This window comes from Crossiella sp. SN42, from assembly GCF_023897065.1.
Lineage (GTDB): Bacteria > Actinomycetota > Actinomycetes > Mycobacteriales > Pseudonocardiaceae > Crossiella.
Genome location: NZ_JAMHIV010000037.1, coordinates 56,384 through 103,940, shown reverse-complemented (window position 1 = coordinate 103,940; position 47,557 = coordinate 56,384). Strand labels below are relative to the sequence as shown.

Below are 47,557 nucleotides of genomic sequence, written 5' to 3'. Positions count from 1 at the left end.
CGGTGGGGCGCTTGACAGGGCTGGTGTGTTTTTTCCAGGCCGTCGAAGCAGAACCACCCAGACCGGCCGCTCCGTTTGCGATCAAAAGCGCCAGCCCTCGCGGGCCGTTATGGCTTCGCCGCGCCCCGGGTCTCCAGCTTGAGTCGCAGCGCCAATCCTGCCTTGATCGCCAACCGCAATGGCGCGTTCACCGGACCCGGGTTCCGGTCGGCCAGGAATCGATATGCGCTGTCGTGGTGTGCCGCGAGCATCTTCGGCTTGACCTTCGCCGTCGAGACCCCGCCGATGTGCATCACTTCGGCCGTCGGCACGTACACGTTCAGCCAGCCTGCCTTGCCCAGTCGGTCGCCCAGGTCCACGTCCTCGAAGAACATGAAGTACCTGGGGTCGAAGCCCTGGATTGCGTCGAAGGCTTCCCGGCGGAGCAGGAGGCAGGAGCCGGAGAGCCAGCCTGCTGGGCGTTCGCCGACGGCGCGGTCTTCCTGGCGGTAGGCCTTGGTCCAGGGGTTGCCGGGCCAGATCTTGCCGAACAGGGCGTGGCCGATGCCGCGGCCAAGGGACGGGACCAAGCGGGCTGAGGGGTAGACCTCGCCGTTGGGTTCGCGGATGAGGGGGCCGAAGGCGCCTGCTCTTGGCCAGCGCTTGGCGGCCTCCAGGAGGGTGTCCAGGGAGCCCGGGCCCCACTCCAGGTCCGGGTTGGCGACCACGACCCAGCCGTACTCGTCCGGGAGTTGGACCACGCCCCGGTTGGCCGCGGTGCCGTAGCCGACGTTCTCGCCGATGACCAGGAGCTGGACGTGCTCGCGCTCCGCCGCCGCCTGCTCCGGTGCGCCGTCCACCGAGCCGTTGTCGGCCAGCACGACCTTGAGCGGGGACTGGGTGCTCGCCTCGTCCAGGGTGTCCAGGAAACGCGCCAGCGTCTTGCCGGGCGAGTAGGTCACGGTGACGACGGCGAGGCGATCTCCGTACTGCTTCTGCTCGGCCACGCCGAGACATTCTGCCGTCTCAGCGGCCCCGGCGGTGCAGCACGTCCGCCCTGGCGTAGGCCTCGCGGTGCTTCACCGCGCTGACCTGCCAGGAGAAGTCCTTCGCGCGTTGCTGGGCGGCGGTGGCCAGGCTGGAGCGGCGGGCCGGGTCGTCCAGCAGTTCGGCGACCGCGGCGGCGATGTCGCCCGCGCCGACCCCGCAGTAGGCGACCGCGTCGCCGCCGACCTCGGGCAGGCTCAGCCGCCGCGTGGTCAGCACGCAGGCGCCGCAGGCCATCGCCTCCAGCACCGGCAGGCCGAAGCCCTCGCCGAGGCTGGGGTAGGCCACCAGGTCGGCGCCGCCGAGCAGGCCCGAGAGGCGTTCGAAGGGCACGTAACCGGCGCGGATCACCCGCAACCGGTGCGGCACGGAGTCCAGCGCGCGTTCCACGTGGGTGTCCCAGCCGGGCTGGCCGGCCAGCACCAGCGCCGGGGGGTCCTCCCGGCCGCGGCAGGCCCTGGCGAAGCCGCGGATCAGGGCGGGCACGTTCTTGCGGGGTTCCAGTGCGCCCAGGAAGGCCACGTACGGGGTGTCGCCGAGCTCCAGGTCGGCGCGGACCGCGGCCACCTCCTCCGGCGCTGGCGGGTGGAAGCGTTCGGTGTCCACCCCGTGCGGGGCGACCTGGAGCACCCGCCGGTCCGCCCCTGCCACCCGGACCAGCTCGGCCGCGGTCGCCCGCGAGGGCACCACGCACACCTCGGCCCTGCGCAGCGAGGCCCTGGTCCAGCCGCGGAAGAACCGGGACTTGACCGGGGAGTGCAGCGCGGAGTCGGTGAAGAAGGTTGCGTCGTGCAGGGTGACCACCGAGGCGACCGGGTTGACCAGCGGCAGCGTGTAGTGCGGGGAGTGCACCACCTGCACCGCGAGCCGCCTGGCCAGCACCGGCAGGCTGCTCTGCTCCCAGGTCAGCCGGGCCGTGCGGGTGGCCACCGACTCGGTGGCGACCACGATCCGGGAGGCCGGCGCCATCTGGTGGTACAGCTCGGCGTCCCTCGGCTGGCAGACCACGGTGATCCGGGCCCCGTCCGCGTCCAGCGCGGCGACCAGCGAGTCCACGTACCGGCCGACGCCGCCACGGTCCGCCGGGACCGCCGTCGCATCGATCAACACGCTGGGTTCTGCTTGCGCCACCCATGCAGACTAAGGCCCGCTCGAACAACGCATTGCTGGAATGCGAACTTCACTGGTTTTCTGGCTGGTCCCGGTGGCCTTGATCACCCACGAGTGGGACGCCGGTACAACTCAACGTGTACCCGCCACACCGCCTCGGCCGCGCTCCGCCAGCTGAACCGCTCCGCCCGCCGCCGACCGGCCGCCACCAGCGCCGACGCCCGACCCGGGTCCGCCGCGACCTGGTGCAGGGCCGCCGCCAGCGCGCCCGCGTCCCCGCGCGGCACGGTGATCCCGGCGCCACCGGCCACCTCGGCCAGCGCGGGCGCGTCCGAGTGCACCACCGGCACCCCGGCGGCCATCGCCTCCAGCACCGGCAGCCCAAAACCCTCCGCGCGGCTGGGCGCGGCCAGCACGGTGGCCCGGCCCAGCACCACGGACAGCTCGCGGTCGCTGATCCGGCCCAGCACCACCAGCCGCTCCGGCGCCAGCCCGTGCCGCCTGGCCAGCTCGGCCACCGACACCCCGCCCCAGCCGGGCGGGCCGGCCAGCACCAGCGGCAGCGCGGGCGCGGCCGGGCGGGCCATCGCCTCGATCAGCACGTCGATGCCCTTGCGCGGTTCCACCGTGCCCACGGCCAGCACGAACCGCTCCGGCAGCCCCAGCCGCCGGGCGATGGTGGCCGCCGAGTCCGCGGGGATCGGCTCAGTCAGCACCCCGGCCACGCCCTCCCCCACCACGTGCACCCGCGCCGGTCCCGGCACGAACCTGGCCAGCTCGGTCTCCACCGCCGCGGTCGGCACCACCAGCGCGTCCGCCCGGCGCACCGCCCGGCCGATCACCGCGCGGTGCCAGGCCACCCCGCGCCGGGTGAGCGTCTCCGGGTGCGTCCACGGCACCGTGTCGTGCACGGTGACCACCAGTCCCCGGCCGCCGCGCGGCGCGGGCGGGGCCAGCGGGGTGGGCGCGTGCACCGAGTCCCCGCCCGGCCACAGCGGCAGCCCGTGCTGCCAGGCCAGGGCCAGGGCCCGGCGCGGCAACCGCAGCCTGCGCGGCCCGAGCACCCCGGGAATCACCGCGGCGGCAGGATCGGCGTGCCGGGCGACCACCCCGGTGACCTCCCAGCCCGCGGGCGCGGTCGCGGCCAGCGCGGCGGCCAGTTCCCTGGTGTACCGGCCGGTGCCGCCGGGGACCGGGGCGAGCAGCTGTTCGGTGAGCACCACAAGCTCGGGCATCCGGTCAGCCTGCCACGTCGGCGACGCATTAACGTCGGAGGTATGTCGCAGCAGCCCCGCACCACGGTCGTTGTCGTCACCTGGCGGGGCCGGGACCACATCGTGGACTGCCTGAACGCCCTGACCGAGCAAACCCGTCCACTGTGGACAGTCGTGGTGGACAACGCCAGCGACGACGGCACCGCGGCGCTGCTGGCCGGGCACCCGATGGCGGGCACCATCCTCCGCCTGGACGAGAACGTCGGTTACGCGGGCGCGCTGGAGTCGGCCCTGTCGATCGTGGACACCCCGTACGTGGCCTGGCTCAACGACGACGCCGCCCCCGAACCGAAGTGGCTGGCCGCCCTCGAGTCGGCCCTGGACGCCGATCCCAAGGCCGCCGCCGCCAGCTCCCGGTTGATCACCGAGAACGGCGTGGTGCAGTCCCTCGGCGTCCGGCTGACCGCGGACGGCCACGGCGCGGACCGCACCGAGGTCGGCGAGCCCTTCGGCTTCTGCGGCGGCGCGGCCCTGATGCGCACCGAGGTGCTGCGCGCGGTGGGCGGCATCCCGGGCGACTTCTTCTGCTACTACGAGGACACCGACACCTCCTGGCGAATGCGCCTGGCCGGCTGGCGAGTGGTGAGCGTGCCCTCGGCGGTGGTCTGGCACCGGCACGGCGCGAGCTCGGAGCCCGGGTCGCCGAAGTTCCACCGGTGGAACGAGCGCAACCGGCTGCTGATGTTGCTGCGGTGCGCGCCTGCCTGGGTGGCGGGGTGGCAGCTGGTGCGGTTTGTGCTGATCACGTTGAAGTTGTTGGTGCGCCGGAATCCCTCTGGGGCGGCGAACTTCCGGGTTGGGCTGCGGCTGGGGGTGCTGGGCGAGGTGCTGCGGCGGCTGCCCGCGACGCTGCGGGAGCGGCGTGGGGTGAACGGCAACCGCAAGGTGCTGTGGCGGGACTGGGCGGGCCGGGGTTAGTCGAGGTCCAGCCGCAGCTGTTCGGCCAGCTCCTGGTGGTCGTGGCGCTCGGCGATGGCCAGCGCCCGCAACAGGCAATCCTGGGCTTCCTCGTGTTCTCCGGCGGTGCGCAGCAGCGAGGCCAGCAGGCCGAGCGCGGTGCCGGCCGCGTAGTCGTTGGCCACCTCCTCGGCCAGCCGGACCGCTTCCCTGGCCCAGCTGATCGCCTCCGCGGTCTCCCCCAGCCTGCTCAGCGAGGCGGACAGGCCCAGCACGCTGAGCGACTGGCTGTGCCGGTCGCCGCGGGTCTGGCCAAGGGCGAGGTGCTGCCGCCAGCTCGCCGCCGCCTCGGCGTGCCACCCGAGCTGCCCCTGCGCCTCGGCGAGCTGCCGCAGTCCGGCCAGCTCCGCGACCTGGTCGCCGATGGCCCTGCTGATCGCCACCGCCCGCGCGCACTGGTCGAGTCCGCCCGGCTCTCCCCCGGCGAGCCTGGCCCGGCCGAGCCCGGAGAGCGCGACGGCCTGCCCGGCCTGGTCGCCCAGCCGCTGACAACTGTCGAACTGTCGCTGGTACGCCTCGGCGGCAGCGGCGAAGTCCTTGCCCCGCAGCAGCCGCCTGCCAAGCTCCCCCAGCGCGTCGGCCTCGGTTTCCGGGCCGAGTCCCCCGGCCAGCGACAGTGCCTGCCGCGCGCAGGCCAGCGCGTCGGCCGGGCGGCCCGCGGTGGTGTAGGCGTTGGCGAGCACCTGGGTGGCGAGGTAGGCGGCCCGCGAATCGCCCAGCGCGGTGGCCGCGGTGGCCGCCCGTTCGCTCACCCACACCAGCTCGGTGAACCGGTGGCGCAGGGTCAGGTAGGTGGTGAGGGTGTTGCTCAGCTTGAGGATCAGCACGGGCTGGTCATATTCCTCGGCGATGCGCACCAGTTCGAGCAGCGTGCGGTGCTCCAGGTCCAGCCAGTCCACGGCCTGCTGGAGGTCGGCGGACCGGTCGGAGCGCATCAGGTGCAGGCTGGTCTGTTCCGCGGCCGGGCCGAAGTACATGATCAACCGGAACAGGGCCTGCGGGCGGTCCTCCGGCAGCTCGGCCGCGTAGACCGCGAGCAGGTCGTGCATCCGCCAATAGCCCCAGGGCGTTCCCGGCTCGATCAGGTGCGCGCGGGCCAGCTCGGACAGCAGCCGTTCCGCCTGGAACTCCGGCAGCTCGGCCAGTGCCGCGGCGGTCTCGGTGCTGGTCTGCTCACCGGGGTTCACCGACAGCAGACGGAACATCCTGGCCTGCTCCGGCGGCAACTGCCGGTAGGACAGGTCGAACGACGCCCGCACCGCCAGCGACGGGCCGAACTTCAGCGCTGACAACCGGTTCTGCTCATCCGCCAACGCCCGCACCCTGGCGGACAGCGGCTGGCTGGGGTGCGCGGCGAGGTCGGCGGCGGTGATCCGGATGGCCAGCGGCAGGTAGCCACACAGCCGGACCAGCTCCGCGAGTTCCGGACCTTCGCGGGAGTCATCGCCGGACTGGCGGAGCAGGTCGGTGAGCAGGGTCTGAGCTTGGTCAGGCGGCAGGACGTCCAAGGAGAGCAGGCGGGCGTCCAACTCGGCCAGGGTGTGGCGGCTTGTGATCAGGACGCGGTGGTGGCCGCCGGGAAGCAGGGGCTGGACCTGGGCGGCGGTGCCCGCGTTGTCGGCGACCAGGAGCAGCGGCGGGTGGTCGGCCAGGACCGAGCGGTAGTGGCCCTCGCCTGCCGGGGCGGGCTGGCCGAGGGCGGTGAGCAGGTCGGTGAGGGCCTGTTCGGGCGTGAGCGGGGTGTCGTCGTAGCCGCGCAGGTCCAGGAACAGCACGCCGCCGGGGAACTCCGCGCGCAGCTCGTGCGCGGCCCGGACCGCCAGCGCCGTCTTGCCGACCCCGGGCAGACCGGTGACCACCACCGAGCCCGCGCGCAGGCTCTCCAGCAGGCTTGCCAGCTCCTCATCCCGGCCGACGAAGACCGGCTGCGGTGGCAGGGATGACAGCGCCTTGGACGGGACCACCGGCTGCTGGATGGTGATGTCCCGGCCCTGGACCACCAGGTTGGCGTAGACCTGCCCGCTGATCCGGTTGTGCGTGCTCACCCGTCCAGTGTGGCGGCCACCACCTCAGCGGTGAAACTCACACAGCCGCCGCAGATCAGCACCCCCGGCCCGGCCACCAGCGGCCCGGCCTCGCCCGCGGACTTGCCGCAGAAGGAGCAGCTGAACCGGCCCGAGGCCCGATCCAGCCGCGCGGGCTGACCGGCCAGGGCGCGCTGGGCCTGCGCCACGCAGCCGTCGCAGATGAACACCTTCGGCCCGGCGACCAGGCGGCCGCACTCCGCATCGGGGGCTCCGCAGAAGGAGCAGGCGAGGCCGGTGGACTTCTTCTTCGGCCGCCAGTCCGGGGTGCCGCCCGCGGCCTCGACCAGTTGGTGCACGCGCTGGTGGCTCAGTTCCAGGGCGTCGGCGATCTCGCGCAGGGAGGCGCCTGCCAGGTGCAGGCGGCGGATGGCCCGCTGGTAGTCGGCCTTGGCGGCCTCGGTGGCCTGCTGGGCGGCTCGCCAGCGCTGGGTGGCGGCGCGGGCGGCGGCGAGCAGCGGTTCGTCCAGCGGCATTCGTCTACGGTAGATAGACAACTGGGCGTCCGTCTAGTGGTGGTTGACACCCGTCCGGTGCGGGCCGTACCTACGATCAACACCGGATGAGGCAGGCTTAGCCCGGTCAAGCGGTCTGCGGGGAGGAGTCAGGACGTGGCGGAGCTGCCCCTGGTGTCGGTGGTGGTGGTCAACTACCGCGGCGCCGAGGACACCATCACCTGCCTGCGGGCGTTGCGCGAACAGCTGGACTACCCGGCTGACCGCCTGCAACTGATCTGCGTGGACAACGCCTCCGGCGACGGTTCGGCCGAGCGGATCGAGGCCGAGACCGAGGGCGTCATGCTGGTCAGGGCGCCGGGCAACCTGGGCTTCGCCGGGGGCTGCAACCTCGGCGTCGAGCACTCGCACGGCGAGGTGCTGGCCTTCCTCAACAACGACGCCCGGCCGGACCCGCAGTGGGTGCGCGCGGCGGTGCAGGTGCTGCGCACCGACCCGACCGTGGGCGCGGTGGCCAGCAAGGTGCTCGACTGGGAGGGCGAGGCCATCGACTTCGTCGACGGCGGGCTCACCTGGTTCGGCATGGGCTACAAGCGGCACGCGGGCGAGCCGGACGACGGCAGCCACGACGCGCCGAGGGACGTGCTCTTCGGCACCGGGTCCGCGCTGTTCGTGCGGGCCAAGCTGTTCCGCGCGCTGCACGGCTTCGACGAGCGCTTCTTCATGTTCTACGAGGACGTCGACCTCGGCTGGCGGCTCAACCTGCGCGGCTGGCGGGTGCGCTACGAACCGGCCTCGCTGACCTACCACCGGCACCACGCCTCGATGTCCGGCGTGCACTCCGCCCGCGAGTACTACCTGCTGGAGCGCAACGCGCTCGCCATGCTCTACAAGAACCTCTCCGACGCCTCGCTGGCCAAGGTGCTGCCCGCCGCGCTCGCGCTGTCCGTGCGCCGGGCCACCGCCCGCGGCGAGCTGGACCCGACCCAGCTGGAGATCACCAGGCGACCGGCCGACCGGGCCGAGGACGACGCCCCGGTGCAGATCTCCCGGGAGACGCTGGCCGGGTTCCTGGCCATCGACCAGTTCGTCGAGCTGCTGCCCTCGCTCGGGCCCTCCAGGGCGGCCGAGCAGGCGGCGCGGGTGGTCACCGACCACGACCTGCTCCCGTTGATGCGCAAGGCGATGGAGCCCGCCTACCCGCTGCCGCGCTACCTGGCCGCGCACGAGGTGCTGGTCAAGGCCTTCGGGCTGGACGAGGTGTTCGGGCGGCCGCGGCGGATCCTGGTGATCACCGGCGACGTGGTGGCCGAGCGGATGGCCGGGCCGGCGATCCGGGCCTGGAACATGGCGCTGACCCTCTCCGCCGAGCACGAGGTGCGGCTGGTCAGCATCAACAAGAGCTTCGCCCCGCCCGCCGCGCCGTTCGCCGTTGTGCAGGCGCCGCAACGGGATCTGCCGCAGCACGTGGAGTGGGCCGACGTGGTCATCCTGCAGGGCCACGTGCTGGAGCTGGTGCCCTCGTTGAAGCGCAAGGACTCCACCAAGATCGTGGTCTGCGATGTCTACGACCCGATGCACCTGGAGCTGCTGGAGCAGAGCAAGGACAGCGACGACGAGCGGCGGGCCAAGGACGTCGTCGGCGTCACCAAGGTGCTCAACAACCAGCTCCAGCGCGGCGACTTCTTCCTGTGCGCCTCCGAGCGGCAGCGGCACTTCTGGCTGGGCAACCTGATGGCGCTGGGCCGCCTCACCCCTTCGCTCTACGACGCCGACCCGACCGTGCAGTCCCTGCTCGCGGTGGCCCCCTTCGGCCTGCCGGGCAAGCCGCCGGAGCGCACCGGCCGCGGCATCCGGGGCGTCGCGCCCAACATCGGCGAGACCGACAAGGTGGTGCTCTGGGCCGGTGGCGTGTACAGCTGGTTCGATCCGCTGACCCTGATCCAGTCGGTGGAGCTGTTGCGGCACAAGCGGGATGACCTGCGACTGTTCTTCCTCGGCATGCGCCACCCCAACCCGGACGTGCCGGAGATGGGCATCACCGCGGACACCCGGCGGCTGGCGCACCAGCTCGGCCTGGTCAACCGGCACGTGTTCTTCAACGAGAGCTGGGTGCCCTACCACCAGCGGCAGAACTTCCTGATGGACGCCGACTGCGGGGTCACCACGCACTTCGAGCACGTGGAGACCACCTTCGCCTTCCGCACCAGGGTGCTGGACTACCTGTGGGCCGGGCTGCCGATCGTGACCACCGACGGCGACGCCTTCGCCGACCTGGTGCGCGCCGAGGGCCTCGGCCTGGTGGTGCCTGCCGAGGACCCCGAAGAGCTCGCCGAGGCGCTGGACCTGGTGCTCTACGACACCGAGTTCGCCGCGGCCTGCCGGGAGCGGATCGCCGGCGTGCGCGAGGAGTTCACCTGGGAGAACGCGCTGGCGCCGCTGGTGGAGTTCTGCCGCAACCCGCGCCCGGCCGCCGACCGGCTCTCCGACAGCGCGCCGCTGACCAGGACGCCGCCGCTGAACTCCGGGCAGAAGCTGCGCAGGGACCTCGGCCTGTTCCGGGAGTACCTCAACGCCGGTGGCGCGGGCGAGGTGGCCCGCAGGGCCGGTGGGCGACTGGCGCGGCTGGCCAAGGACCGGCTGCGCGGCGGGGACGAGAAGAGCCAGTGAGAGGAAACGCTGACGTGAAGCCGCTCCGGGTGCTGCTGGACGGCAACCCGCTGCTCGGGGACCGGACCGGCGTCGGCCGGTACACCGCCGCACTGGCCGAGGAGCTCGCCTCGATGTCCACTGTGGACGTTCGCGCGGTGGCCTTCACCCTGCGCGGCTGGCGGGCGCTGCGCTCGGCCGTGCCGCACGGGGTGCGCGCCCGCGGCCTGCCGGTGCCCGCGCGGCTGCTGCGCGCGGCCTGGCTGCGCTCGCCGCTGCCGCCGATCGAGGTCTTCGCCGGGTTCACCGACGTGGTGCACGCGACCAACTTCGTGCTGCCGCCCTCGTTGCGGGCAGGCAGCGTGCTCACCGTGCACGACCTGGCCTTCCTGGACGCGCCGGAGGAGATCCCGTCCTCCGAGGTGGACCTGCCGGAGCTGGTCCGCCGCTCGGCCAAGCGCGCCGACGTGGTGTGCACGCCGACCCAGGCGGTGGCCGAGACGGTGACCGAGCGGCTGGGCGTGCCACGGGAGCGGATCCGGGTCACCCCACTCGGCGTGGACCCGGCCTGGTTCGTGGCCAGGGCGCCGAGTGAGAACCTGCGCCGCCGCCTCGGCCTGCCCGCGGAGTACCTGCTCTTCGTCGGCGCCGACGGCCCGCGCAAGGGCCTGGCCAGCCTGGTCGCCGCGCACGCCGCCGATCCGGAGCTGCCGCCGCTGGTGCTGGTCGGGCCCGGCACCGACCACATCGGCGGGACCAACCGGGTGATCCGCACCGGCTACCTCTCCGAGCTGGACCTGCGCCGGGTGGTGGCCGGGGCCGCGCTGCTGGTGCTGCCCTCCCGGGACGAGGGCTTCGGGCTGCCGGTGCTGGAGGCGATGGCCTGCGGCGTGCCGGTGGTGTGCTCGGACGTGCCCGCGCTGCGCGAGGTGGCCGGCGGGCTGGCCACCCTGGTGCCGGTCGGCGACGTCGAGGCGCTCACCGTCGCACTGTCGTCCACAATGGACGATGGGGTGGCCTCGGACACGCTGGCCAAGCGCCGGGCGCACGCCTCGGAGTACACCTGGCGGCGCTGCGCGGAGGAGACCGTGGCGGCCTACCGGCAGGCCGCCGGGCGCTGAGCCCGAAGCCCGGCAAACGGGTGTGTGACAGGGTTGTCACGACGGAGTAACCCGTTGCTCCAAACGCGTTCCGCGCACGGGAAAGTCCTCGTGAGCGGGGCGGGATGCTGCCAGCATGGAGACCATGACCCCAGGCGAGGAAGCCGAGTCGGCGCTCAAGGAGCTGCACGCCTCCCTCGACGAACGGCGCCGCCCCGAGGACGTCGCCGAACTGGTGCTCCAGGCGCTCGGCCCCCGGCTGACTGCCGAGGAGGCCGCGCTGCTCGGGGTCGCCGCGGCCAAGGGACGCGGCAACGGCTACTTCTCCTCGATGCCGGAGGACTTCGCCCGCCCGGTCGGCGGCACCGCCCAGCTCGCTTGCGCGGCAAAGGTTTTTGGCCTGGACGGACCACCCGCGGTGAACCCGGACGACCCGCAGGCGCTGCGCGCGGTGGCCAACTCCCTCGGCGAGGCCATCGGCTGGCACACCGACCGGGCCGACTTCCTGGCCCACCGGCTGGACCGGCAGGAACGGCAGCGGGCCGGGATCGAGCTCACCGCGCGGCAGTACAACCGGCGCTGGCGGGCGCTGCACCGGCTGGCCGCCAAGGCCAAGCAGCTGGAACACGAGCAGTTCAAACGGCGGCTGGTGATGCTGGGCCGCTCCGGTTTCGCCGGACAGCTGGACTTCGACCGCTTCCGCGCCGATGAGAACGCGGCCTGCTTCATCGCCTACTACACCGCCCGCCGCAACCTGCGCCGCGAGTTCTCCCTGTCCGGACGGGCCAACCCGTTCGACCAGATCGCCGACGCGCTGCTGGCCCGCTGCGAACGCGCAGGCGCGGACACCGACTGGGCGATGATCGCGCTCGTCCTGCCCAGCCAGGAGGTGCTGGAACGACTCGACGACGCCCAGCGCGGCGAACTGCTCGGCCGCTGGTCCGCGGTGATGCACCAGGCCGCCACCCTGCTGGGCCGGATGTGGCGCACCGGCGGTTTTGATCGCGTGCGAATGGTTGTGCGCAGAGGCAACGACTCCAGCACCTGGAACCTGCTCGCCCAGGGCTACAACGCCGCCCGCGCCGCCTGGCTGTCCTGCCTGGCCGCCACCGGCACCGAACGCCTGCTGGAGATCGCCTGCCCCGGCAAGGCCATGCGGCTGATGGCCGCCGACCTGGTGCAATGGCACGCCGCGGGGGCCGAACTGTCGCCGGATACCGCGGTGTGGGCCGGGTTGCCGCTGCCGTGGGATGTGCTGGACGGGCACGTGGAATGTGGGCGGGCCAAGGTGGAGGAGGTCTGCGCGAGGGTCGGATTGGACCCGCGGCTCTCCGGCTGGACCGCGCCCCGGCCGGTCGGCGAGGTGGCCGAGTTCGCGCCGACGCCGGAGCTGGTGCACGGGGTGAGCATCGCGGATCCGGCCTGGGCGCAGGTGCTGCGGCGGTCCGGGTTCTTCAGCGGGCGGCCGATCGGGCGAAAACCTGGCGCGGTTGAGTAGGGCTGTGCGAATGTGGAAGTTCGACTCGCTGTAGCTCAGTGGTAGAGCGCTCGGCTCTCAGGACCGAGTAGTCACCGGTTCGAGCCCGGTCAGCGAGGCTGTGACATTGGCGTGCTCCGCACGCAGGTGTTTTCGCTCTTGAGTCGCCTCGTCGTGCATCCGCCGCACGCGAAGCAAGCTTCGGATGCGTCGGACGCACGACAAGGCGACGCGAAAACACAACCCCACCGCTGGTCAAGAGCCCGCCGTGTCGCTGGCGCGCCACGCCTCTTTCGCGAGAAGTTGTCGCTAGTTGGGCTGTTCCGGGTTGATCAACAGGCAGCCGCTGGGATGCACTGTGGCGGCGTGATCCGGCTGGACGAGGGTTGTCGAGTCGGGTTCTACGATCAGGGCTGGGCCGCTGATTACGTTGCCTGCCAACAGTTTGGCTCGGTCGTAGACGTCTGCCGCTACCAGGGCGGCGTCTACCATGATCTTCTTGGTGCGGAGCAGGGCGTCCGGGATCGGCTTCTTTCGGCCTGGTAGGGGCTCGTGGGTGAGCAGTGGGGGGCGGGGGCCTCGGACGATCACCCGGAGTTCCACGATCTCCGCTTCGGGGGCGATACCCAGGGCGGATCTTGGGTCTGCGGCTGCCAGTACGGATTCGCCCAGGTCTGCCAGTAGGTCTGTGGTGCGGCCGCTGGGTTGGCGGAGGGTGAGGTCTGCTTGGGCGCAGAGGCGGTCTCGGGGGACGCCTCTGGTGGCCAGGCGGTCGCCTGCGGAGGTGACGAGGTCTGCCAGGACTGCTCGTAGGCGGGCTGGGCCGATGCCGGTGAGGCCGGGGGCGGCTACTACCTCTTCGCTGGGTTCGGTGGTGGCCAGGCCGTGGGCGGACAGGGTGCCGGGGGACGGGGGCACGATGACCGGCCAGGTGCCGGTGATGCGGGCCAGGGCGTTGGCGTGCAGGGGGCCCGCGCCGCCGAAGACGACCAGGGGGAAGTCCTTGGGGTCGTGGCCGTTGCGGACGCTGACCAGGCGCAGGGCGCGGAAGAGCTTGTCGTTGACCATGGCCAGGACCTCGCCCGCGGCCCGTTCCGGGCTGGGCAGGGCCAGGGCGTCGGCGAGGGCCGCCACTGCCTTGCGGCCGCCTTCGGGGTCGAGACGAATCCGGCCGCCCGCGATGGCCTCCGGCAGGTAGCCCAGGGCCAGGTTGACGTCGGTGACGGTGGGCTTGGTGCCGCCGTTGCGGTAGGAGATCGGGCCGGGGCGGGCGCCCGCGGAGGCCGGGCCGATGCGCAGTTCCATGGTGCTCTTGGACACCCGGACCAGCGAGCAGCCGCCGAGTGCAACCGTATGCACGTCGACCCCGGTGGAGCGCACGGTGAGGTCGCCCACCGCGGTCTGGCGGTCGATCCGCGGGCGTCCGTTCTGGACCAGCGCGACGTCGGCGGAGCTGCCGCCCAGGTCCAGGCTGAGGAAGTCGGTGTACCCGGCCAGGCCGGCGAAGTGGGTGGCCCCGCGCAGGCCGCCCGCGCGGCCGGAGGACAGCGCGGCGATCGGGCGTTCCGCGGCGTGGCCGGCCGCGGTGGCGCGGCCGTCGTTGCGCAGCACCGAGATCCGGGCGGTGATGCCGGCCGAGGCCAGCGCCGCCTCCAGATCCCTGACCACCCTGGTGGCCTGTGGGCGCAGGTAGCTGTTGACCACCGCGGAGACCGTGCGCTCGTACTCCCGCGGCTCGGCGATCACGTGCGCGGACAGCGAGACCGGCACCCCGGGCAGCTCCTCGGCGGCCAGCCTGCCCAGCAGCCGCTCGTGCCGGTCGTTCGCCCCGGCGTTGAGCAGCGAGATGGTCAGCGCCTCCACCCTGGCCGCGCGCAGGCGGCGCAACGCGATCCGGGCCGCGCCGGTGTCCAGCGGCACCACCACCACGCCGTCCGCGCCGATCCGCTCGACCACCTCGACCGTGTCCTCCGGCCTGGCCAGCGGTTCGGCCGCGTAGCTGCGGGCCAGCTGCAGCACCTGGCGGAAGCCGCTGGTGGTGACCAGCCCCACCCGCGCGCCACTGCCCTGCAGGATCGCGTTGCTGGCCACGGATCCGCCGTGCAGCACGTGGTTGATCAGCTTGGGGTCAGCCCCGGCCGCGCGGCAGGTGTCCCTGATGCCGTTGAGCACGGCCACCGCGAGGTTGTGCGGCGTGGTCGGGGTCTTGGCCCGGAAGGCCGCCCCGGTGCGCTCGTCGACCAGCAGGACGTCGGTGAACGTGTCCCCGACGTCGACCCCGAGCCGAAAGCCCCCCACCGAGTTCTCCTTGTGCCCCACCCTGTCGCCGTCCTTGTCCCAGGACACTAGATGACCCTACGCGCGTGCCGCGCGCGGACTTCCGCCGCCAGGCCCAACCGGCCTACCTGGTATGTGCCCGCAGCAGCACCCGCTTGGCGGCCAGCACGTGCGCGCGCATCACCGCCTCCGCCCAGTCCGGATCGCCCTCGGTCAGCGCGTCCACCAGTTCGCGGTGGTGGGACAGGCTGCGGGCCAGCTCCGCGGGCTGGTAGCGGTGGAAGGTGCGCAGCACCAACGGCATCTCGATCACCGTGGTCAGCATGGTGAGCACCCGGGGACTGGCCGCGGCCGCGCCGATGATGGCGTGGAACTCGCAGTTCGCCTCGGCCACCCGCGCCAGGTCCTGACCCGGCCCCGGCGCCGCGGCGGCGACCATGGCATCGCGCAGCTGGGCCAGCCTGGCCAGCGCGGTCTGGCTGATCCGGCTCGCGGCGCGCCTGGCCAGGAAGGACTCCAGCAGCATCCGCAGGTCGTAGAGCTCCTCCACGTCCGCGCGGGTCCACTGGGCCACCCGCGCACCGCGATGCGGCTCCAGCTCGACCAGGCCCTCGACCTCCAGCCGCCGCAACGCCTCCCGCACCGGGGTGCGGGACAGGCCGAGGCCCTCGGCCAGGTCCACCTCGCCGAGGCGTTCGGTCGGCTCGTAGGTGCCGTCCAGGATGCCCGCGCGCAGGGTCTGGTACGCCTTCTCCGCCGCCAGCGCCACCGGTCACGCTCCGAAATGCAAGCTGCATCATTTTGTATGCAAACTAGAGCGATGCAGCAACTTGACACAAGTTGCCAGCGCCTGGATGCTCCGCTCGAACTTCCGCTTTGTATACATGGAGCCGTCCTTGGACGCTGTTGAGCTGGTCGAGGTCGCCCCGAGGGACGGTCTGGCGGGCGGCGGTCTCGCGCTGTCCGTGGTGGACACCGTCGAGCTGGTGGAATGCCTGGCCGCGGCCGGGCTGCGGCGGATCGAGGCGGCCTCGTTCAGCCCGCCGTTCTCCCCGGCCGCGCAGCAGGTGCTCAGCGCCCTGCCCCGGCTGCCCGGCCTGCGCTACGGCGCGCTGGTGCCGGACCAGGCCGCGCTGCGCGAGGCCGCGCCGTACCTGGACGAGGCCCAGTTCGTGCTGCCCGCCACCGAGGACTTCGCCCAGCGGCAGGAGCGGCGGTCCAGGGACGAGCTGCTGACCGAGCTGGCCGAGGTGACCAAGGCCGGGCTGGCCACCGGGGTGCCGGTGTCGGTGGGCATCGCGGTCGCCTTCGGCTGCCCGTTCAGCGGCGAGGTGCCCAGGTCCGAGGTGGTGGAGTTGGCCGCGAAGGTGGCCGCGACCGGCCCAGCAGAGCTGTCCCTGGCCGACACCCTCGGCGTGGCCACCCCCGACCAGGTGCGCGCGCTGATCAGCGAGGTGGCCGCGGCCGCGCCGGGCATCCGGCTGCGCGGCCACTTCCACAACGCCCGCAACACCGGCTACGCGAACGCGATCGCCGCGGTGGAGGCCGGGGTGCGGGTGCTGGACGTCTCCGCCGGTGGCTTCGGCGGCTGCCGGTTCGCCCCTGGCGCGGCCGGCAACATCGCCACCGAAGACGTGGTTTACGCCCTGGAGCGGATGGGTATGAGCACCGGTGTGGACATGATCGCGGTGACCGAGACGGCAGGCTGGCTCGCCCAGCGCCTCGGCAGGCCCGCACCCGCGCTGCTCGGTCGCGCGGGAACGTTCCCGCCGACCATCTGACCAGCCCGGCCGGCGCCTGACCCCCAGGGGCGCCGGTCGGGCCCCTTGTGGGTCAGCCTGCCGCCACCCGCAGCTTCACCCCGCGCCGCGCCGAGTACCAGAGCACCACGCCCAGCATCAGCAGCGGCGTCACCCAGGGCAGGAACAGCCCCAGCGCGAAGGCCAGCACCGGCACCGCGCTGGCCGCGTAGACGTGCGAGACCGGAGCCGCGGGCAGCTTGCCGGGCGGAGTCCACGGCGTCCGCTTGCCCGGCTTGGCCACCGAAAGCCAGGCCTGGAAGGCGAATCCGCCCGCCATCAGCGCCGAGGCCACCGCCAGCCACACCGCGGGCCCGATCCCGCCGGCCTCCGCCGCCCGCACCGACTCGTGCAGGTTCCCGCTGAGGATGAAGATGCCGACGTAGAGCTGTGCCAGCGTGATCACGAACTTGGTCAGCACCCACCAGTGCCGGAAGTAGCCCCACGAGGTCAGCGCGGAGAGCATGAAGCCGGTGAAGGCCGAGGTCTCGCCGAGGATCTGCAACAGCTGGACGTCGAGCACCTCGGCCATCCGGAAGGCGGCCAGCCGCAGTCCCGGCTCCGCGCCGATGCCGTAGCTGATCAGCACGCACAGGGTCAGGGCCAGCGCCAGCCAGCCCACCGAACTGAGCACGTGCAGCCACACCAACAGGTTCCGCGCTCGCTGCGCGCCCGATTTCGCCATGCCCCCAGCGTCATCGCGCCGGGGCTGCCGGACATCCGGCCCATCCCCGACCGCTCCCCCGACCCGGCCACAACACCCGCCGTACGCCCGGCGTACGACGGGTGTCGTACGTGGGTCAGGGGGTGCGGAACTGCTCGCCGCGTTCGGCGAAGGCCGCGGCCAGCGCCTCGCGCCAGGGCCGCAGCGGCGTCAGGCCTGCCGACTCCCAGGACTTCGGCGACAGCACCGAGTACGGCGGGCGCTTGACCGGACTGGGGAACTCCGCGGAGGTGCACGGCTTCACCCGCGCCGGATCCGCGCCCAGCTCCTCGAAGATGGCCTGGGTGAAGCGGTACCAGCTGGTCTCCCCGCCGCCCGCGCAGTGCAGCAGCCGCTGCTCCGGCGGGTTCGGGCCGGCCGCGAGCTCGGCCAGCCGGAGCAGTCCGGCGGCCAGGTCCGCGGTCCAGGTCGGGCAGCCCACCTGGTCGTCCACCACGGACACGGTGTCCCTGCTGGCCTCCAGCCGGACCATGGTGCGCACGAAGTTCTTGCCGGCCTCGCCGTAGACCCACTGGGTGCGCACCACCCAGCCCTGCGCGCCGGACTCCAGCACCGCCCGCTCCCCGGCCAGCTTGGTCCGCCCGTAGGCCGACCGGGGGCCGGTGGCGTCGCTGGGCTCGTACGGCCGGGTGCTGTCGCCGGGGAAGACGTAGTCGGTGGAGAGGTGGATCAGCGGCACATCCCTTGCCGCACAAGCCTTCGCGAGCAGGCCGGGGCCGGTGCCGTTGATCGCAAGCGCGCGGTCCTCGTCGGTCTCTGCGGCATCCACCGCGGTGTAGGCGCCCGCGCTGATGACCACCGGCCGCAGCCCGGTGTCCCTTGCCCCGCAAGCGATCCCGTGCACCGCGTCCTCGACCGCGTCCGGCTCGCTGACGTCCAGCTCGGCCGAGCCGGGCGCGTGCACCAGCCAACTGTCCTTTGTGGAGGCAAGCCTGGCCAGGTCGTGACCGAGCTGGCCGCGGCCGCCGGTGACGAGCAGTCCGAGTCCGGGCACCGGCTCAGCCCTTGGCCAGTTCGGCGCGCTGCTTGAGCGGCTCCCACCAGGCGCGGTTGTCCCGGTACCAGGCCACGGTCTGGGCCAGGCCGTCGGCGAAGGGCACCTGCGGCGCGTAGCCCAGCTCGGTGCTGATCTTGGTGATGTCCACCGAGTAGCGGCGGTCGTGGCCCTTGCGGTCGGTGACCGGAGTCACACTGTCCCAGTCGGTGCCGGTGGCCTCCAGCAGCAGGCCGGTCAGCTCCTTGTTGGTCAGCTCGGTGCCGCCGCCGATGTTGTAGATCTCACCCGCGCGCCCGCCCTCGGCGACCAACTGGATGCCGCGGCAGTGGTCGTCCACGTGCAGCCAGTCGCGCACGTTGAGGCCGTCGCCGTAGAGCGGCACCTTCTTGCCGTCGATGAGATTGGTCACGAACAGCGGGATGACCTTCTCCGGGAACTGGTACGGACCGTAGTTGTTCGAGCACCTGGTGACGCAGACCGGCAGGCCGTGCGTGCGGAAGTAGGAGCGGGCCAGCAGGTCCGAGCTGGCCTTGGAGGCTGAGTACGGGGAGTTGGGCTCCAGGATGTGCTCCTCGGTCCAGGAGCCGGTCTCGATGGAGCCGTACACCTCGTCCGTGCTGACGTGCACGAACCGGCCGACGTTGGCCTCCAGCGCGCCCTGCAGCAGGGTCTGCGTGCCCAGCACGTTGGTCAGCACGAAGTCGGCCGCGCCCAGGATGGACCGGTCGACGTGCGACTCGGCCGCGAAGTGCACCACCACGTCCTGGCCGGACATGAGCTTGCGCACCAGCTCGGGGTCGCAGATGTCACCCTCGACGAAGGTCAGCCGGGGGTCGTTCGCCACCGGCGCGAGGTTGGTCCGGGTGCCCGCGTAGGTCAGCTTGTCCAGCACGGTCACCTCCGCCTCGGCGAACGCCGGGTACGCGCCGCCGAGCAGCTGGCGCACGTAATGGGAGCCGATGAACCCGGCACCGCCTGTGACCAGAACCTTCATCCGTATCCTCCCCAAAACCCTGCCGCGCGATCTGGCGCCAATCCGGTCGCAGTCTGTCACGAGTAGCAACCAGGAAACTGTCTGATGCGTCCACGTTATGTCGGCGACCGGCGAACGGGGCGCCGCACCACCGATAATCTGGTGCGATTCAACCGGGAGGAGAACGGAGTTGGACGACCGGCCCCAGCGGCCCGGCGACCCTTATGGCCGCCCTCGCCGCCCCGCGCCGCCTGCCAGCCAGGGCGACCGGAGACGTCCAACCCCGGAAGCGGGTGCGGCACGTCAGGGAGGCGGCCGTCCGGCACCGCGGGAACAGGCCAGACCCCGCCCGGCTGCCCCCGCCAAGGCGGCCCCGAAGCTCTCCGCCCAGCAGCAGGGCAAGCGGCAGGCGCTGCGCGCGGCCAAGACCGTGGTCGCGATCACCTCGGCCACCGTGCTGCTGGTCGCCGGGTTCGCCTACGGCAAGCTCGGCGACCTGCAGGACGGGCTCACCAAGAACGACGTGATCGAGAAGCGGACCGGCACCGCGGCCGACGGCGCCACCGACATCCTGCTGGTGGGCAACGACTCCAGGGTGGACGCGCAGGGCAACCCGCTGCCCAAGCAGATCCTCCAGGAGCTGCGCGCCGGCGACAACGAGGGCCACCTCACCGACTCGCTGATCCTGATCCGCATCCCCAACGACGGCAGCAAGGCCAGCGCGATGTCCTTCCCGCGCGACTCCTACGTCGAGGTGCCCGGCCACGGCAAGAACAAGGTCAACTCCGCCTACGCCTTCGGCCGCAACGCCGCGCTGAAACAGCTGCGCAACTCCGGCAAGCCCAAGCCGGAGCAGGAGCGCGAGGCCAACACCGCGGGTTCCAAGGTGCTGATCAAGACCCTGGAGAACCTGTCGGGGGTGGACATCGACCACTACGCCGAGGTGAACCTGCTCGGCTTCTACGAGATCACCAAGGCCGTCGGCGGCGTGGACGTGTGCCTGAACAAGGCCACCAAGGACGAGAAGTCCGGCGCGAACTTCAAGGCGGGCCCGCAGACCATCTCCGGCGGCGACGCGCTGGCCTTCGTCCGCCAGCGCTACGGCCTGCCGCGCAGCGACCTGGACCGGGTGGTGCGCCAGCAGGTGTTCATGGCCGGTCTGGCGAAGAAGATCCTCTCCGGCGGCACGCTGACCGACAGCACCAAGCTGACCAACCTGATCGAGGCGCTGAAGAAGTCGATCGTGCTGGACCAGCACTGGGACGTGATCGCCTTCGCCCAGCAGATGCAGGGCATGGCGGGCGGCCGGATCAGCTTCGAGACCATGCCGGTCGGCGACTCGATCAAGAGCCCGGACGGGCAGGACGTGTTCAGCGTCAACCCGGCGAAGGTCAAGGAGTTCGCCAAGCAGCTGATCACCGGCGGCCCGGCCGCGCCGTCCAGCACCACCCCCACCAGCAGTGGCGGCAGCGGCAACGACACCGCGGCGGTCAAGGTGGACGTGTTCAACACCACGACCACCACCGGCCTGGCCACCAAGGTGCAGGACGCGTTGGCCGCCAAGGGTTTCCCCAAGGGCAAGAGCGACAACGCGCCGGCCAGGGCGAAGACCGTGGTGCGCTACGCCAAGGGCGAGAAGGCCAACGGGGACAAGGTCGCCGCGGCCCTGGGCGGGGTGCCCGCGGAGGAGCACGCGAAGGTGGTCGCCGGCACCGTGGAGGTCTACCTCGGCAAGGACTACAAGGGCCCCGGCCGGAGCGGCCTGGCCGCGGCCGGACCGGTGTCACTCGATGGGGTGGACTCGGTCGGCCCAGCCGCCGCCCCGGGCAATGAGCCGATCACGGCCGAGGGTGTCACCTGCGTGAACTAGGCTGGTGACGGGGGAAATCAGCACGTTCAACAGGGAGGCGGGGACGTGGAGGAGCAAGGACCACGTCCGAACCAGGACGGCGCGCGAGCGTCGGCCGGGGACAGGGAAACCGAAGCGGACACCACGGCGGCCGGGCGGGCCGCCGAGCACGAGCAGCAGGACGACGTCGCGTCGGCAGCCGGGCGGGCTGCCGACGCGGCGGACAAGACCGAGGCGACGGACAAGGCAGCGGCGACCGGGCAGGCCGCCGGCTCGCGCGACGACGCCGAAGTGGCCGGGCAGTCCACCGACGCACCCGATGACACCGAAGTCGCCAGGCAGGCCGCCGACACGAGCGACGACGTTGAAGTCGCCGGGCACGCCACCGACGCACGCGACGTCGAAGTGGCCGAGCGGGCCGCCGAAGCGCGCGACGACACCCCGGCCGACGACGACCCGCGCGACCGCGACGAGGCCGGTCTGGCCGCGGCAGCCGTTGGGCCGCAACCGAAGTGGGCGCCGCTGGACGGCGCCGAGCCGCCCGCCGCACCCCGGCGCCGCAGCCGGTGGAAGACCGCGGGGCTGGTCTCGGCGCGCACCGTCGCCGCGCTGCTCTCGGTGGCGGTGCTCACCGCGACCGGGATCAGCTGGGCCACGGTGTCGCGGATCGAGGACAACGTCACCACCACCGACCTGATCACCGAGCTCGGCCAGGCGCCGAACGCGCCGGAGGCCAAGGACGGGGCCACCGACATCCTGCTGGTGGGCAGCGACAGCCGCACCGACGCCGAGGGCAATCCATTGCCCGCCGCGCTGTTGAAGAAGCTGCGCACCGAGGCCAACGACGGCGGGGTGAACACCGACACCATCATCGTGCTGCGGGTGCCCGACGACGGCCGCAGGGCCACCGCCATCTCCATCCCGCGCGACACCTACACCACGGTGCCCGGCATCGGCGAGGAGAAGATCAACTCCGCCTACTCCAGGGGCAAGAACCGGCGGATCGACCAGCTCAAGGCCGAGGGTGTGCGCGACCACGCGCGGTTGGACAAGGAGTCGCACCAGGGCGGGCGGCTGGCGCTGGCGCAGACCGTGCAGGAGCTGACCGGGCTGCGCATCGACCACTACGCCGAGGTCAACCTGTACGGCTTCTACCTGCTCACCGAGGCGGTCGGCGGGGTGGACGTGTGCCTGCGCCGCTCCACCAGCGACCCGGACTCCGGGGCCAGTTTCCGGGCCGGTCCGCAGACCATCGCCGGCGGTGACGCGCTGGCCTTCGTCCGGCAGCGCAACGGGTTGCCGCGCAGCGACCTGGACCGCATCGTGCGCCAGCAGGTGTTCATGGCCTCGGTGGTGAACAAGATCCTCTCCTCCGGCACGCTGACCAACCCGGGCAAGCTGGGCGCGCTGATGGAGGCGGCGAAGAAGTCGATCGTGATGGACGCGGGCTGGGACCCGCTGCGCTTCGCCCAGCAGATGCAGGGCCTGGCAGGCGGCAACGTGGAGTTCCGCACCATCCCGGTCACCGGCGTGGGCGCCCGCAACGACCGCGGCCAGAGCATCGTCACCGTGGACCGGGAGCAGGTCCGCTCGTTCGTGGCCGGGCTGACCAAGCCGGAGCCGCCGCCGTCGACCTCGCCACCTGCGCGGTTGGGCGGGCCGGGGCAGGTGCGTTTGGATGGAGCGGTCGGCGAGCCCGCCCGGCGGCAGCCGGTGGAGGCGGACGAGCCGATCACCGCCAACGGTGTCCGCTGCGTGTACTGAGGGATTGGCGCCATGAGCATCACCGAGAAGCTGTTCCGCCCGCTGCTGCGTGCCGACCCGGCGCGGCCGCTGATCACCTACTACGACGACGCGACCGGCGTCCGGATCGAGCTGTCCAGGGCCACCATGGCCAACTGGGCCAGCAAGACCGCGAACTGGCTGCGCGACGAGCTGGACGTCGAGGCGGGCACCCCGGTCGGGGTGCTGCTGCCGACGCACTGGCAGACCGTCGGGGTGCTGCTGGGCTCCTGGTGGTGCGGGGCGAGCGTGCGGTTCGACCCGGCGGGCACCGAGGTCTGCTTCACCGGTCCCGGCGGGGACGCGCCCGGCGCGCGCACGGTCGCGGCGGCCTCACTGGACCCGATGGGCCGGGGTCTCGGCGACACCCCGCCCGGGGTGCTGGACTACATCTCCGAGGCCCGGGTGCACGGGGACGACTTCCTGCCCTACGACGAGGTGCCCGGCGACACGCCCGCCCTCGGTGAGTCCACTGTGGACGAACTGCTGGACCTGGCGGCCAAGCGCGCGGCCGAACTGGGTTTCGGCCCCGAGGACCGCGTTCTGTCCACTGTGGACTGGAACACCAGCGCGGGTGTGGTGGACGGCTTGCTCGCGGTGCTGGCGGGCGGCGGCTCGCTGGTCCAGTGCGTGCACCTGGACGAGAGCAAGCTCGCCGCCCGCAAGGACACCGAGCGGATCACCCGCGAACTTCGTTAGGCGGCAACGGGATGGCGGCGTCGGCGGTAGTAGCTGCCGACGCCGACCTCGCCACCGGCGAAGCCCAGCGCCAGCGAGGTGCCGGCCAGCACCAGCTGGTACTCATAGCCGCCGTTGCTGATCCAGAACCCGTTCTTGGCCGTGACGAACAGGATGCCGAGCACCGAGACGATCGCCAGCAGCACGCCGATCAGCGGCAGCGCCACGCCCAGGATGAACAGCGCGCCGCCGATCAGCTCGACCAGCGCGGTGAACCAGGCCATGAACTCCGGTACCGGGTAGCCGGCCCTGCTGAAGTTGCCCACGGTCGCGTCCATCCCGGCGACCATGAGTTTGTGCCAGCCGTTGAGGATGAACACCAGGCCGACCGCGATACGGCCGAGCAGCAACGCGAAACCCGCTGAGCGCACCATCGTCAGGCTCCTTCGCTCGAAGAGGGGAGTTCCGGCTACCGGAGTTCCCCGTCACACGAGCGAGTGAACGCGGATGCGTCAGCGGGTTTCGGTTGCGCAGGCAATCAGGAGCTGACGGTCGCTCGTTCGCGTTTGGGTTGACCGATCCCGAAGACCGCGTCCAGGGAGTACCGGCCGCCGTTGAAGCCGAGCGCCAGACCCGCCGCCAGCAGGGTCAGCACGTACTCGTAACCACCGGGCAGGCCAAAGCCCTTGCTGAAGTGCACGAAGAACCCGGCGCCTGCCATCACGACCGCGAACAGCACGCCGACCAGCGGCAGGCCGATACCGATGATGAAGGCCGCGCCACCGACCAGTTCGACCAGCGCGGTGAACCACGCGGACACCGTGGGCAACGGGATGCCCAGCTTCCCGAAGCCGGCTGCCACACCCTCGATCCCGTTGGTGACGAGCTTCTGCCAGCCGTGGTAGATGAAGACCACGCCGACGACGACCCGCCCCAGTAACAGGGTGAGATCCCGAAGTGGCTGCATTGACTTGACTCCTTCCAGATCCGGCGCCGCCGTCAGCGCCGGAGTTCCCCAGTACAGAAGAAGCTACTGATTCAACTTGGAACGAGACCATCGGAACGCGCTTTCCAACAGGAAACAGACAGGAAACCCCCTACGAAAGGAGGGACTGTCCGTCAGGTCATCCCACGTTCAGGAAACCATTGTGTGGCAATGAACACCTCGATCGCCACAACGGGTGCGCGACGAAACCCAGCGGTGAATTCCGGCGGTCAACCGTGCAACGAGAGCAGGCCGAGGCCCACCATCGCGACCGCGCCGCCGGCGAACCCGAGCAACTGCCGACGGCTCGGGCGCGGGCCAGTGCGCAGCACGCTCACGCCGAGCGGGACCAGCGCCACGGACAGCGCCACCACCGCGATCATCGAGGAGATGGTGGCCCCCTTGAGCACTCCCACCGGTAACGCGGTCATCGCCGCCAGCGCGACCGCCCGCACCGGCCCGAGCACCCCGGCGCGATAGACCCCGACCGCGAGCACCGGCCAGCCCAGCACCACCGCGAACGAGGCGAAGGTGAACACGTGCGGCACCGGGTACGCGGCGCCGACGACCGCGGCGGCCGCCTCCGCGCCCTGCCCGTCGACCAAGCGGAAGGCCAGGTAGTCCACGCCCGCGTGGAAGATACGGGCGCACAGGCCGAGCAGCACCAGGCTCGCGCCCAGTCCGGTCCACATCCCGCCTGCCCGCGTGGCCAGTAGGAGCACGGCGGGCAACAGCAGCACCATGCCCACCGCGAACAGGCCGTAGGACACGGTCATCCGCACCGGATCGGCGGCGTAACCGGCCAGCTGGGCCGGGAAGAAGAAGTAGGTGCCGTGCCGGGTGAACACGGCGGCGAGCAGCAGCAGCGGCCCGAGGATCAGGCTGGCCCCGCCGAGCCAACGGCCGGGAAATGGTTGCGCGGTCATGGTTCCCACCCTGCCGCCTGCCCCGCCCCGGCACATCGGACCACAATGGACACTCTGCACCCCCGGGTCCTACCTGGGTCTGATCCACCCTGGTCTGATCCCAACCCGCCGCAACCGGGCTAGCGTCACTCCCGTGCCCCCACGCCGACACCTGGTCCTCCTGGACGTCTTCGCCGGACTGATGCTGGCCATCGCGAACTTCGCGGTGGCCGGGAACCTCTGGCTGGCCCAGTCCGACGAGGTGCCGACCATGGTGCTGGCCACCGCGGCCGCACTGCTGGCAGGCACGGCGGTGGCCCTGCGCAGGCTCTGGCCGCGGACCATGCTCGCGCTCGCGGTGGCGGTCGCGCTCAGCGGCACGCTGTGGGACCCGTTCGTCACGGTCGCCCTGGTCCTCTACACCGTCACCACGCTCCACCCGCGCCGCGAGTCGGCCACCGCGCTGGCCCTGTGCCTGACCGCGGCCGCCGCCGGCGCCCTGTGGTTACCGGCGGGCTGGGCCTTCGCCCCGGTCGCGGCGCTGTTCGCGTTGCTGGCCTGGCTCATCGGCGAGCTGCTCCGCGAGCGCCGGACCCAGGCGACCGACCTGGCGGCCCAGCAGGCCCGGCAGATCCGCCTGGACGAGCGATTACGCATCGCCCGCGAACTGCACGACGTGGTGGCCCACGGCATGGGCCTGATCGCGGTCAAGGCCGCGGTGGCCAACTTCGTCGCCGAGACCAGGCCGGAGGAGACCAGAGCCGCCCTGCGCGTCATCGAGACCACCAGCAAGGAGGCCCTGGCCGAAACCCGCCGCCTGCTCAGCGTTCTGCGCACCGACGACCTCCGGCCCCCGGACCTGGACGAGCTGTTCGCCGGCGCCCGCGAGGCCGGCGTCCAGATCGAGGCCACCGTCCGGCTGGACGACCTGCCGGAAGCGTTGCGGCTCACCGTGCTGCGCATCGTGCAGGAAGCGGTGACCAACGTGATCCGCCACGCGGCCCCCGCGACCTGCCAGGTGCGGGTGACCGGCACCGACGAGGCGGTGACGATCGAGGTGACCGACAATGGCCCCGGCGGCGACCCCCGCCCCGGCGGCCACGGCCTCACCGGCATCCGGGAACGAGTGGCCCTGTACGAAGGCGACTTCCACGCGGGCCCGGCCCCGGACGGCGGCTTCCACCTGCACGCCACCCTGCCCCGAAAGCGACCTTCATGACCCAACCCCGCCGCGCACGCCACCTGCCCCACCGGCGGCCCGAATGACCCAGCCCCACCGGCACGCCCGTGGCAGCGGCAGCCACCCGGAAGCCGCCCAACCCCGTCGCAGGTCCCAGCCTCGCCCACCGACCCGGGCCGGTGGCGGCTGCCCGCACGCCACCCGACCGCACCGCACGCCCCCGCCCAGCGACAACCGCCCGCACGCCACCCAACTCCGCCGCACGCCCCCACCCGGCCCGGCGCGCCCGGCCACCGCCCGCCACCGGCACACCACCGAACCCCACCGCAGGTCCCAACCCCGCCCGCCAGCCCCGGCCAACGCCCACCACCCGCACCCCACCCAACCCCACCGATGGCCCCGCCCATGACCAACATCCGCGTCCTGGTCGCCGACGACCAGGCCCTGCTCCGCGGCAGCTTCCGGGTGCTGCTGGAAACCGCCCCCGGCCTGTCCGTGGTCGCCGAGGCCGCCAACGGCGCGGAGGCGGTCCGGCTCGCGGTCGAACTGCGGCCGGACGTGGTGCTGATGGACGTCCGCATGCCGGTCCTGGACGGCATCGAGGCCACCAGCAGGCTGCGCACCGAGGCGCCCGAGGTCCGGGTGCTGGTCCTCACCATGTTCGACGACGACTCAGCCGTCTTCGCCGCCCTGCGCGCCGGCGCCTCCGGCTTCCTGCTCAAGGACACCCCGCCCGGCGACCTGTTGCAGGCCATCAACATCATCGCCGCGGGCGAGTCCCTGCTCGCCCCCACCGTCACCCGCCGCCTGATCGAGGAGTTCACCCGCCAGCCCGGCCCCGCCCACCCCCGGCTCGAGCCGCGTCCCCTCACCGGCGTCACCGACCGGGAGCGCGAGGTCCTCACCCTGGTCGGCCGGGGCCTGTCCAACGACGAGATCGCGGCCCAGCTGCGCCTGAGCCTGGCTACGGTGAAGACCTACGTCGGCCGCCTGCTGGCCAAGCTGCACGCCCGCGACCGCGCCCAGCTGGTGATCATCGCCTACGAGCACGGACTGGTCAGGGTGCACGGATGAGCGACTGGAACGCCGAGGCCATCCGCGCCACGCTGGCCGCGGTGGCCGCCCGCGACCGGAAGTTCGCCGAGTTCGGCAGCAGGGCGCACCGGTACCGGCTCAACCGGGTGCTGTCGGTGGCCAAGGTGACCGCCTTCGAGCGCCGGCACGGCATCGCCCTGCCCGCCGACTACCGCGACTTCCTGCTCCAGGTCGGCAACGGCGGCGCGGGCCCCCACTACGGCCTCTACCGACTGGGCACTGCCGACAGTCACGACGCCGACCTGGCCACACCCTTCCCGCACACCAGCCAGTGGCGACCCGCCCCCGATGACGAAGACGTGGATCGCTGGTACGACGGCACGATGGAGATCGCCGAGTGCGGCTGCGCCTACTACCACCGCCTGGTGGTCACCGGCCCGGCGAGCGGCCAGGTCTGGCAGGACCTGCTGCCCTGTGACCAGGGCATCGTGCCCGAAGCAGGCTTCCGCGACTGGTACCTGACCTGGCTGGCCGAACTCGCCGCGCGCCACGGCGTCACCCAGACCGGCCGACCGCTCAGCCCTTGAGTAGCGCCCGGGACATGACCACCCGCTGGATCTGGTTGGTGCCCTCGTAGATCTGGGTGATCTTGGCGTCGCGCATCATCCGCTCCACCGGGAAGTCCCTGGTGTAGCCCGCGCCGCCGAAGAGCTGCACCGCGTCGGTGGTGACCTCCATGGCGACGTCGCTGGCGAAGCACTTGGCGGCGGCGGAGATGAAGCCCAGGTTGGGTTCGCCGCGTTCGGCGCGGGCGGCGGCGACGTAGACCATGTGGCGGGCCGCTTCGACCTTCATCGCCATGTCGGCGAGCATGAACTGCACGCCCTGGAAGTCGCTGATGGCCTTGCCGAACTGCTTGCGCTCCTTGACATATCCCAGTGCCGCGTCCAGCGCGCCCTGGGCGATGCCGACAGCCTGGGCGCCGATGGTGGGACGGGTGTGGTCCAGGGTGCGCAGGGCGGTCTTGAAGCCGGTGCCGGGCTCGCCGATGATCCGGTCCGCGGGAATGACGCAGTCGGTGAAGTAGATCTCGTTGGTGGGCGAGCCCTTGATGCCGAGCTTGCGCTCCTTCGGGCCGACCTCGAAGCCGGGGTCGTCCTTGTGCACCACGAAGGCGGAGATGCCGTTGGCGCCCTTGCCCGGGTCGGTCACCGCCATCACGGTGAACCAGGTGGACTTGGCCGCGTTGGTGATCCAGCACTTGGTGCCGTTGAGCACCCAGCTGTCGCCCTCCAGGCGGGCGCGGGTGCGCATGGAGGCGGCGTCCGAGCCCGCCTCCCGCTCGCTCAGCGCGTAGCTGGCGCCGGCCTCGCCCGCGGCGATGCTGGGCATGACCTGCTGCTTGAGCTCCTCGGACGCGGAGAGCAGGATCGGCATGGTGCCGAGCTTGTTCACCGCGGGGATCAGCGAGGAGGAGGCGCAGGCGCGGGCGACCTCTTCGATCACGATGCAGGTGGCGACCGAGTCGGCGCCCTGGCCGCCGTAGGCCTCCGGCACGTGCACGGCGGCGAAACCGGCCTTGACCAGGGCGTCGTGCGCCTCGACCGGGTAGCGCTCGTTCTCGTCCACCTCGGCCGCGTACGGCGCGATCTCCTTGTCCGCCAATGCCCGCACCGCTTCGCGGAGCGCGTCATGCTCCTCGGCCAGCTGGTAGGTGCCGAAGCTCGAGTCCACGGTAAGTTACCTCCGAGTAGCAGCGTCGCTGTCGAGCATGTTAACCCCCGTTCACCCGCCGCGCCCTGTGCCCTCGCACACTCGGTTGCAAGAGAAATTGCAGCATGCGCTGATCACTCAGTTATCTTTGTAGCGTGTCGGTCATGCTGACCCAGTCCGCGACGCTGGCCACCAACGAACGCATCCAGGCCCTGCGCGCCAGCGGGGTCCCGGTGACCCACCTGGCCTTCGGCGAGGCCGGACTGCCGGTCGCGCCGGAGATCGCCGCCGCGCTCGCCGCGGCCGCCGGGCGCAACTCCTACGGCCCCACCGCGGGCATCCCGGAACTGCGCGCCGCCGCGGCCGGGTACTTCCAGCGGCGCGGCCTGCCCACCGCGCCAGAACAGGTCGTGGCGGGTCCAGGTAGCAAGCCGCTGCTGCACGCGCTGCTGTCCGTGCTGCCCGGTGACGTGGTGCTGCCGAGGCCGAGCTGGGTGAGCTACGCGGCGCAGGCTTCGTTGCTGGGCAAGGAAGTCGTGTGGGTGCCGGCGCCGGCGGGCTCGGGCGGGGTGCCGGATCCGGCGTTGCTGGGACCAGCGCTGGCAACGGCCCGGGCGCGAGGGCTGCGGCCGGGCGTGCTGGTGCTGACGCTGCCGGACAACCCGACCGGGGCGCTGGCCGAGCCAGAAACCGTGCGGGCAGTGTGCGAGATCGCGGCCGGGCACGAGCTGATGGTGATCTCCGATGAGATCTACCGGGACCTGGCGCACGAGCCTGGCTCGGTGCTCAGCCCGGCGGAGATCATTCCCGAGCGGACCGTGGTGACCACGGGGCTCAGCAAGGCGACCGCGCTGGGCGGCTGGCGGCTCGGGGTCTGCCGGACGCCGAGTGCGGAGCTGACCGCGCGGCTGGTCGGGGTGGCCAGTGAGATCTGGTCCAACCCGAGCACGCCGGTGCAGGTGGCGGCGGCGTATGTGCTGAGCGAACCGGAACCGGTGCGGGCTTTTGTCGCGGCGGGGCTGGGGTTGCACCGGGCGGTGGTGCGGGCGGCTCACCAGGTGGTGGTCGCGGCGGGGGCGAGCTGTCCGGTGCCGGGTGGGGGCTTTTACCTGTACCCGGATCTGGCAGCCGCCAGGAGCAAAGCCAGTGGCGCCACCGAACTGACCGAACTTCTGTTGGAGCGCTACCGGATCGGCGTCTTACCGGGATCGGCCTTCGGGGATGATCCGCGCGGGCTGCGGTTCCGGCTGGCCACCAGCCTGCTCTACGGCGACACCGACGAGCAGCGCTGGACCGCCTTGCGCAGCACCGATCCGGCCGCGCTGCCCTGGATCGCCGAACCACTGGCGCGGCTGGGCACGGCCGTCGCGGAGCTGACCGGAAAGGGCCATGGAGACCTTCGCTGAACTGACCGAACTGTTGCGCGCCACCGAGTTGAGCCCCGCGCAGCGAGCGCTGGCCGAGCGGGTGCTCACCGACCCGGAGGGCGTGGCCTTCCAGACCGCGGCCGAGCTGGCCAAGGCGGTGGGCACCACTGAGGGGACCGTGGTGCGGTTCGCGCAGCGGTGCGGGCTTTCCGGTTATCCGGCGCTGGTGAAGCTGTGCCGGGCGCACCTGGCCGGGCAGGCGCAGCTGGTCCGGCGGTTCGACGCGCTGCGCGGGGACAGCGTGCTGGAGCGGGCGGCCGAACTGGACCGGCAGAACCTGGCGCGCACCTTCGCCCAGGTCGATCCGGCGGCCTGGCGGCTGGCGGTCGGCTCGATCGCGCGGGCGCGGCGGGTGCACGTGATGGGGCTGCGCAAGTCGCACGCGGTGGCCTACCTGCTCGGCTACCAGCTGGACCTGGTGTGTGAGGACGTCACCCTGATCACCCCCGGCCCCGGCACGCTCACCGACAAGCTGCGGCGGCTGGACCGGCGGGATGTCTTCATCGCGGTCTCGCTGCACCGCTACGCCGCCGACACGGTGCGCGCGGTCCGGCACGCCAAGGAGGTCGGCGCGACCACGGTGGCCTTCACCGACACCGCCGCCTCACCGCTGGCGGGGCTGGCCGACGCGGTGTTCCTGGCCGACATGGCCGGGGCCGGCCTGCTGCGCTCGGTGACCGCGCTGACCAGCCTGGTGCAGGCGCTGGCCACGGCGGTCGCGGTGGAACGCGGGGACGCGGCCTCGGCGGCGCTCCGCCAGCAGGAGGCCCTGCTGACGGAGTTCGCCACGTATCAGCCTTGAGGTCAGCCCTGGGCGATGCGTTCCTGGAGCTTGGCGTCCTTGTCCAGGACCATGGCCTCCAGGTCGGCCTGGAACTTCTCCACCCGCGCGCGCAGCGCCTCGTCGTGCGCGGCCAGGATGCGCACCGCGAGCAGGCCCGCGTTGCGCGCGCCGGCCACCGACACGGTCGCCACCGGGATACCGGCGGGCATCTGCACGATGGACAGCAGCGAGTCCATGCCGTCCAGGTACTTCAGCGGCACCGGCACGCCGATCACCGGCAGCGCGGTGGCCGAGGCGACCATGCCGGGCAGGTGCGCCGCGCCGCCCGCGCCCGCGATGATCACCTTGAGGCCGCGGCCCGCGGCGTCGCGGGCGTAGTCGAGCATGCGCTGCGGGGTGCGGTGCGCCGAGACGACGCTGACCTCGTGCGGCACCTCGAACTCGGTGAGCGCCTCGGCGGCGGCCTGCATGACCGGCCAGTCCGAGTCGCTCCCCATGATCACGCCAACCTGCGGTGCCACGTCAGTTCCCTCCGTGCACGTCGTATCCGTCGGTCCACTCGGCGTGCGAGAGCCAGTGCGCGGCCAGGGTGGCCCGCCTGCGCGTCTCGGCCATGTCCTGGCCGAGCACGTTCACGTGCCCGACTTTGCGGCCGGGCCGCTCCGCCTTGCCGTACAGGTGCACCCGCGCCTCCGGGAACCGGGCGAACAGGTGGTGGATCCGCTCGTCGACGCCCATCGACGGCGGGGCGGGCGCGCCCAGCACGTTGGCCATCACCACCGCGGGGGCCTTGAGGTCGGTCAGGCCCAGCGGGTAGTCCAGCACCGCGCGCACGTGCTGCTCGAACTGGGAGGTGCCTGCCCCGTCCATGGTCCAGTGGCCGGAGTTGTGCGGGCGCATGGCCAGCTCGTTGACCAGCACGCCGTCCGCGGTCTCGAACAGCTCCACCGCGAGCACGCCGACCACGCCCAGCTCGGCGGCGATCCGCAGCGCCAACTCCTGGATCCGCTGGGCCAGCTCCGGCGCCAGGTCGGGGGCGGGGGCGAGCACCTCGACGCAGATGCCCTCGGACTGCACGGTCTGCACCACCGGCCAGGCCGCGCCCTGCCCGAACGGCGAGCGGGCGATCAGCGCGGCCAGCTCGCGGCGCATCGGCACGCACTGCTCGACCATCAGCGGGGTGCGCGCGGCCAGCAGCTCGGTGACCACCCGCTCGGCGCTCTGCGGGGTGTTGAGCATCCACACCCCGCGCCCGTCGTAGCCGCCGCGGATGGCCTTGAGCACGCACGGCCAGCCGTGCTCGGCGCCGAAGCGCAGCACGTCGGCGACCTCGAAGACCTCGGTGAACGGCGGCACCGGGAGGTCCAGCTCGCGCAGCTTGAGCCGCATCTTGAGCTTGTCCTGGGCGTAGATCAGCGCGTCCGGGCCGGGGTGCACGGTGACGTCCTCGGCGACCAGCGCGTGCAGGTGCCCGGCAGGCACGTGCTCGTGGTCGAAGGTCAGCACCTCGCAGCCCTTGGCGAAGCGGCGCAGGGCTTCAAGATCGGTGTGCGTGCCGATCTGCACGTCCCGCGCGACGAGTGCGGCGGGATCGGCTTCGGAGACGGCGAGCACCCGCAACGACTGACCGAGGGCGATCGCCGCCTGGTGGGTCATCCGCGCGAGCTGTCCGCCGCCGACCATGCCAACTACTGGGGTGCCGGTTCGGGGGTCCACGGGCAGGTCAGCCTAGTGCAGCGGGGCAGGTCAGCCGCGACCGAGGTGGTTGACGAGGTCGCAGGCGGCCTGATGGGTCGGCGGCAGCCCCTCCAGCCACACCCGCAGCGACACCGTGCCCTCCAGATCCGGGTCGGCGGCCAACCGTTGCTCCACCAACCAGCGGGCGGTGGCCAGTCTCAAAGGTAATCTTTGATCACGTGGAGTGAGCACTGCGCCGACTGAGGGACCCACAACAGCCAGGGTCTCGCCCCGGTTGAACACCAGGCGTAACACGTCGGCGACCAGCACCATGGCCACCACCCGGGACCAGCCGGTGGCCTGGCTCAGGTCCACCGCGACCATGGCCAGCACGTGCCGCTCCTCGGTCCGCTGCCCCGCCGCGGTCGCCTCGTGGTAGACCTCGCGAAGTCGTGTGCGCAGGTAGGAGGGGGTGGCCAGGCCGGTGAGGCCGTCGGTGGCCTCGGCCGTGGTGACCCGGCCAGCCATCTCCTCGGCCCAGCCGAGCGCGACCACCCGCAACAACCGGGCCGGCACCGCGTCCGGGTCGGCGGAGACGATGCCGTCCCGGCCGGACGGGCTCTCCAGCACCGCGTGCAGGGCGGCCAGGTCCTGCAGGGTCTCGGCCAGGCTGGCGCCCGCCTCTGCCCGGCGGTGACCCAGTCTGATCAGGGCGGATGCCACGTCACCGTGCTCGACCACGGCCCGGCAGACCGCGTCCACCTCGGGCAGCGTCCAGTCCGCGGGGAAGGGCCAGCCGGCGGCCAGGCTCGCGGTCCGCCACCGCGAGCGCAGTGCACGCAGGTCCGCGTCGCTGCCACCGCGGCTGGGCCGGGGCGCCACCTCACGCACACTCACGCTCGATCGGTCTCCTTCTCGAAAGGCCCTGTTCTTGCTCCGATGCGGTGACGCGCCAGCCACCAGTTCGTGACGCCGTTCGAGGTGACGAAGCACAAACCGTTCCGTCACACTGAGCGAGCACACCAGGTGAGGACATGGAGCAGGCGTGGCAACGGTTCAGGACGAGGTACAGGGTCCCAGTGACGCCGAGCTCATCGACTCGGTGCGCTCGGGGTCGATGGACGCCTACGCCCTGTTGTACGAGCGGCATGTGGCCGCCGCCTACAACCTGGCCCGCCAGATGTCCCGCTCGCCTGCCGAGGCCGATGACCTGGTCTCGGACGCCTTCGCCAAGGTCCTGGACACGCTGCGGGCGGGCAAGGGGCCAGACGCGGCCTTCCGCGCCTACCTGCTGACCGCGTTGCGGCACAACGCCTACGACCGGTCCCGCCGGGAGAAGAAGGTCCAGGTCTCCGACGACGTGGCCGCCTTCGACGCCGGGGTGCCGTTCACCGACACCGCGGTCGCCGGGCTGGAGAAGACCTTGGCGGCCAAGGCCTTCGCCCGGCTGCCGGAACGCTGGCAGGCCGTGCTGTGGCACACCGAGGTCGAGCAGCAGTCCCCGGCGGAGATCGCGCCGATCCTGGGCCTGACCGCCAACGGCGTCTCCGCGCTGGCCTACCGGGCGCGCGAGGGCCTGCGCCAGGCCTACCTGCAGGTGCACCTGGACTCGGTGGCCGAGGAGCAGTGCCGGGCCACCGTGGACCGGCTCGGCGCGTGGACCCGCGACGGGCTGTCCAAGCGGGAGACCGCGCAGGTCGAGGCGCACCTGGACACCTGCGTGAGCTGCCGGGCGCTGGCCGCGGAGCTGCACGACGTGAACGGGGCCATGCGGGTCTTCGTCGCCCCGCTGGTGCTCGGCGGCGCGGTCACCGCCTACCTGGCGCTTTCGGCCAGCGCGGCCAAGGCGGCAGGCGCGACCGCGCTGGCGGTCACCGCGGGCGCCGCCGCCGGTGGCGCCGGTGGCGCGGCCGGTGCGGCCAGCTCGGTGCCGAGGCAGTTCGTGGCCACCGGTGCCTCGGCGGCGGCCGTGGTCGCCGCGGTAGCGGTGGCGCTGAGCGCGGCCGAGTCCCCGCAGAGCCCGTCGGTCGCCGCGCCCCCGCCGGTCACCACGACGGTCGCGCCCACCCGGCCCCCGCAGCCGCCACCGCCGCAGCCCACGCCCTCCCAGCCACCGCCCCCGTCACCGCAGCCGCCGCCCCCGAGCAGCCGGCCGACCCCACCCCCGCCGACGACCACGACCCCACCCCCGGCACCGCCACCGGCCCAGCCACCGCCGCCCGCGCCGACCCCGACGCTGTCCGCCTCCGCGCCCAGCGAGCCGGTCCAGCTCACCCCCGGTGGCCCGCCGGTCGACCTGCCGGTGACCGTGCGCAACAGCGGCACCGGGGTGTCCGAGCCGGTCACCGCGGCGCTGAACCTGCCGCCCGGGGTGCTGGCCGAGGTGCCGGGCGCCGGGCAGCGGTTCGCCCGCACCGGGGTGCTGGCCCAGGCGGCGCAGGCGATCGGGATCAGCTGCCAGAGCGGTCCCGGCCGGATCTCCTGCGTGACCGGGCGGGGCTTGGAGCCGGGCGAGTCGGTGACCTTCGGGTTCCGGCTCACCGCGGGGCCGGAGGTGCAGCCGGGGCGGATCACCGGCAGCGTGAACTCGGGCACCAGCATCAACCTGTCGCTGTCCGAGGTGACCGTGCAGGTCAAGCAGAACGACGAGCTGGAGCTGCGCGCGGAGACCTGGAACCACGGCTGGTGGTGGCCGATCCGGATGGACGTCACCGCGACCAACCGGGGCACCAGGGAGGCCCCGCTGACGGTGACCATCGCGCTGCCCGAGCGCACCGTGGCCTTCGCCTGGACCAAGCACTGCCAGGGCAGGGGCAACGTGGTGACCTGCACCGGCAGGCTCAAGCCGGGTCAGCGGGTGGTGTTCCGCACCTGGCTGACCTCCCTGGGCGTGATCAAGGACCAGGCCCAGGTCAGCGGCACCCTGGGCGAGGCCAAGGCGGCGATCACGGTGCCGATCCACATCCGCGACCACCCCGGCGGCCACCCGGTCGACCCGGACCGCCCGCAGGACCCCAGCACGCCACCGGCCACCCCCACCACCACGACCCCGCCGACCACCACCACGACCCCGGCCAAGCCGACCACCACCAGCCGCAAACCCACCCAGACCACCGGCGGCCGCGAGCCGAGCCACTCCGACCGCCCGACCACCCAGCCCCCACCGGCCGCACCCCCGGCGACCAAACCGGTCGAGCCGCCCAAGCCGACCACCCCGGCCCGCACCACGACCTCCGCACCGCCGCCGCCGACGTGCAAGCCCACGCTGCCGCCGTGGCTGTCCTGGCTGCTGCCGGAATGCTGACCCGGCGTGTCCACCGGGAGTGTCGCTGACAAACCCGGCATACCCGGCCGGCAGTTGGTGAACAAGCCACGGGCCGATCGGGGGGTGTGATCGTCGATCTCTACACTCGCCGGGGTGTTCGCAGCCGAAGCCGTGTTCGCCAAGTTGCCCCCGCGCTACCGCGAGTTGATTCGGCGGAACCGGGAGATGTTCCGGTTCGCGGTGGTCGGCAGCGCCACCTTCCTGGTCGACATGGTGGTGATGTACAGCCTGAAGTGGACCATCCTGGACACCAAGCCGGTGACCGCGAGGGCGATCGGCGTGATCGTGGCCACCGTGGTCGGCTACGTGCTCAACCGGGAGTGGTCCTTCCGCACCCGCGGCGGCCGGGAACGCCACCACGAGGCCGCGCTGTACTTCCTGATCAGCGGCGTCGGCGTGGCCCTCAGTTCGGCCCCGATGCTGGTCTCCCGATATGTGCTGTTCCTGTCCGAACCGCACATCAGCTGGGCCGCACAAGAGATCGCGGACTTCGTCAGCGGCCTGATCGTGGGCACCCTGCTGGCCATGGTGTTCCGCTTCTGGGCCTTCCGGAAATTCGTCTTCCCCGCACCCAAGGTCGTCACCAAACCCGAGGTGCACACCATCATCAAGACGGTCAGCGCGCCCCGGCCGGAGAAGCGCCTGGCCACCACGGAGGAGCGGTCCGTTCCGCTGCGCTGAGGCCAGACGGGTGAACGGGATCCGTAGACTGCCGGAGTGGCCGTAGTGGAGACCGTGCTCGGAATGCTGCCGCAGGGCCTGCGGCGGGTCCTGTTGAAGCACCGTGAGCTGTTGAAGTTCGCCTTCGTCGGCGGAACCACCTTCATCATCGACAACGCCGTCTTCTACGGCCTCAAGCTGACCGTGCTGGACACCAAGCCCCTGATCGCCAAGGGCATCGCGGTGCTGGTGGCCACCATCGTCTCCTACGTGCTGAACCGGGAGTGGTCCTTCCGCACCCGCGGCGGGCGGGAGAAACAGCACGAGGCGGCGCTGTACTTCCTGGTCAGCGGCATCGCGGTGGGCATCTACACCGCCCCGCTGGCGTTCTCCCGGTACGTGCTGGACCTGCGGTACCCGGACGTCAGCCTGCTTTCCCAGGAGCTCGGCGACTTCTTCATCGGACAGGTCGGCGGGGTGCTGATCGGGATGCTGTTCCGGTGGTGGGCGTTCCGGAAGTTCGTCTTCCCGGAAGAGGGCGTGCGGCCGAACAAGACTTACGGAACGGTCGTCGTCCAGGCTCCGGTCGTGAACGACGAAATCGTGCCGAACGGGCAGGAAAACGGAAACGGAAAGCCCCGCCACACCGCCCGGAAGCGAAGCGATGAGGACGAAGAGCACCTGGGGCACTCCTAACCAGCGGCGGGGTTCGGGCCTGGGGTGAAAACCCACGAAGAGGGCCTCTCGTCTTCTCCGTACGGCCTGGAGACCGCGCACCGCATCCCGCCGAGCAGACGCTCACAGCAACCGCCGCCAATGCCGATCAGCGTGACGGCGGCTGCTCGGTGGGATGTGGTTCGCTGTCGGAAGGTCGTGCGGAGAAGACGAGAGGTCCTCGAGCACGCTGGGTCTTGAGTCGGCAACCCAAACCCCGCCCCGCAACCTGCTCGTCCCGGCTTTTGACTTGTCAACCCCTCCGGGGGTCTGCCCGTCCGGCGAGGACATTCTTTTCGCTTTTAAAAAAGAAGAAGACAGTGTCCTCGCCGGACGGGCAGACCATCAAAGCAGGGGGAGGATCAAAGGCAGCGAGATGAGTTGCAGACCAGTGCGAGTTTGTGTTGGCGCGCTTTCAGCAGCGTGGGTGGTTCCGCGGGGTCTGGGTGGTTCTGCTTCGACGGCCTTCCAAAACCAAACCAGCCCTGTCAAGCGCCCCGGTCCCAGCCTCCGGTGCGGTTGGCGGCGATGGTGGGGCGCTTGACAGGGCTGGTGTGTTTTTTCCAGGCCGTCGAAGCAGAACCACCCAGACCGGCCGCTCCGTTTGCGATCAAAAGCTCAACCGTCGCTTAGCGGGGACTCGCCTCGGTCGGCCAGCGCAAGTCCGGCACATCGTCCGCTCTTGGCACCGGCAGGAAGATGCTGAACGTCGCCGTCTTCGGCACCGACAGCTCCAGCCGCCCCCCATCGGCCTCCACCAGCGCCCGCGCCAGTGCCAGTCCGACCCCGGTCGACCCGCCGCCGGACACGCCCCGCTCGAAGATGTGCGCGGCCAGGTCCTCCGGTACCCCGGTGCCGCCGTCGGTGACCTCGACCACGACCATCGCGTCGCCGCTGCGGGCGGAGACGTGCACTGTGCCGCCGCCGTGGCGCAGGGCGTTGTCCAGCAGGACGCCCAGGGTTTCGCGGAGGCGGGAGGGGGTGGCTCTGGCCAGTAGGCCTGCTGGGGCGCGCAGGCGGAGGGCTCGGCCGTGTTGCCTGAGGCTGGCTCGCCATTCTTGGACCATGATCGGGAGTTGGGCGGCCAGGTCTACCGGTTCGGCGTCCACCGCTCGGGCGGCGTGGGCGGCGGCGAGGAGTTCGTCCAGGACTGTGGAGAGGCGTTCTGCCTGTTCCAGGGCGGCGTTGGCGTCTTCGGCCGTGGCGCCGTCGGCGTGCATGGCCAGGGACTCCAGGCGGAGCTGCATGGCGGTCAGGCGGCTGCGGAGCTGGTGGGAGACGTCGCCGATGAGTTCTCGCTCGCGTTGCAGGAGCTGGGCCAGGGCCGAGGCGGAGGTGTCCAGGGCCTCGGCGAGCTTGTCCAGCTCGTTGATGCGGTAGCGGCGGGGGTCGGGGCGGAAGTCGCCCGCGCCCAGGCGCGCGGCCCGGTCGGCGACGTGGCGGAGGGGTTCGGCCAGGCGGCGGGCGGTGACCGTGGCGACCGTGGCGCCGATGCCCACCGAGAGGACCACCAGCAGGGTGACCACCCCGGCGACCTCCAGCTGGTCGGTGCGCTTGGGGGCGGCGCTGGCGGCGACCGTCACCTTGCCGTGCTGGGCCATCGGCACGGTTTCGCTCATCTCGTCCGGGCCGGGGCTCACGCCCAGCTCCCGGTCGCCGGAGACCAGGCCGGTGATCCTGATCTGGCCGCCTTCCGGGCGCAGCACCTCGACCGCGGCCAGGTCGATCTGCTGGTGGTCGGCCAGCTGGTTGTCCAGCTGCGCGGCGACCTGCCGGGCCCGGTTGGCCAGGTCCCGGTGGGTGACGTCGTGCACCACCGTTATGGCGGTGTAGCCCAGCGGAAGGCCAAGGGCGACACCCGTCACCGCCACCGCGAGCAGGGTGGACTGCAGGATTCGACGGCGCACCGGCATCCTTCCCGCCTAGTCGCTGTTGAACCGGAACCCGACGCCACGCACGGTGGCGATCCGGCGCTCGGTGTTGCCACCCTGGGTGTCCCCGATCTTGCGGCGCAGCCAGGAGATGTGCATGTCCAGGGTCTTGCTGCCGCGCAGCTCGGGGTCGTTCCAGACCTCTTCCAGGATGTCGTCCCTGCTCACCACCTGGCCCGCGCGCTGCATCAGCACCCGCAGCAGCTCGAACTCCTTGTTCGCCAGGGTCACCTCCTGGCCGTCGACCAGCACCCGGCGGGCGGCCAGGTCCAGCCGCACCCCGCTGGCCTCCAGCGTGCCCGGCGAGCGCCGGCGCAGCAGGGCCCTGATCCGGGCCATCAGCTCGGCCAGGCGGAACGGCTTGGCCACGTAGTCGTCAGCCCCGGCGTCCAGGCCCACCACGAAGTCGACCTCGTCGGCGCGGGCGGTGAGCATGAGCACCGGGATGCCCCGCCCGTTCGCGCGCAGCCTGCGGCAGACCTCAAGCCCGTCCAGCCGGGGCAGGCCCAGGTCCAGCACCAACAGGTCGACCTCGCCGTTGCTGGCCGCCTCCAGCGCGCTGACGCCGTCGGCGACCACGTGCACCGAGTAGCCCTCGCGCTGTAAGGCGCGGGACAACGGTTCGGCGATGGCGGGGTCGTCCTCAGCCAGCAGCACCACACTCACGGCACCAGCCTAGGCTCATCGGCGTGACCACGTATTCCGCGGATCTTGATCTCGCGCTGCGCCTGGCCGACACCGCCGACTCGATCACCCTGGACCGCTTCCGCGCCCGTGACCTGGCCGTGGAACGCAAACCCGACCGGACCCCGGTCACCGACGCCGACCTGGCCGTCGAGGACGCCATCCGGGCCGTGCTCACCACCGAACGCCCGGGTGACGAGGTCGCCGGGGAGGAGCGCGGCGGCACGGACACCGGCGCCGGGCGGGTCTGGGTGCTCGACCCGATCGACGGCACCAAGAACTTCCTGCGCGGCGTGCCCGCCTACGCCACCCTGATCGCCCTGGTCGAGGACGGCCGCCCGGTGGTCGGCGTGATCAGCGCCCCGGCCCTGCACCGCCGCTGGTGGGCCGCCCGCGAGGCCGGGGCCTGGGCCGCGCCCACCGGTGGCGAACCGCAGCGACTGGCCGTCTCCGGCGTGCGCGAGCTGGCTGACGCCTACCTGTCCACCACCCACCTGGGTTCCTGGGTCGAGCACCACTCCAGGGAGGCCTACCTGCGGCTGGTCGACGCCTGCTGGGAGAGCCGGGCCTTCGGCGACTTCTGGCAGCACTGCCTGGTCGCCGAGGGCGTGATCGACCTGGCCGCGGAGGCCATCGTGAACCCGTGGGACGTGGCCGCGGCGCAGGTGCTGGTGGAGGAGGCCGGCGGCCGGTTCACCGACCTGTCCGGCAAGCCCGACTACACCGGCGGCAGCGTGCTGACCAGCAACGGGCTGCTGCACCAGCTCGCGCTGGACCAGCTCGCGCACTGACGGTGGCTCGCTGACGACTCGGAGCCACCTTCCGCGAAAGAGGCGTGGCGCGCCAGCGACACGGCGGGCTCTTCACTGGCGGTGGGGTTGATTTTTCGCGTCGCCTTGTCGTGCGTCCGACGCATCCGAAGCTTGCTTCGCGTGCGGCGGATGCACGACGAGGCGACTCAAGAGCGAAAAATCCCGCGTGCGGAGCACGCCAATGTCACGGCACCTGCTGCATGACCCCGAGCGCGCCCCGGCTGACCTGCGCCCAGGTCAGTCGCCCAAACAGGTAGAAACAGGCCACCTGTTCGTTGGAGAACCTGGCCCAGTCGTACCGGTTGCCCTGTTCGCGCCAGAAGACCTCCCAGCCGAACTGGCCCTCCTCGTCGGCGACCTCGTCGCGCAGCAGGCACCACGCGTTGTCGGCCTCCGCGCCGATGGACACCACCTGCGGCGGCACCCCCAGCGCGCGCAGCCACTCACCGATCGACTCCGCGTTCACGCGTTCGTGTCCTCTCCCACTTCGACCAGGAAACCCAGGGCAACAAGCTCGGCGGCGGCGTGCGTGGTGCGGAACCGGATGCCGCCGCCCGCCTGACCGAACCACGGCGCGGCCACCGTGCGCCACACCGGCAGCTCGCGGGCCACCCGGAACCGGTGGTAGCCGTGGCCGATCAGCTCCGGGGGCAGGCCGCGCTCGGCGAACGGGGTGCCGTCCACCGCGAACACCCGGCCGTCCCTGGGACCGAAGCGGTCCAGCATCGAACCGACGGAGAGCACGATCGGCTCCGCGCCGTCCGGGTCGACCCCGCCCTCCGGGCACAGCTCGGCAGGCGGCCAGGCGTACTCGGCGGCGCGCTCCGGCGTGGCCGGGCGGGCCAGGAACCGGCGGTCCCACTCGCGTTCGTGCTGGCCGCCGAGCGGGTCGTAGTCCGGGACCAGGGCGAGCACGGCCGGGTGGTCGGGGGCCAGGCCGGGGGTGCGCGGCACCGGGGCCACCGGGTAGCCGGTGATCAGCTCGGAGCGGGGGTGGTCGTGCGGCGGGAAGCGCAGTCCGGCCGCGTAGTCCAGCTCGGCGCGCGGGCGGGGCAGCTGGCGGGCCGGGCGGTTGGTCGGCCTCGGCATGTGCCCCAGCGGGAACAGGTGCACCAGGAACAGCGCCAGCTCGTCGTCCTTGCGGGTGGGCAGCGACAGCTTGGCCGGCGCCACCGGGCGGTCCGGCTCGACCACCGGCGCGACTCCCGGCGCCATCTCCAGGTAGCCGGCGCCGGGGCGGACCCCGCGCCAGTCCTTGTTCGGGCCGAACCCGGCGTCCATGCCGACACCGCCCCGGCCGCCGTGCACCGGCACCGGGGCGACCCCGGCCGCGCCACCGGCGGCGGCGGCCGCGCCCGCGGGCGCGTGCGGGGCGGCGGCCGCGGCGTGGCCGGGTGCGGCGACCGGCGGGGCCGCGGGCGGCGCGGCGGGCGGGGGTGCGGCGGGCGGCGGTGCGAACGGCGTGCCCGGCTGGCCGGGGCCGAACTGCTGGAAGCTGGGCGGCGGCGCGGCCGGTGGCGGCGCGACCGGCGGCGGGGCCGCTGGCGGACCGGCGACCGGCTCGGGCGCGCCCGCGAAGGACAGCCGGACCTCGTTCGGGCCCGGTCCCTGGCGCATCGGCGGGGTCGGGGTGGGGTCGTAGTAGACCGGCGGGGGCGGCGCGGGCTGGTGCCGGGGCAGCTCGATCGGACCGGTCTGCGGAGATGGGTCGTGGTAGTACGGCGGCGGCGCGTTGTGGCCCGGCTGCGGACCGAAGGACGGCCCCGGGTGGTCCCCTGCCCTGCCCGGCGGCTCCGGCTGGCGGGGGTCCGGTGGCAGCGCGGGCTGGGTGCCGGGCGCGGCGGCCGGTGGCAGCGTCGGCTGGGTGCCGGGCGCGCCGGAAGGAGCGCCCGCGCCGCCGATGGGCTCGCCGGTGACCGGGTCGTACTGCGGCAGCGTGCCTGCGTCCACCGGCTGGTTGGTGCGCAGGTCGATGAGCTGCCCGGTCTGCGGGTCGCGCATGTAGTTACCGGCCTGGCCGACCAGGTTGCCGGTGTCCGGGTCGATCAGGCGGCCGGTCTTCGGGTCCATCGGCATGCCGGTGGCCGGGTCGATCGGGTAGCCGGTGCCGGGGTCGACCGCGCCGGGCCCGGTGACCGGGTGCACGTCGTTGTCCACCGAGATCCCGCTGGTGCTGCGCACCGCGGTCTCCAGCGCGTCGGTCAGCTGGGTCAGGTTGGCCAGCACGCCGGCCGCCAGCGAGCTGCGCGAGGCCAGCGCCTCCCGGCCGCCCTCCTCCGCGAGCAGCTGGGCCACGTCCTCCTGCTTGGCCAGCTTCACCAGCTCGGCGACGATCTTGGACTTGGTCGCCTCGATCTGGCCGGCCGCGTGCTCCAGCCGCTGCGCCGCCTCCAGGCAACCCTTGGCGGTCAACGGCATCCGGCCGTCGTCGGCGGCCACGAACCCGTTCCACTGCCGCCGGGCGCCGTCGGCCGCGCGGCCCTTCGCACCGGTCAGCGCGTGCTGGGCGACCGCGTCGGTCTCGGTGGACAGCCGGGTGACCCCGTCACCGGCGGTGCGCCACGCCTTGGCCGCCTCGCGCATCTTGTCCTCGTCGGCCTGTGGCCAGCGCACGTTCAGCGCGGTGGCGATCTGCGCCAGTTCCGGCGGCAGTTCGATACCCATACGTCCTCTCCCCGACTTCCCCGACTCGCCAAGCCCGTCAGCTCCGGCGCAGCCCCAGCTCGTTGTCCTGCTCGGTGCTCCGGTACTCCTCGGCGGTCCTGGCGAACTTGCCGCCGACCTCGGCCAGCTCGCCGGGCAGCTCGCCGAGCCGCTGCTGGGTCTTGGTCGCCCCTGGCACGTGCGTCCTGGCGAAGCTGCGGCCCACCGCGTCCGAGCCCCAGCACTCGCCGAGCTCGGCCAGCTTCGCGGTCAGCGCCTTGGCGATCGCGTCGGCCCGCTCGCGGTAGTCGTCGAAGTCGCCGGCGGCCCGGCTGAGCCGCTCGTGTTCGGTCCGGAACCCGCTCACCGCTCGCCTCCCGCACGCAGCCAGTTCTGCTGTTCGAAGTCCTCATCGGCCTGCCGCGCCCGCAGGTTCAGCTCCCCCGTGGTGAGGTCGCCGCTGCCGTCCAGCACGGCCTGCGGATCGGCGTCGGCGGGCAGCAGCGGGGCGAGCGCGCGCTGGGCGCTGGCCGCGGCCAGCTCAGCCGCCGCGGCGGTCACCTCCAGCACCAGCGCGGCCAGCTCAGCGGCCCGGTAGCGCTGGTAGGCCTGCTCGGTGATGCGCAGGTCGAGCAGGGCGCCGCGCGGCCCGACGGTCACCGTGACCACGCCGTCCTCGCTGCTGGCACTCTCCCTGACCTCGCGGAAGGCGCGCTGCACGGTGCCGAGCTGGTCGCGGCTGCGCCGGTAGTCGGCGATCAGTTCGGCCACCTGGGCCTTGTGGTCGGTCGGCACGAGACCTCCATGGGTGGGACGCAGGTCACCCCTTTGACGGCCGAACGCCCCACCCGGTTCCCCTCGTTCCGGGTGAATTCGGTGCGACGATCATTGACATGGTGGCCATCGCGTACGAGGACCTCACTCCCGGACGGATCATCCCACTCGGGCAGATCGTGATCGACAAGGACGAGATGCTGGCCTTCGCCGAGCGCTTCGACCCGCAGCCCTTCCACCTGGACGAGGCGGCGGGGGCGGCCTCGGTGCTGGGCGGGCTGTGCGCCTCCGGCTGGTTCACCGGCTCGCTGTGGATGCGGTCCTACGTGGACCACGTGCTGGCCGGGTCCACCTCGCAGGGCTCGCCCGGCCTCACCGAGTTGTCCTGGACCAAGCCGGTGTTCCCCGGTGACACGCTGCGCAGCGAGCTGGAGGTGGTCTCCGCGCGCCGGTCGGCCAGCCGCGAGGGGCTCGGCTTGGTGCAGATGATCGGCCGGTTGTACCGCGGCGAGGACCTGGTCATGCGGGCCGCCTTCACCGGCATGTTCGGCACCAGGTCGTGAGGCTCACCGAGTACGCCCGCGGCGGCGGCTGCGCCTGCAAGATCCCGCCCGGCGAGCTTGAACCGCTGCTGACCGGTTTAACCGGTGCGCAACCGGACTTAGTGGTGGGCGCGGAGAACGGCGACGACGCGGCGGTGCGCAGGCTCGATGACACCCGGGGCCTGGTGCTGACCACCGACTTCTTCACCCCGGTGGTGGACGACGCGGCGGACTGGGGCCGGATCGCGGCGGCCAACGCGCTCTCCGACGTCTACGCGATGGGCGGCCGCCCGGTGCTGGCGGTGAACCTGCTGGCCTGGCCGCGCGAGCTGCTGCCGATGGAGCTGGCCGCCGAGGTGCTGCGCGGCGGCGCGGAGGTCGCCACGCGGGCCGGTTGCCCGATCGGCGGTGGGCACAGCATCGACGACGCCGACCCCAAGTACGGGCTCGCGGTGACCGGGCTGGTCGAGCTGGACCGCATGCTGCGCAACGACGCCGGGCGGCCCGGCCTGCCGCTGTCGCTGACCAAGCCACTGGGCACCGGGGTGCTCAACACCCGGCACAAGCGCACCGGCGAGGTCTTCCCGGAGGCCATCGCCACCATGATCACGCTGAACGACCGGGCCGCCGAGGCCGCGGTGGCCGCGGGCGCCCGGTGCGCCACCGACGTGACCGGCTTCGGCCTGCTCGGCCACCTGCACAAGCTGGCCCGCGCCAGCGGCGTCACCGCGGTGCTGGACCCGAAGGCGGTGCCCTACCTGGACGGAGCGCGCGCCGCCGCCGAGGCCGGGTTCGTCAGCGGCGGCACCCGGCGCAACCTGGACTGGGTGCGCCCGCACGCCGAGCTGGCCGGACTGTCCGAAGTGGACGCTCTGCTGCTGGCCGACGCGCAGACCTCCGGCGGCCTGCTGGTCGCGGGCGAGGTGCCCGGCGCGCCGGTGATCGGCGAGCTGGTGCCTGCTCAGGGACCGACGATCACGCTGGCCTGAGCCAGCGCGAAGGCCAGGCAGAGCAGCGCGGCCAGCAGCCGGGAATGCCGCAACCAGGCCGCGTCCCAGGTACCGGGCGGACCGTGCCGCAGGACCCCGAAGGTCATCACGGCCCGCCCGGACCCGAACGCCAGCCCCGCGAGCAGCGCGGGCCCCGGGCCGGCGAAGAACGCGACCAGTGGCAGCAACGCGTAGGGCAGGCCGCTGGTCACGTAGGTGCGCATGCCGGTGCCCATCTCCAGTCCGAACTGCAGCGGGCCGAACACCGGGCCGTGCCGGAACACCGTCTCCGGCACCAGCCGCGCGTTCTGCGGCAACGGAAAGCGCAACAGCCCGAACTCCCGCGCCACCAACACCGCCAGCCAGGCGCAGACCAGCCCGGACACCAGGAGCGGCGGCATCAGCGGACGCAGCACCGAGCCGAGCAGCAGCACCCCGAAGGCGCTCAGCACCCCGCCGAGCAACAGTCCCCCCGCGAACGCGAAGGGCGCGACACCCCGCCAGACCGGCGAGCTCAGCACCGCGGCTGAGTTCCGGCTTCAGGTGGAGCCGCTGACCGCGAAACCGGCGGTGGCGCCGAGCACCAGCCAGGACCAGCCGGGGCCGCCGGGGTCGAGCACGATCCCGGCCAGCGCGGCCAGGACGAGGAAGGCGGCGGTGGTGAGCGGGTGCCAGCGGCGGGCCGCCCGGTCAGCGGAGGTCACGGGCGACCCTCGGACCGGCTGCGGCGAGCGTCCGGCGCGCCGGACCAGTGGCGGCCACTGGCGCGCTCACCGAGCCAGCAGCAGCCGACGTCCCGCACACCGGGCCAGCGACGGTCAGCTTCCCGCTCATCGCACCAGTGCGCGGCAGATCGTGAAGTAGGTATTCGTCGTACCGCTCCTGGTCACCGTGAGGTTTCCGTCCGAGCACCGGTACACCCGGCCGTCGGGCGTGCGCCACTTCCACGCGTTCTTGCCGTTGCAGGAGCTGCTCACCGTGCCGTAGGTCTGCCCGCCCTCGGTGTCCGCGCGGTGCCAGCCGTTCGCGCAGTACTCGCTGGAGCGGAACTCGCCGCCGAAGCAGGCCGCGGGCGCGGTGCGGTACCGGCCGCCGGTGTCCGGGGACTCGTAGTAGCCGCCCGGGTAGGCGTCCTTGCAGTCGTTGCGGTCCCAGCCTTCCAGGCCGCCGGGGCCGGTGTCCGCGCTCGCGGTGCGCCAGGTCAGCGACAGTGTGCCCAGGGTCAGCGCGGACAGTGCGACGCCGCGCAGCACGCCGCGGCGGCTGGCCCTGGTGTCCAGGGCGCGCAGGCCGGCGGTGGCGGGGTAGGTGGCCGGGGTGGCGTCGGCGGGTGGGATGTGGTCCAGGCTGAGCGTCATGACGGCTGCCTTTCCGGGGTGTGCAGCGCGCGGCGGACCTCCGCGGCGGTGGTGGGCAGGACCAGGGAGTCGATCCGGCCGTCGGCGGTCACCGACAGCAGCATCGGCGGGTTGAGGTGGGCCAGGGCCTGCCAGGCCGCGCGGTCGGTGACCAGCTCCACGGTCGCGGGCAGGTCCGGCCAGGCGTCGGCTTCCTCGTAGGTGAGCA

The 47,557-nt window shown here is 72.4% G+C and carries 46 protein-coding genes and 1 tRNA gene (1 of these 47 only partly in view); 20 read left to right on the top strand and 27 right to left on the bottom strand.

Annotated features, from left to right (window positions below):
- Positions 1–107: 107 nt before the first annotated feature.
- The 3 genes from M8C13_RS35885 to M8C13_RS35875 all read right to left on the bottom strand — a co-directional run bounded on the left by M8C13_RS35885 (position 108) and on the right by M8C13_RS35875 (position 3,371).
- A complete protein-coding gene (locus tag M8C13_RS35885; protein ID WP_252485234.1) occupies positions 108–986 on the bottom strand; it encodes a glycosyltransferase family 2 protein in 879 nt (292 codons plus the stop codon).
- Positions 987–1,005: 19 nt separating this feature from the next.
- Entirely contained in the window at positions 1,006–2,136 is a 1,131-nt protein-coding gene (locus tag M8C13_RS35880; protein WP_252485233.1) for a glycosyltransferase family 1 protein, read from the bottom strand.
- 104 nt (positions 2,137–2,240) lie between these two features.
- Positions 2,241–3,371, bottom strand: a complete 1,131-nt coding sequence (locus M8C13_RS35875) for a glycosyltransferase family 1 protein (protein WP_252485232.1) — start codon at positions 3,369–3,371, stop codon at positions 2,241–2,243.
- A gap of 42 nt (positions 3,372–3,413) precedes the next feature.
- Here M8C13_RS35875 and M8C13_RS35870 point away from each other — a divergent pair, with 42 nt between their 5' ends.
- A complete protein-coding gene (locus M8C13_RS35870; RefSeq protein WP_252485231.1) occupies positions 3,414–4,328 on the top strand; it encodes a glycosyltransferase family 2 protein in 915 nt (304 codons plus the stop codon).
- Here the strand turns inward: M8C13_RS35870 and M8C13_RS45630 are convergent.
- Positions 4,325–6,412, bottom strand: coding sequence for a tetratricopeptide repeat protein (locus tag M8C13_RS45630; protein ID WP_252485230.1), 2,088 nt, complete (start codon positions 6,410–6,412; stop codon positions 4,325–4,327). The genes M8C13_RS35870 and M8C13_RS45630 overlap by 4 nt on opposite strands.
- Positions 6,409–6,927, bottom strand: coding sequence for a ClpX C4-type zinc finger protein (locus M8C13_RS45180; protein WP_305884039.1), 519 nt, complete (start codon positions 6,925–6,927; stop codon positions 6,409–6,411). Before M8C13_RS45180 ends, M8C13_RS45630 begins: the two co-directional genes overlap by 4 nt.
- 135 nt (positions 6,928–7,062) lie before the next feature.
- Here M8C13_RS45180 and M8C13_RS35850 point away from each other — a divergent pair, with 135 nt between their 5' ends.
- The 4 genes from M8C13_RS35850 (at position 7,063) to M8C13_RS35835 (ending at position 12,251) form a co-directional block, all read left to right on the top strand.
- Positions 7,063–9,576: a glycosyltransferase gene (locus tag M8C13_RS35850; RefSeq protein ID WP_252485229.1), complete on the top strand. Its 2,514-nt coding sequence runs from the start codon at positions 7,063–7,065 to the stop codon at positions 9,574–9,576.
- A gap of 14 nt (positions 9,577–9,590) precedes the next feature.
- Positions 9,591–10,676 carry a glycosyltransferase family 1 protein gene (locus M8C13_RS35845; protein WP_252485228.1) on the top strand — a complete coding sequence of 362 codons (1,086 nt, stop codon included), beginning with the start codon at positions 9,591–9,593 and terminating at the stop codon, positions 10,674–10,676.
- Positions 10,677–10,800: 124 nt separating this feature from the next.
- Positions 10,801–12,153 (top strand): hypothetical protein, encoded by a 1,353-nt coding sequence (locus tag M8C13_RS35840; protein ID WP_252485227.1) that lies wholly within the window; start codon positions 10,801–10,803, stop codon positions 12,151–12,153.
- A 24-nt stretch (positions 12,154–12,177) separates the two neighbouring features.
- Positions 12,178–12,251 (top strand) — tRNA-Glu (locus M8C13_RS35835).
- A gap of 190 nt (positions 12,252–12,441) precedes the next feature.
- Here M8C13_RS35835 and M8C13_RS35830 read toward each other — a convergent pair.
- Positions 12,442–14,430, bottom strand: coding sequence for a hydantoinase/oxoprolinase family protein (locus tag M8C13_RS35830; protein ID WP_252485226.1), 1,989 nt, complete (start codon positions 14,428–14,430; stop codon positions 12,442–12,444).
- Between the two features lie 103 nt (positions 14,431–14,533).
- Positions 14,534–15,178 (bottom strand): GntR family transcriptional regulator, encoded by a 645-nt coding sequence (locus M8C13_RS35825; protein ID WP_252485225.1) that lies wholly within the window; start codon positions 15,176–15,178, stop codon positions 14,534–14,536.
- Positions 15,179–15,305: 127 nt separating this feature from the next.
- Between M8C13_RS35825 and M8C13_RS35820 the strand changes: the two genes are divergently transcribed.
- Entirely contained in the window at positions 15,306–16,190 is an 885-nt protein-coding gene (locus M8C13_RS35820) for a hydroxymethylglutaryl-CoA lyase (protein ID WP_252485224.1), read from the top strand.
- Positions 16,191–16,242: 52 nt separating this feature from the next.
- Here M8C13_RS35820 and M8C13_RS35815 read toward each other — a convergent pair whose 3' ends face one another.
- The 3 genes from M8C13_RS35815 to rfbB all read right to left on the bottom strand — a co-directional run bounded on the left by M8C13_RS35815 (position 16,243) and on the right by rfbB (position 18,923).
- Positions 16,243–16,893, bottom strand: coding sequence for a hypothetical protein (locus M8C13_RS35815; protein WP_252485223.1), 651 nt, complete (start codon positions 16,891–16,893; stop codon positions 16,243–16,245).
- A 115-nt stretch (positions 16,894–17,008) separates the two neighbouring features.
- A complete protein-coding gene (gene rfbD, locus M8C13_RS35810; RefSeq protein ID WP_252485222.1) occupies positions 17,009–17,926 on the bottom strand; it encodes a dTDP-4-dehydrorhamnose reductase in 918 nt (305 codons plus the stop codon).
- A gap of 4 nt (positions 17,927–17,930) precedes the next feature.
- On the bottom strand, positions 17,931–18,923 hold the full coding sequence (gene rfbB, locus M8C13_RS35805; protein WP_252485221.1) for a dTDP-glucose 4,6-dehydratase: 993 nt from the start codon (positions 18,921–18,923) through the stop codon (positions 17,931–17,933).
- A gap of 169 nt (positions 18,924–19,092) precedes the next feature.
- Here rfbB and M8C13_RS35800 point away from each other — a divergent pair, with 169 nt between their 5' ends.
- From M8C13_RS35800 to M8C13_RS35790, 3 genes are read left to right on the top strand one after another with little or no spacing between them, the layout of a single operon-like run.
- Positions 19,093–20,772 carry an LCP family protein gene (locus tag M8C13_RS35800; protein ID WP_252485220.1) on the top strand — a complete coding sequence of 560 codons (1,680 nt, stop codon included), beginning with the start codon at positions 19,093–19,095 and terminating at the stop codon, positions 20,770–20,772.
- A 45-nt stretch (positions 20,773–20,817) separates the two neighbouring features.
- Positions 20,818–22,515, top strand: a complete 1,698-nt coding sequence (locus tag M8C13_RS45625; protein ID WP_252485219.1) for an LCP family protein — start codon at positions 20,818–20,820, stop codon at positions 22,513–22,515.
- Between the two features lie 12 nt (positions 22,516–22,527).
- Complete coding sequence (locus M8C13_RS35790) at positions 22,528–23,232, top strand: TIGR03089 family protein (RefSeq protein ID WP_252485218.1); 705 nt, start codon at positions 22,528–22,530, stop codon at positions 23,230–23,232.
- Here M8C13_RS35790 and M8C13_RS35785 read toward each other — a convergent pair.
- From M8C13_RS35785 to M8C13_RS35775, 3 genes are all read right to left on the bottom strand, one after another.
- The gene (locus M8C13_RS35785) at positions 23,229–23,645 is read right to left on the bottom strand and encodes a DoxX family protein (RefSeq protein ID WP_252485217.1); all 417 of its coding nucleotides are present in this window, start codon (positions 23,643–23,645) and stop codon (positions 23,229–23,231) included. The two genes, M8C13_RS35790 and M8C13_RS35785, sit on opposite strands and share 4 nt — an antisense overlap.
- Before the next feature lie 104 nt (positions 23,646–23,749).
- The gene (locus tag M8C13_RS35780) at positions 23,750–24,178 is read right to left on the bottom strand and encodes a DoxX family protein (protein WP_252485216.1); all 429 of its coding nucleotides are present in this window, start codon (positions 24,176–24,178) and stop codon (positions 23,750–23,752) included.
- A 248-nt stretch (positions 24,179–24,426) separates the two neighbouring features.
- Positions 24,427–25,122, bottom strand: a complete 696-nt coding sequence (locus M8C13_RS35775; RefSeq protein WP_252485215.1) for a hypothetical protein — start codon at positions 25,120–25,122, stop codon at positions 24,427–24,429.
- Between the two features lie 133 nt (positions 25,123–25,255).
- Between M8C13_RS35775 and M8C13_RS35770 the strand changes: the two genes are divergently transcribed.
- The 3 genes from M8C13_RS35770 to M8C13_RS35760 all read left to right on the top strand — a co-directional run bounded on the left by M8C13_RS35770 (position 25,256) and on the right by M8C13_RS35760 (position 27,903).
- Positions 25,256–26,320 (top strand): sensor histidine kinase, encoded by a 1,065-nt coding sequence (locus tag M8C13_RS35770; protein ID WP_252485214.1) that lies wholly within the window; start codon positions 25,256–25,258, stop codon positions 26,318–26,320.
- Positions 26,321–26,686: 366 nt separating this feature from the next.
- Positions 26,687–27,355: a response regulator transcription factor gene (locus tag M8C13_RS35765; protein ID WP_252485213.1), complete on the top strand. Its 669-nt coding sequence runs from the start codon at positions 26,687–26,689 to the stop codon at positions 27,353–27,355.
- Entirely contained in the window at positions 27,352–27,903 is a 552-nt protein-coding gene (locus M8C13_RS35760; RefSeq protein ID WP_252485212.1) for an SMI1/KNR4 family protein, read from the top strand. Before M8C13_RS35765 ends, M8C13_RS35760 begins: the two co-directional genes overlap by 4 nt.
- Here M8C13_RS35760 and M8C13_RS35755 read toward each other — a convergent pair.
- On the bottom strand, positions 27,893–29,050 hold the full coding sequence (locus M8C13_RS35755; RefSeq protein WP_252485211.1) for an acyl-CoA dehydrogenase: 1,158 nt from the start codon (positions 29,048–29,050) through the stop codon (positions 27,893–27,895). The genes M8C13_RS35760 and M8C13_RS35755 overlap by 11 nt on opposite strands.
- Before the next feature lie 143 nt (positions 29,051–29,193).
- On the opposite strand from M8C13_RS35755, the gene M8C13_RS35750 reads away from it, so the two are divergent.
- Both M8C13_RS35750 and M8C13_RS35745 read left to right on the top strand, forming a co-directional pair.
- The gene (locus M8C13_RS35750) at positions 29,194–30,435 is read left to right on the top strand and encodes a pyridoxal phosphate-dependent aminotransferase (RefSeq protein ID WP_252485242.1); all 1,242 of its coding nucleotides are present in this window, start codon (positions 29,194–29,196) and stop codon (positions 30,433–30,435) included.
- Positions 30,419–31,258, top strand: coding sequence for a MurR/RpiR family transcriptional regulator (locus M8C13_RS35745; RefSeq protein ID WP_252485210.1), 840 nt, complete (start codon positions 30,419–30,421; stop codon positions 31,256–31,258). Before M8C13_RS35750 ends, M8C13_RS35745 begins: the two co-directional genes overlap by 17 nt.
- A 2-nt stretch (positions 31,259–31,260) precedes the next feature.
- Here M8C13_RS35745 and purE read toward each other — a convergent pair whose 3' ends face one another.
- Genes purE through M8C13_RS35730 form a run of 3 tightly spaced genes read right to left on the bottom strand, consistent with a single transcriptional unit; the run spans position 31,261 to position 33,814 of the window.
- A complete protein-coding gene (gene purE, locus M8C13_RS35740; RefSeq protein WP_252485209.1) occupies positions 31,261–31,761 on the bottom strand; it encodes a 5-(carboxyamino)imidazole ribonucleotide mutase in 501 nt (166 codons plus the stop codon).
- A gap of 1 nt (position 31,762) precedes the next feature.
- Positions 31,763–32,956, bottom strand: coding sequence for a 5-(carboxyamino)imidazole ribonucleotide synthase (locus M8C13_RS35735; protein ID WP_252485208.1), 1,194 nt, complete (start codon positions 32,954–32,956; stop codon positions 31,763–31,765).
- A 30-nt stretch (positions 32,957–32,986) separates the two neighbouring features.
- Positions 32,987–33,814, bottom strand: a complete 828-nt coding sequence (locus M8C13_RS35730) for a GGDEF domain-containing protein (protein WP_252485207.1) — start codon at positions 33,812–33,814, stop codon at positions 32,987–32,989.
- A gap of 148 nt (positions 33,815–33,962) precedes the next feature.
- On the opposite strand from M8C13_RS35730, the gene M8C13_RS35725 reads away from it, so the two are divergent.
- The 3 genes from M8C13_RS35725 to M8C13_RS35715 all read left to right on the top strand — a co-directional run bounded on the left by M8C13_RS35725 (position 33,963) and on the right by M8C13_RS35715 (position 37,598).
- Positions 33,963–36,221 carry a sigma-70 family RNA polymerase sigma factor gene (locus M8C13_RS35725; RefSeq protein WP_252485206.1) on the top strand — a complete coding sequence of 753 codons (2,259 nt, stop codon included), beginning with the start codon at positions 33,963–33,965 and terminating at the stop codon, positions 36,219–36,221.
- A gap of 114 nt (positions 36,222–36,335) precedes the next feature.
- Positions 36,336–36,923, top strand: a complete 588-nt coding sequence (locus tag M8C13_RS35720; protein ID WP_252485205.1) for a GtrA family protein — start codon at positions 36,336–36,338, stop codon at positions 36,921–36,923.
- Between the two features lie 36 nt (positions 36,924–36,959).
- Positions 36,960–37,598 carry a GtrA family protein gene (locus M8C13_RS35715; protein ID WP_374213266.1) on the top strand — a complete coding sequence of 213 codons (639 nt, stop codon included), beginning with the start codon at positions 36,960–36,962 and terminating at the stop codon, positions 37,596–37,598.
- A 647-nt stretch (positions 37,599–38,245) separates the two neighbouring features.
- Here M8C13_RS35715 and M8C13_RS35710 read toward each other — a convergent pair.
- Positions 38,246–39,523: an ATP-binding protein gene (locus tag M8C13_RS35710; protein ID WP_252485204.1), complete on the bottom strand. Its 1,278-nt coding sequence runs from the start codon at positions 39,521–39,523 to the stop codon at positions 38,246–38,248.
- A 15-nt stretch (positions 39,524–39,538) separates the two neighbouring features.
- Positions 39,539–40,213 carry a response regulator transcription factor gene (locus M8C13_RS35705; RefSeq protein WP_252485203.1) on the bottom strand — a complete coding sequence of 225 codons (675 nt, stop codon included), beginning with the start codon at positions 40,211–40,213 and terminating at the stop codon, positions 39,539–39,541.
- Positions 40,214–40,230: 17 nt separating this feature from the next.
- Between M8C13_RS35705 and hisN the strand changes: the two genes are divergently transcribed.
- Positions 40,231–41,022, top strand: coding sequence for a histidinol-phosphatase (hisN, locus tag M8C13_RS35700; protein ID WP_252485241.1), 792 nt, complete (start codon positions 40,231–40,233; stop codon positions 41,020–41,022).
- A gap of 205 nt (positions 41,023–41,227) precedes the next feature.
- Here the strand turns inward: hisN and M8C13_RS35695 are convergent, their stop codons facing one another.
- From M8C13_RS35695 to M8C13_RS35680, 4 genes are read right to left on the bottom strand one after another with little or no spacing between them, the layout of a single operon-like run.
- A complete protein-coding gene (locus M8C13_RS35695) occupies positions 41,228–41,509 on the bottom strand; it encodes a hypothetical protein (protein ID WP_252485202.1) in 282 nt (93 codons plus the stop codon).
- A complete protein-coding gene (locus tag M8C13_RS35690; protein ID WP_252485201.1) occupies positions 41,506–43,707 on the bottom strand; it encodes a glycohydrolase toxin TNT-related protein in 2,202 nt (733 codons plus the stop codon). Before M8C13_RS35690 ends, M8C13_RS35695 begins: the two co-directional genes overlap by 4 nt.
- A gap of 37 nt (positions 43,708–43,744) precedes the next feature.
- Positions 43,745–44,053 carry a WXG100 family type VII secretion target gene (locus M8C13_RS35685; RefSeq protein ID WP_252485200.1) on the bottom strand — a complete coding sequence of 103 codons (309 nt, stop codon included), beginning with the start codon at positions 44,051–44,053 and terminating at the stop codon, positions 43,745–43,747.
- Positions 44,050–44,481, bottom strand: coding sequence for a YbaB/EbfC family nucleoid-associated protein (locus M8C13_RS35680; protein WP_252485199.1), 432 nt, complete (start codon positions 44,479–44,481; stop codon positions 44,050–44,052). The genes M8C13_RS35685 and M8C13_RS35680 overlap by 4 nt, the downstream gene beginning before the upstream one ends.
- 98 nt (positions 44,482–44,579) lie before the next feature.
- On the opposite strand from M8C13_RS35680, the gene M8C13_RS35675 reads away from it, so the two are divergent.
- On the top strand, positions 44,580–45,023 hold the full coding sequence (locus tag M8C13_RS35675; protein WP_252485198.1) for a MaoC/PaaZ C-terminal domain-containing protein: 444 nt from the start codon (positions 44,580–44,582) through the stop codon (positions 45,021–45,023).
- A complete protein-coding gene (selD, locus tag M8C13_RS35670) occupies positions 45,020–45,991 on the top strand; it encodes a selenide, water dikinase SelD (protein WP_252485197.1) in 972 nt (323 codons plus the stop codon). The genes M8C13_RS35675 and selD overlap by 4 nt, the downstream gene beginning before the upstream one ends.
- Here the strand turns inward: selD and M8C13_RS35665 are convergent.
- The 4 genes from M8C13_RS35665 to M8C13_RS35650 form a co-directional block, all read right to left on the bottom strand.
- Positions 45,964–46,512 carry a hypothetical protein gene (locus M8C13_RS35665; RefSeq protein WP_252485196.1) on the bottom strand — a complete coding sequence of 183 codons (549 nt, stop codon included), beginning with the start codon at positions 46,510–46,512 and terminating at the stop codon, positions 45,964–45,966. The genes selD and M8C13_RS35665 overlap by 28 nt on opposite strands.
- An 18-nt stretch (positions 46,513–46,530) precedes the next feature.
- Entirely contained in the window at positions 46,531–46,695 is a 165-nt protein-coding gene (locus tag M8C13_RS35660; RefSeq protein WP_252485195.1) for a hypothetical protein, read from the bottom strand.
- Between the two features lie 126 nt (positions 46,696–46,821).
- On the bottom strand, positions 46,822–47,349 hold the full coding sequence (locus tag M8C13_RS35655) for a hypothetical protein (RefSeq protein WP_252485194.1): 528 nt from the start codon (positions 47,347–47,349) through the stop codon (positions 46,822–46,824).
- Positions 47,346–47,557 carry the 3' end of a hypothetical protein gene (locus M8C13_RS35650; RefSeq protein ID WP_252485193.1) on the bottom strand. Its footprint extends 271 nt past the window's final position, so only the last 212 of its 483 coding nucleotides appear in the window; its start codon lies beyond the right edge, outside the window; it ends in the stop codon at positions 47,346–47,348. Before M8C13_RS35650 ends, M8C13_RS35655 begins: the two co-directional genes overlap by 4 nt.

Bases quoted from the DNA above. Each gene is read 5' to 3' on its own strand.
- M8C13_RS35780 (WP_252485216.1), bottom strand. From the start codon at position 24,178: ATGCAGCCACTTCGGGATCTCACCCTGTTACTGGGGCGGGTCGTCGTC.
- M8C13_RS35870 (WP_252485231.1), top strand. From the start codon at position 3,414: ATGTCGCAGCAGCCCCGCACCACGGTCGTTGTCGTCACCTGGCGGGGC.
- M8C13_RS35655 (WP_252485194.1), bottom strand. From the start codon at position 47,349: ATGACGCTCAGCCTGGACCACATCCCACCCGCCGACGCCACCCCGGCC.
- M8C13_RS35775 (WP_252485215.1), bottom strand. From the start codon at position 25,122: ATGACCGCGCAACCATTTCCCGGCCGTTGGCTCGGCGGGGCCAGCCTG.
- M8C13_RS35760 (WP_252485212.1), top strand. From the start codon at position 27,352: ATGAGCGACTGGAACGCCGAGGCCATCCGCGCCACGCTGGCCGCGGTG.
- M8C13_RS35750 (WP_252485242.1), top strand. From the start codon at position 29,194: ATGCTGACCCAGTCCGCGACGCTGGCCACCAACGAACGCATCCAGGCC.
- M8C13_RS35875 (WP_252485232.1), bottom strand. From the start codon at position 3,371: ATGCCCGAGCTTGTGGTGCTCACCGAACAGCTGCTCGCCCCGGTCCCC.
- M8C13_RS35785 (WP_252485217.1), bottom strand. From the start codon at position 23,645: ATGGTGCGCTCAGCGGGTTTCGCGTTGCTGCTCGGCCGTATCGCGGTC.
- M8C13_RS35840 (WP_252485227.1), top strand. From the start codon at position 10,801: ATGACCCCAGGCGAGGAAGCCGAGTCGGCGCTCAAGGAGCTGCACGCC.
- M8C13_RS35675 (WP_252485198.1), top strand. From the start codon at position 44,580: ATGGTGGCCATCGCGTACGAGGACCTCACTCCCGGACGGATCATCCCA.
- M8C13_RS45180 (WP_305884039.1), bottom strand. From the start codon at position 6,927: ATGCCGCTGGACGAACCGCTGCTCGCCGCCGCCCGCGCCGCCACCCAG.
- M8C13_RS35690 (WP_252485201.1), bottom strand. From the start codon at position 43,707: ATGGGTATCGAACTGCCGCCGGAACTGGCGCAGATCGCCACCGCGCTG.
- M8C13_RS35765 (WP_252485213.1), top strand. From the start codon at position 26,687: ATGACCAACATCCGCGTCCTGGTCGCCGACGACCAGGCCCTGCTCCGC.
- M8C13_RS35815 (WP_252485223.1), bottom strand. From the start codon at position 16,893: ATGGCGAAATCGGGCGCGCAGCGAGCGCGGAACCTGTTGGTGTGGCTG.
- rfbB (WP_252485221.1), bottom strand. From the start codon at position 18,923: ATGAAGGTTCTGGTCACAGGCGGTGCCGGGTTCATCGGCTCCCATTAC.
- M8C13_RS35790 (WP_252485218.1), top strand. From the start codon at position 22,528: ATGAGCATCACCGAGAAGCTGTTCCGCCCGCTGCTGCGTGCCGACCCG.
- M8C13_RS35745 (WP_252485210.1), top strand. From the start codon at position 30,419: ATGGAGACCTTCGCTGAACTGACCGAACTGTTGCGCGCCACCGAGTTG.